Here is a 57671-nt window from a genome sequence, read left to right as displayed (position 1 = left end):
ATACTTCAGTGAGGTGGTCGTTCCCTTTATCTACATTAATCAGTATTTTCCCTTTTGCGGCAAGCATCATTTCTTTAAATGTGGGAATGGGGTTTAAGGTTACCCTGCCGAGACCGTTTTTAAGTCTGAACTTACTTATTTCTTGAAAAGTATAGTCGCTTACTTTGCCTTTTGCGTTGGTGGTGCGGTCGATGGTTTGGTCGTGCATGACCACCAACACGCTGTCTTTGGTCATTTTCACATCAAGCTCCATCATATCAAAACCTTTATCAATACAGTTTAGCAGCGCGTTTAGGGAGTTTTCGGGCGCATTGCGCCAATCGCCACGGTGTGCGGCAACAAGTATATTTTTATGGTTTAAATTAAAAAGTGTAGTCAGTTTAGCTGCAGGTTGCTGGGCAAAAGTATTCAGGGCATTTAGAACCAGTACTGATGCGATCAAGATTTTGTATTTCATCTTTAAAAATATAAAAGGGCGATTGATTGCTCAATCGCCCGGGGTTTGCCATTTATTAATATTTTTAGTAGCCAGGATTCTGGTACATTTTTTCCGGATTCAGTTTGTACTCATCAAAAGGGATCGGGAAGTACCTGTCTTTTGTGGTAAAGTTGCTGAGTCTGGCATTTCCAAAGTTGGCTTGTGATTTAGCTTTGAAAAATGTTACCAGCTCAGTGGTAGTAAAGAAACGCAGCAAGTCAAACCATCTGTGGTGTTCGAATGCTAACTCTACGCGACGCTCATGTAAAATAGCCAGTTTTAAAGTTGGGTATTTAGCATTATAGGTAGCGTTTGTGCGTGCTACGGCGTATAATGGAACACCTGCCCTTGCCCTCACCATATCCAGGTAAGTTATGGCTGCTGCGTCGTTCCCTTGTAACATATTTACTTCTGCCAGCATGAGGATAATATCTGCGTAGCGCATGAGGGGACAGTTGTTACCGCCGTAGCCGTTTACACCTGCATTATCACTGACATCACGGTACTTGGTTACAAACCAGTCTAATACACGCGTATCTGCAGCATACTTGATTGAAAAATCTTTACGTGGATCACCAGTTTCATAATCCAGCACTAAATCGGGCGTAACGTTACCACCCACGTTTGTAGCTGCCTTTTTGGAGTTGATCGTTTCGCCCCATGCCTGATTATTTGCAGCAATGCTGGAAGCATAACTGGCATTACCCTGAATATTTACAATTTCAAAGATAATTTCGGGGTTACTATTTTTCTTTGTTACGTCGAAAACATCTGCGTAAGGCACTGCTGTTAATGAAGCAAAGGGTTTTAAATTGTAAGCTGCCGTTAAGTAAGTATTAGCGTTAGCAAGATTTTCTGTTTTACCCGCATCCAATGTAGTTGCCATGGTCAAATACACCTGACCTAATAAACCATTTATAGCCGCTTTAGACACTCTTCCGGCATTTGCTCCTGTGGCGAGGTTTGGGATTAAAGTACTTGCCAATGCATCCTTCAGGTCAGATACAATCTGCGCATAAACTGCTGTTTGTGGTTGCCTGTAAGTATTTTCGGTTACCTCTGCTGTTGAGTTTAGTTGTTTGGTAACCAATGGAACGTCGCCCCATTTTCTAACCAACTGGAAATACATCAATGCACGAAGGAATTTGGTTTCTCCCAAATACTGGATTTTAATTTCCGGATTTGTAAATGGAACATTATCAATATTGGATGTGATGATGTTGCATCTGCTGATTGTTTGATAAAGACTTCCCCAGTGATTTTTCAAGTAAGCATTACTAGGTGAAATACTAAAGTCTCCAAACTGAAATGGCTCGCCTGCATTACTCTGATTATCATTTGTACCTGTATCATCAGAACGCTGATCGGTATACAAGCCACTGTTTTCACCAATATTATCTCCACTTCTCAATGATGCGTAAGCACCATTCACCGCAAGCAATACGTCGTTCTGCGAAGTGTAGTATTGTGCAATATTTGATGCATTTGGATTTTCCTGTTCCAGAAAATCTTTTTTACAGGCCGACAACGATATCAATCCTATAAAAACTATCAATATATTTTTTCTCATTTTATTTGAATTAATAATCTTTAGAAGGTTAATTTTATTCCGAGGTTATAAGCGCGTGCTAAAGGATAGTTTCCATAATCAACCCCTGGAGTTAAGTTAGCACCGCCATTATAATCTACATCAGGATTATAACCTTTATAATTAGTGATGGTAAATGCGTTATCTACGCTACCGAATATCCTGATATTCTCGACATGGAGATTTTTGGCTACGGCCTTAGGAAAATTATAGCCTAGGGTCATATTTGTACATCTTAGATAAGAACCATCCTGAATGTAGAAGGATGATAGACGGGTACTGTTGCTCTGCGTTCCGGCGCGGGATGCCCGGTAATTTAAGCCACTTCCAGGGTTAGCTTCATTTCTGTAACGATCAGCCACTTCTACATATTGATTTCCTGATCCCTCAAAGTTGTACAGGTAGTAATCCTGCCCATCCAATACGCTGTTACCTTGAGAACCATTAAATGACGCTCTGAAGTCGATTGCTCTATAACTTGCGTTTACTGCGAAGCCATAGGTAAAGTCGGGATAAGGACTTCCAATGATCTTTTTATCAGCATCGTTAACTATGCCATCTCCATTGGTATCTTCAAAGTATAAATCTCCAACTTTATATGGATTAGATTGTGCTGAGGACCGGGCCACCTTACCTAATAATTCCGGGGTTACTCTACCCGCTACCTGATAGCCATAAAACATACCAACCGGCTGGCCTTCCATGGTTACGTGTGTAATGTAAGAACGTTCGGCACCGTTGGTAAATATGGTGCTGTTTCCACCCAGATTGAGTACTTTGTTCTTATTCAGCGCAATATTAGCACTCAAACCTAAAGTGAAGTTATCGTTATTAATGATGCGGCCATCCAACTGAAGATCAAAACCTTTATTCCTTACCCTACTGTCTTTAAGATTCGTTAAGATTGTTGAAGAACCTGAAACTGCAGAGATAGGTTGATTGAATAAGAGGTTATACGATAAACTGTAATAGTAATTCGCCATTACCGACAAACGTCCGTTCAAGAAGCTTAGATCAGTACCAAAGTTATATTGTGATGTTGATTCCCATCCCAGATTCTGATCTTTAATTCCTCCAGCCCACATGGCTGTCGATACACCTGTTCCTGCTCCGAAAACAGATCCTCCTGGAGAGTTCATGGTTTGGGTATGGTTGTAATCGCCGATATTGTTATTGCCACTCAAACCCCAGCTGGCTCTCAATTTAACCGATGAACCTCTACCTAAGAAATCATTGTACCACTCTTCCTGAGACAAGTTCCAGCTTGCGGCAACTGATGGGAAAGACCCCCACTTATTATTAGGGCCAAAACGCGAAGAACCATCTGTACGGAATGATCCCGTTAAGAAATATTTCCCGTCATAATTGTAGCTAAACCGACCAAAATACGAAAGAAGCGTAGTCACTGTTTTTCCGGTTGCAGACCCTAAAGTAAATAAATTGGCATCTGCCGGCTTGTCGGTAATCTCGCCGATCTTATCGCTGGTAAAACCGGTAGCACTGATGCGTACCACATCAGTTGCAGTATGCTGGGCTGAATAGCCTCCCAACACGTTCAGGTTATGTTTGCCAAACTTTTTATCATAATTTAATGTAAACTCTGCCAGCTTATCTATTCTTGTCAGGTTTTGGGCAATAGAATTAGACGCTGCAATTGAAGAAGCTGAATAAGGTGCATTTCCACTACCATTACTTAAACTACCCGGGCGATAGTAATCATATTTTTCGCTATAATTCTGCGTACCTAAATTAGCTTTAAAGTTTAAGCCATTCAGGATTTCATAGGTGGCATATGCATTGTAGTTATTGCGGTTTCCCAGACGATTAATTTTCATTTCATTAACCGTAGCAAGCGGATTTTCTAAACCTTGATAGCCATACTGATCTCCTAAAGCAGCCATGCCATATTTAATGGGGTTACCATTTGCATCCGTTGCCGGCAAATAGGGAAGATAAAGTAACGCAGACATCATCGGACTGAAACGACCCTCACCGACTTCTTTATTATTCGTTTGGGTTAAGGCAATGTTTGCCCCTACCTTAAGGCGTTTGCTTACCTGACCTTCTATGTTGGAACGGAAGTTTAAGGAACGCATTGCGGTATTGGTTACAATACCATCCTGATCCTGATAACCGCCACTTACATAATATTTAATATCCTTATTACCGCCCGAAAATGAGAGGTTATGACGTTGAAAGAAAGCATCTCTGTAAAGTACATCCTGCCAATCAGTATCGTATTTCGGAGCAATGGGTGTTTGCGTTGCGAAGTTGTAGATATCAGTTGGAATACTCACAGACGAACTGTTCCCTACATTTGCTGTACGGGCTGAATTGCTATCCGAAAACATTCCATCGTTCCAGGTTTTTCCGGCGTTCACAACTAAATCCTTGTAGGCATTGTTACGACCATCAATCATCAACTGAATGAACTGTTCAGCATTCAATAGTTTTACTTTCTTTGCTAGTTGTGTGATTCCAGCCTGCACATCATACTCAAAACGGCCTTTACCTTCTTTTCCACGTTTAGTGGTAATGATCACTACACCGCCCGATGCTCTTGAACCGTAAATAGCCGCAGATGCTGCATCTTTCAAAATGTCGATGGTTTCAATATCTTCAGGGTTAATGAAAACGTTATTTCCTGATGGATAACCATCAATAACATATAAAGGATCGGAGCTGGCATTAATTGAACCGACACCTCTTACCCGGATTTTTGTACCAGCATAAGGTGCGCCTGTGGTTTGCGACACCTGTACGCCTGCTACTTTGCCCACAAGTGCCTGACCAACGGTTGGTGCACTTAGGTTCATTTCACTGGCTTTGACACTACTGATTGCACCGGTAACATCAGATTTCCTGATCTTCTGATAACCGATGGCAACGACTTCATTCAGCGTGTTACTGCTTTCTTTTAGTTGTACATTAATCGTTTTACTAGTTCCAACCAAAAGTTCCTGCGTTTCGAAGCCGATATACGAAAATATTAAGGTTGCGCCATTTGTTGCATCGATTATAAATTTACCATTAGCATCTGTAGTGGTTGTTTTTTTGGTTTGTTTGTCGTAAACACTCACACCAGGAAGGGGCTGTCCCTTCTCATCGGTTACCGTTCCACTGATAGCAGCTAAATGATTATTGAGTTTAATTGACGGAAATAATTTAGCATTACTGGCTGCCAGGACCGGAGTATTGCAAACGGCGAGTAAACCGAGCGGCAATAGCAATTTCCTACAGGTAGTTTTGATACCTGTTACTGAAAAAAATGAAATCATCTTTTTGATTTAAGTAATTGTTTGAGAAATAGAAATTCGTTTATGTTATTGAAAGGCGTACATTTTCAAATTCACATAGGCAAATGTTTTAATTAAAAATTTGTTTGGGAGAGCTTTTTACGTCGGCAAAACTAGGCTTGCTGTTTTAAGAAAACATTGCCGGCAGGTTAACAGTACAATAAGAAGACGGCTGCAATGTTAACGGTAGATTAACAGTTTCGTGGCCAAATGGTGTAAGCTGCAGTTAAGGCATCCGCGGGGCGGAGGTGGGTTAAAAGTGGCGAAAAGGTGGGGTAAAGGCGGATGGGATGGATGAGATGCAAAAAACCCGCAAAGCCAGGCCATATTACTAAATTTCTTCAGCATTGGCAAGGATTTGCGGGATTTATTAAGGTGTAAAGCCGGAATTATTTCAGTAATTCGGCCAGAAATGCGGTAGTGTGCTTCCAGGCCCTTTTTGCCATGATCTCGTTATAATCGGCAGATTTTGGGTCTGTGAAGGTATGTTTACTGTGTGCGTAGGTAATGATTTGCCAATCGGCATTGCCTTCATTCATTTCAGCAATGAGTTTAGACATTATTTCAGGGGTTACGCTTGCATCATCAGCTGGATTCTCTACTAATATTTTAGCTTTTAACGGCCCATTTGGTCTGTCAGCAGCTTTACCTAAACTACCGTGAATGGAGATGACACCCAAAACTGGCAAACCAGCACGGGCAGTTTCAAGTGCACCTGCACCACCGAAACAATAGCCGATAACTGCGATTTTATCTGGAAGTGCACCAGCTTTCTTTAATTGTTCCAGCGCCAGACTAATCCGTTTCTGGTAAGCCTGATAATCCTGTTTATATTTTCCGGAAAGCTTAGCCGCAGCAGCATTATCGGCAGGAATGTTGCCTTCGCCATAAATGTCGGCAACAAAGGCTATGTATCCTTGCTTTTGAAGATCGAGCGCAGCAGTTTTCGCTTCGTCATCAATTCCTTTCCATGCCGGCAATACCAATACACCGGGAAGTTTTTTGCCAGCGTTAGGGGTTACCAAACCATTTAATTTCTGGTCTCCGTCGGCATAGCTAACCGCCTTTAATTGTTGCGCATTTGCAAATCCGCTGATCAGCATAGCTGCTATTAACATTAATTTCTTCATTTTTCTTTATTGATTTATATGTTTCTAAAATACGATTCTGGAATGATTGTGCCACCAATCAAAACAGGAAATTACAGGATAGGTTTGTTGATGATTGAAAAATTAAATCTGTATGATAGAAAGTAGCCGGTAATATCTCTGGCGGGGTAAAACTATCAGCAAAGGGGCTTGTTATTTAAAGAAATTATCATTTATGTGGAAGCGACATCTCCTTTTTATATTAGCCACGTTTGCTATTGTGGCTATTTACTCTTGTAAATCCGGATCAGTTAACTTATTTAAAGCAGCCAATCCTCACGAACAATACCGAAGGAAACTGGAAACAGCGGGACTCGACAAAACTGCGATGGGTTCGGCGTGGATTAATTCTTCATTATTAAGTTTACAAAAGGCGTTGACGATTGGTTTACCTTACCGGGAGACAGGATTTTTTGGCGCAGATAAGGTGCAGGCGGTTACTTATAAATTCACGGCTACTAAAGGGCAAAAGTTGACGATCGCTTTAGCAAAGAAACCTGCACAAACTGCATTATACCTGGACTTATGGTACGTTTCCGATGTAAGTAATCCCGAACTTATTGCTTCTGCCGACACACTAAACCGTGTACTTCAGCACGAAATAAATGACACCGGAACGTATCTGATCCGTTTGCAGCCTGAACTTTTACAGAGTGTGGAATACACCCTGGAGATTACCACCGGTCCATCGCTCGCCTTTCCTACACAATCGAAAAGTAGTAAAAGCATTGGAAGTTATTGGGGTGATGGGCGCGATAATAATGCCCGCAAACATGAGGGTGTTGACATTTTTGGAACATTCAGAAGCCCTGTTGTGGCCATTGCCGATGGCACGGTAACCCGGGTAAACGAAAACAATTTGGGGGGTAAGGTGGTGTGGCTACGACCCAAAGGCAGGGATTACACGCTTTATTATGCGCATCTCGACCAGCAGATTGCTACTGAAGGACAAGATGTTAAAACAGGTGATACGCTCGGTTTAATGGGCAATACCGGGAATGCTAAAAATACGCCAACACATCTGCACTTCGGGATTTATACTTACGGGGGTGCGGTCAATCCGCTTCCATTCATTGATCCGGTTACAAAAAAACCTACACCCGTTACGGCTACGTTAAGCAACCTCAACAGCACACTGCGGACAGCTGGAAGCACAAATTTACTACGCACGCCGCAAAACAAATCTGAGACAATGTCAAAACTGTCGCCCGGGACAGTGGTTCGTATTAACGGTGCGACAGGACATTACTACAGGGCCGAACTACCTGATGGCAGCAGTGGCTTTATACCAGGAGGGGAACTGACAAAAGCCAGTAAACCTATAAAAAAAATAAAAATTAATGGGCAGCAACTGCAGGTTTACAACGAGCCTGATACCTTGGCCCCTGTTAAACTTCATTTAAAAACAGGGGAAACCGTAAGTTTATTGGGCAACTTCAATAATTATCAGCTGGTGAGTAACGAGCAGAACGAAGTGGGATGGATTGTGAAGTAATCTCTTAGTCTATCTATTCTCTTTAAAAAGTTTTATGCCATAAAAAGGGGTCAATGGAGCTAGATCATTCCAGTTTTTCGCAGAATGCGACTCATCAGTAATAAATTTAACCCTGTATACTCCTTTTTTCATAAAAATTGTAGTGTCTACGTATTGATTTTTATATGCTCCTCCAGCCCAGTGACTGGTTGCAATATCCATCGTCCAAACCCTATTTCCCGATAAATCCTCGATCCAACCATAATCTGCGAATACGTTTTGAGAATCCCAGATTTTAAGGCTTGGAGAAATATAATTATCCGTTACATTTAGCACAACATAAAAGTTTGTTTCATCCCATGAAAAATTTGCATCAACAGAAAAATCAAAGAGATCTTTTACATTTCCATAGATAACATTTTTGATTGGCAAATAATTCAGAGGAAACTGGTTAAACCTGTCATTGGTGTGAGGAACACAAATTGTTGAATCAGCTACCATTTTATACGTTGAGGTTAGTTGAAGTTTACCAAGCTTTTTAAAACCCCTATCACTAAATAGGGCTAATCTCGATTTTTGAATAAAGTCCTTGTCGTTGTCTCCAACTATAATATCAAATGGTATTTTCATATCCTCTTTAACCCTTCTTATCCCTATATCCTTCCAAGGCAATTTGAGTTTTACTTTGTAACCATTCTCCCCTCTGAACAATTGACATTGTAATCCCGGAAAGCTAGCATTTGTGCTATCAACATTAAGAGGTTGAGAAAGAATTAAGGTATCAAGTCCAAATGGGGATTTGAATACCAGTATTAATTCATCTTCCTTCAAATAGCAGCCACGATCGGCATCAGCGAGATTATATAAAGATTCTCCAACAGCACATACTTGAACTTTCCCGTCTCTATTCAAAGAAAATGATTGAGACACCTCACTAAAATTTGGCAAGTTAATTAAACTGATCAATTCAGGTCCAATTTTCGAGCTCTTAAGGTATCGGATTTGATTAGTATCAGGGTCATTATAGATCGTTGTTTCTCCATTATAACACTGCAGTAGACAAATTATAAAATATATACATAGCCCAAGTAGGCTACCACCAATTAACTTTGTTTTCATAATAAGTAAAAATCCGTTCTCTTTGCTGACGATCCTGCGATTTTAATAGGAAAATGCAGTTCCTGGGTGCGTTACCAAATTGAATTCTATTTGTAAAGCCGTTTTTTTTGCCCAGACTTTTCCATTCGTTATCCCAATAAAATAATTCATAAATCTTATCCTTCCTAATATTTATCTCATGTGGATAACCCTCTGGAAAAACCTTGGTTAATTGAAGCGAGTCCAAAACATCAGTTTGAGGTTTCATGAGTATAATTTCACCACTTTTTAGCAATTTAAAAGCATAGGATGCAGGATAGAAAGTATTTTCTTCAAAAACCATTGGTAGATAAACAACATTACGACCTATATTATTAAATGCTACTTTCCCATTATAATTTCTTCCAAAATCCACAGGCTGCCATTTAAGCCTATTGAAAACACACAAATAAATATTTTCTACATTTATTTCTTCGTCAAATAATGTTATCGAGATATTACTAGTGGGAACATATTCATGTGTAACATCCAGGTAATGATTATTTCTAAAGAACAGCGGTAACTCGCCAGTTTGAAGACTAATGCCTGAGATATCGTTATGGTTCAAATAAACTTTCCGATAGACTTTGGCAACCGTTGAAGTAATAACGCCGACACGTTGCGCTCCGATTTTGTAAGCCCCGGGATCAACTTCCGTACCTTGAAAAGGAAATGTTTGGCCTTGAATTTTTAAAGCGTTCCAATCATGCCTAGAGTTTCTATTTGGCCATAATGGAACACCATCAAACGCTACTGGAAGTCCTAAGGCACGCATCGCATAACACGTTAACTGAACTTCATGTATACAAGCTCCAGAACGAACATTTATTAAATCCTGATAGCTTAAATCAAATGGTGCATGTAAATTATTTGTATGATAGAACCATTTTCGTAAGTCATCATTTATGATTTTGAGTAGATCGACAGAATTATTGTTTTTCTTCATTGCTAATACTGCCCCTTTGTAACGATTCCGGAAAAATGTCCTCCATTCTTTTGGAGGCTCGTTACAAATCTTATAAGGCAGAAGAAACTCACAAAACTCATCAAAGCATAATGACCTCGCCCAGGGTAGCCTCCATACTTCAAACGCCTGCTCAATATTGTTAATTAAATATTCTGCGTCAATTACTTCAATATCTTTAACAATATGCATTTTTAAATCAGAGCGTAGCCTTAAAGATATTTCTAACGAATCCCAGGTTTTTTTAAAATTAACCTCTTTCGATGAGACCACAATCGAGTCCATCTTTTTAAATTGTTTTCTATAGGCATCAACTAGGCTACCCTCGTAATAATATTGATCCGGTAAACCAGCAATCAGATAGTATGCTGCTTTCAATTTTTCTTTGTTTCCACAACCCTTATAATAACTTATTACCTTCTCTAATTCATGCCTATTTTTTCCAGATTTATTAAGTGCAATAGTTACGTTTTCCGGGATATTCTCACAAGATTCAAACAATAATAGAGTTAGATAAAGAAAACATGACAGCTTCCATCTACAGCAAAAACCTCTATATAAACTACTTAAAAACAATAACATAAACACAAATCAATGAACAAAAACATTTAAACAATTGGTAAAACATAAATATTTAGAAAAACACCCCTAAATAGTTTGATTTTTCACCCATGCCATCAAAAATTAAGTCCAAAATTTGATTCAAAATTTATACTACAATCATTAAAGCTAATCAAATGAAAAAAATAAGAGGTCCAACGAGCGGGTATATACGACTTTCTCATCCTGTACATCTAAATAACTATAACTAATTTTTCAATAATGAAAAGGAAATACGCTCTTTTGGGGCTTACTGTAATTGGCATTTCTATTATACTTTATGCTTGTCAGAAAATAAGTATACATAGTGATAAAGACCTCCTCAAACCACATGGTACAGAAATAGCCATGTTTAAAGATTATTTTTATCAAATGGTTAAAAAGAAGGACGACGAGGGCCTGCACTCACAAAAAAATCAAGTTCAATCAATATTAATCAGAAATATGCTTTATGGAAAAAGGCGTATTTTTTCGAAAGTAAAAACGGAATATTTTTGGAAATACCAATTGTCTATAATCAAAGATTTGCCTCAATATTTAAAAAAAATAATACTGAGAACTCCAGTGTGAGTGAAGAAATTTTTAGAGGTTCATTCGATAGGCTTGTTATTTATAAAAATAAACTGACGGGCGCATTTGATCGAAAACTCATTACCTATGTTCCAGACATCGATTACCTCAGAAAACATAATAACGATATTAGTCATAACCAACTTAATAAGCTTGACGAAGATTTTTCAGGATTTTTAGAATATAAAGACTGGGATGGAACCAAGTTGTTTACTTTACAAAAGGAAAAAGGCAGAACAGTAAAAAAGTTCCGTTATAACGCTAATGAAAACTTTTCAACTGAAGCATTAAAAATAATAAATTCAGCAAGCCTATCAAGTTCAGCAAAAAATGCAAAGTTGATGTCTTTGAACATTAAGGATAAAATTACGATGACTACACACTTGTGCGACGTTGATTTCGTAGAGGTATGGGGTGAAAGCTGTATTGATGCTGGACCAGATGATGGGGGATCTGGTGGTTCTCCAACGTGTACTCCATACCTTATTGAGACGATAACTGTGTACATCTACTGCGATGACGATTATGAAGACCCATGTACCAATTGCCCGATTCTAACGGGAGATGATTGTATTGATTATGGAATTGGGTGTGATATTTATACAGATCCGGGTCAGAACGAGCCACCAACTAACGACGACCCATGTGCGAAAGCAGGTAAAGTTAACGGAATGGCAGCGGATAGCACACTTAGTGATAATAATTATGAAGCAAAATACAATACTTTAGCAACTGGAAATGAATATGGATATGAGCAGAAATTAACTGATCTTAGCAGCAATGATTACATAGATGTGCCAGTAAGAACTGACGGATCTACAAATACATTTAATATGTATTTTACTTGGAATTCAACGGATGGGTATACTGTTGGCGATGTTCATACCCATCCCTCCAGTAGTGCTCCATCACCTGCGGATGTTTTTGGAATGATAAAAAACTTACCAACGGTAGTTGCATCCAACGTCGGTGTCGACTTTTACAAAGAGAACGTCTCTATTACAGTGATTGGTATAGATACCTAATGTAGTAACAGTTAAAGATTGGGCAGAATTAAAATCCGCTTACGAAGAATATCTGTCTGATAAAACCGCCTATAATCTTTCGTTTGCAGATTTATCAGCTCAAGCAGGGGGCTCAGAAAAAGCACTCCTGACAAAGCTGGGAAACGCAATAAACTTATTTAAATCAGATAGCGCAGGCAAATTCAACCCCAGAACCCTCGGCGAAGATACTTTACCTGCTAATGTCGAATGTAACAAATAATAATTCTTTCATTAACATTAATAGTTCAGTCATGAAAATTAAAATAATTTCACTAATAATATTCTGCTATTTTTCAAGCAAAAATACTTGTGCTCAAATCAACCCATCGATAAGTATCAAAATACCATCAGGCTCAGTAAAATTATTAGCCCCAAATGCGGAAAAAAATATTGGGCAGACTTTTAAATCACATGCAAATATTCTTAGTATGAAGAATGCATATAAGATAAACAATATCATTTTAGGCTTTCAAGATTACATTGTTAAAAAAGAGGAAGCTAGAACACTAACCCAAATTAAAAAAGAACTTGAAGGGGTAATGGCTGAATCTGGATTAAAATCTAATATAATACAATCAGAGATAACAACTAGGAATCAGACAAAGTATCTAATTTGGAAAACTTTGCACGATGGTGAATATACATATACAATAATATCTGATCCACAGCAAGTCCATTCTATGATAGGAAAAATACTGTTCAAAGTAGTTGAAAAAGCTGAGGCGGATGTCGTATTTGAGAATTTCATTAATAATCTTGCTTTTAAAAGGGAAGTAAATTAATGTTGAGATCTACTTGTGAATGAACTTTTCTAAATTATCAATTAGCATTGATAATTTAGGAATCGTAAGAAATCTCATTATTTTCAGAAAAATGCAAATGATTTTAACAGCGCAAGTAGACCTCGTATTAAAAAGGTTTAATATTTAAATTTTTAAGAAAGGCTGAAGTTGCTTGCCAGCCCATCTAGTCAAATTTGGAAAAAATCAAATATAGTTTTGGGAGTAGATCGATATTTATTAGCATTTTTTTCATGCTATGCATCTACATACAATTGGAAATTAGGGCCATAATATTCGGAATCAGTATATCATTTGCTGTAATGGTTTTCTACCTAAACATCTTAAAACTTACCCGCAAAAATCTACTAATTACAGGAATCTCATGTTTGACACTACTTTTAGTTTTAACGATATTCTTGAAACAAAACTCCACTTCAGGCAGAAAATTAGTTTATAAGATATCATTTAACATTTTAGCTGACAACTGGATAAATGGGATTGGAATTAAGAATTTTCCTTCTGTTTATAGATTATATCAATCAAAATATTTTGATGAACAACCTTTTACTATGCAAGAACTCCTGCTTGCAGACAATGTTAAAAACGCATATAATGACTACTTTGAATTGTTTATTGAGCTTGGAATAAAAGGTTTAATAGTTATGATCACAGTTCAATTCATAATTTTTAGAATTACGTATTTTTCATTAAGATCGAATCCTAATAAGCCATATATTCAACTAATGGCGTGTTGTATCATTATTTCTATTTCCACCGCCGCAACAATCACGCATTTATTCGAAAAGTGGAGTACACAATGTTTATTTGTTGGATCATTGATTATTTTAATCTATTATATTCGAAAGAGAAATTTGGCTTACTATAACATTGCAGCAATTATTTCACTTGCAATAATCTTATACTTCCACTTCGGATATTATGTCGCAAATAGGATTTATTTTACAGAATACAACGAAGGGAAACAACTTTACAAGGCTGGTTATCGAACAAAAGCCTTGAGTTATTATGATCACGCATTTCCTCATATCCAGGAAGATGCAGAATTTCTGTACAACTACTCATCTTTACTCCTTGAGCTTGGAAATAAGGTCAAAGCTCGAAAAATTGCATCAAAGATGGTCAAGATTGACAACGGCTGTATGTTTTATCTGAAACTTGCCGACTGCTATTTTGAAAATGAACAATATATTCAGGCTGAGAAGGCTTATTTAAGAGCTATCAACACGGTTCCCAATAAGCTAGTAACCCGATATAAATTACTTAATTTTTATATAAAGACTAAACAATTAGACAAAGCTTTATCTGTGGGCAAAATTATATTAAGGTTACCGATAAAAATCCCGTCGGAGTCAGCCACTCAGATAAAGCTTTCGACCAAAACCCTGTTAATGACTATCAACAGCAGTCAATAGATAAGGAACTCCAATTGAGTAACACCTTCTAAAATATCACGATTGCCTGTTTCACCAATAAATACGCAGCAAGTACATAAAGAAATATGGCAATTGACTTATTGATGATCAGGCTGCTCAAGGCAAACTTTTCCTGAATGAAAGTAGCAAAATGTGCATAAACATACAATGCCAATGCTGAACCGAACCCCGAACCGACAGCAAAAATTACCAGGGAGAGATAGTCGGTTTCAATCCATTCATGTAAGATGACATAATTGCCAAAAAATAACCAGAAAGGAATCTGTACGGGATTGAGTACTCCGAGGATTAAGCCGTAAAGTACACTTCCGCTGCGTTTATCTTCTTCAGTATTACTGGTTTTAGGGACTTTTTTACGGTTGACCCAGGTGATGGTGCCCATTGTAATAAACATCAGAATCATGAAGCAATCGACCAAAGTGCCAAGCCGGACTTCGCTTACTGCGGCATCAGGATTGATATCACTCATTGCCCAACGGGCGAAACGCATCATCCCAAAGGTAAAAAAAACCTCCACACAGGAGAATGACAGTATGAAATACCATACCTGTCGCATCCCCTTGTTTATGGCCAGCTGCGCCACGGTAAGATTGATATTACCGGGCGGAATATAGCCCATGGCGTTGAGAAGAATACCTATAATAAACGTTAAAAATAGCATGGACGAAATTAGGTATTTATTTTAAATGGCTTGCCAGGTATTTACCGGTATAGGAATTTTTCTGTTTAACGAGATCTTCAGGTATTCCTTCGAATACCAGTTCACCTCCCCCATCGCCACCTTCGGGACCAATATCGATCACCCAATCCGCACACTTAATCATATCCATGTTATGCTCAATTACCAGAATGGTATTGCCTTGCTCAATTAAGGTGTTGAGTGCTTTTAACAGCTTTTTGATGTCGTGAAAGTGAAGTCCGGTAGTTGGCTCATCAAAAATGAACATCGTTTTATTCGCATTGTTCCCTTTAATCAGAAAGGATGCAAGTTTGATTCGCTGTGCCTCTCCACCTGATAAGGTATTGGACGACTGCCCAAGATGTACATAGCCTAAACCAACATCTACAAGCGGATTCAGTTTATTAAGGATTTTTGGCTCATCTTTGAAAAACTCAACGGCCTCATCAATGGTCATATCCAGAATTTCAGATACATTTTTCTCTTTATATACCACATCTAGTACCTGCTGCTTGAAGCGTTTTCCGCCGCAAGCTTCGCAAGGCAGATAAATATCAGCCATAAACTGCATTTCAATTTTCACTTCGCCTTCACCCTGGCAAACGTCGCAACGTCCGCCCTCTACGTTAAAAGAGAATGCTGCCGGTTTGAGTCCCGCAGCTTTAGCTGCCGCAAGTCCTGAGAATAATGAACGTATATCATCCCATGCTTTAACATAGGTTACCGGATTAGAACGGCTGGAACGGCCAATTGGATTCTGATCGACCAGCTCCACGGCACTCACCATTTCGTAATTACCAAATATCCCATCATAGGAACCAGTTTGTTCACCGGCATAATTACCAATGGCTTTTTGCAATGCCGGGTACAATATTTTTTTAACCAGACTGGTTTTTCCGGAACCGGAAACCCCGCTTACTGCTGTAAATACGCCCAATGGGAATTTGATATCAATATTTTTCAGGTTATTTTCCCGTGCCCCTTTGATCAGGACATGATCTTTCCATTTGCGGCGCTGTGCAGGAATTGCAATTTTCTCTTCGCCCGACAGGTACCGGCCGGTTAAGCTATTTTTATCTTTCAGGATAGATTCATAGTCGCCACTGAACACCAGATTACCGCCATGGGTACCGGCTTCAGGACCGATGTCTATGATATAATCGGCAGCACGCATCATTTCTTCTTCGTGCTCTACAACCAGTACAGTATTACCCACATTACGCAGGGAGAGCAGTACTTCTATCAGTTTATTGGTATCACGGGGGTGTAAGCCGATACTTGGTTCGTCCAACACATAGATGGAACCCACCAGACTACTTCCCAGAGAAGTTGCTAAATTAATTCTTTGAGACTCACCTCCTGATAAGGTATTTGATAACCTGTTCAGCGTTAAATAGCCAAGACCAACATTATTCAGATAAAGAAAGCGGTTATCAATTTCTGCCAGTAAACGTTTTGCAACTTTAGCATCTGTAGTATTCAGCTTCAGTTCATTGAAGAAAACCAGGGCTTTCGACAAGGGCATCAGTACAACATCTATAATCGACTTTTCGGCAATTTTAACGTACGACGCATCTTTACGTAAACGGGATCCTTTACATTCAGGACAAGTTGTTTTACCACGGTAACGCGAAAGCATCACGCGGTATTGTATCTTATAGGTTTGTTCTTCGAGTTCTTTAAAGAAATCATTCAGCCCGGAAAAGTGCTTATTTCCAGTCCACAAGAGCTGTTGTTCCTTATCGGTAAGTTGGCTATATGCGCGGTGAATAGGAAAGTCGAACTTAGCAGAGGCTTTAATGAAGTTTTGCAACCAAACGCCCATTTTTTCACCACGCCAAGGTGCGATGGCATTATCATAAACGCTCTTGCTTTTATCTGGTATCACAAGATCTTCATCAATGCCAATTACATTTCCATATCCCTCGCAACGTTTACAAGCTCCGTAAGGATTATTGAATGAAAAGAAGTTTGGTGTAGGTTCCTCGAACCTGATCCCATCAAGCTCAAAGCGATCGCTAAAGTGCTTTGTTTTTCCTTCAGCCTCTACATAACAATCACCTTTTCCTTCAAAGAAAGCGGTTTGTACCGAGTCGGCCAGGCGGCTTAAGGTTTCTTCTTCCTGATTGGTTACGATCCGGTCGATCAGAATCTGAACAGTTTTATCATCTGTAAGTTCAGCATCTTTGAAATCGACATCTTCTAAAACAGATTCGATTTTCAAAATCTTCTGATCAATTAAAACCCTCAAAAAGCCTTTTTGCAATAAAATAGCGAGTTCTTCTTTTATAGTCCTGTTATTATGTGGATACAGTGGACAGAAAATAGTTACTGTAGTAGCTTCTGGCAGGGCGTTTACATAGTCTACTACAGAGCTTACCGAATCTTTTTTAACCTCTTTACCTGAAACCGGTGAGATGGTTTTGCCGATGCGGGAAAAGAGAAGCTTCAGGTAATCATATATTTCAGTAGACGTACCTACGGTTGAACGCGGGTTTGATGTAATCACTTTTTGCTCAATGGCAATGGCGGGTGCAATACCTTTGATATAATCTACATCTGGTTTGTTCATCCTTCCCATAAACTGACGAGCATACGAAGACAAACTTTCGACGTAGCGGCGCTGCCCTTCAGCATATAATGTATCAAAAGCGAGAGAAGATTTCCCGGAACCTGACATTCCTGTAACCACTACCAGTTTATTTTTTGGGATGGCGACATCTATGTTTTTAAGGTTGTGCACACGAGCACCTTTTATAATAATATTTCTATGCGGATCTTTTTCGGCTTCTTTTTTGCTCATGAATAATAAAGGATTTTAAAACATAACCCATTTAATAAATGTAGGGTTTTAAAAACATACAAAAATAGGGTACTGAGGTCGTTAATTTATTTTTTAACATTTTATTTTTTGTTTTTTGATAAAAAAATAACTTTCTTTGGATATTAACAAGCTCAGAACCAAACTAACAAGAATCAAAAAAGCATAGGAGAAAAGCTATAGAAATTAAACATCTACAAATTAATTTTTAGCAAATAGTACGGGATTTAGTGTAGGTAAACCTATGGATTTACAATCATATAACGATCAGGACCTGGTAAAATTGTATATTACCGGGAACGAGAATGGATTGCAGGAACTTTTAAGACGACATAAAAGCAAGATTTATACTTCTATCTATCTATTGGTGAAAGACCAATACCTGGCAGAGGATATTTTTCAGGATGCCTTTATAAAAGTCATTAATACCCTGCGATCAGGACGATACAATGAGGAAGGCAAGTTCTTACCTTGGGTAATGCGTATTGCGCACAACCTGGTTATCGATTATTTCAGAAAAGAAAAAAGGACTCCGATCATTACCAGTTCTGATGGAATGGATGTATTCAATATGCTACACTTTTACGATGAAAGTGCAGAGGAAAGAATGCTACGTGATCAAACGCATAAAGATTTGAAGGCAATGATTCATTTATTGCCTGATGAGCAGAAAGAAGTGCTTTTAATGCGCCATTATGCAGACCTGAGTTTTAAAGAAATAGCCGATTTAACAGACGTAAGCATAAATACTGCGTTAGGGCGTATGCGTTACGCTTTGAGCAACCTGAGAAAGATGCTCAAAACAAAGGAGATGACCTATAAAGGGTAATGAAAAAGTTACATATTTTGTTTTAGGGATTGAAATAAAGCATCTAAACAATCGTTAAGTTTATAAAACTTAGAACATTTAGTTGCTTATGACAAAAACCTCTACATCGAACACAAATGTAAATTTACCTAATCATCCTATGTTTCAGCATAAAACTGATATAGAATCTGATGCGGAAATCGACTTATTTTATGATCAAATCAAATCTAAGTTGGATCGGCTAGCTAAAAATCCAAGTGATGAAACCATCAATAAGATTTTGACCTACAGCAGATCGAAATAACAAAAATTTACACGAGCTATAAGCTGCCCTGAAACCGGGGCAGCTTTTTTTATTTTCCACCTTTTGTATCATTCATTTGCCATCATGTTTGATGCATCTTCCATCTTCAGTAAAAAACAGGTACTTTTGCTTAGTGTAATTATAACACTAAGCAGAACATGAACAGAAATCTTATCCCGTTAACTTTAGGAGGTTTAGGTATTGGCATTACAGAATTTGTAATGATGGGTTTACTGCCCGACATCGCGGTTGATTTAAAGGTTAGCATTCCTGAAGCCGGACATTTGATATCTGCTTATGCTTTAGGCGTAGTAATTGGTGCACCATTACTGATTATGATTGCGGGTAAATACCCGCCGAAGAAAATACTGATTGCCTTGATGGTTATGTTTACTGCTTTCAACGCATTTTCGGCGTTTGCGCCAACCTTTGATACATTATTTATTGCCCGGTTATTATCGGGCTTGCCACATGGCGCCTTTTTTGGCGTGGGCTCGGTAGTGGCAAGCAGGATTGCGGAAAAAGGAAAAGCTGCACAAGCTGTTTCGTTGATGTTTATGGGTTTAACTATTGCCAACATCCTGGGGGTCCCGCTAGGGACTTTTATTGGCCATAACTTCTCGTGGCGGATTTCATTTGCGGTAGTAGTGTTTGTAGGCCTGGTTACTTTGCTTTCTCTAAAACTGTGGCTTCCAGCCTTACCTGCTACTGAGAACCGCGATCTGAAATCTGAGCTCAGCTTCTTTAAAAAGAAGGATGCCTGGATTATCATTTTTATGATTTCCATTGGTACGGGCGGATTATTTACTTGGTACAGCTATATTGCACCGCTCATGACCATCGTAGCAGGTTTTTCCGCTAATGCTGTTACTTACATTTTGATGCTGGCCGGCGTTGGTATGTTTATCGGAAATTATCTTGGTGGAAAGCTTGCCGACAGGTTCTCACCTGCTAAGGCTTCGGCAGTGTTATTGATTGCAATGGTTGCAACCTTAATCATCGTACACTTCGTTTCTTTCAACCAGCCACTGGCTTTAATCATGACTTTTATAACCGGTGCGGTATCATTTGCACTGGCCTCTCCTATTCAGATGTTAATGATTCAATCGGCGAAAGGTTCTGAAATGCTCGCTGCCTCGGCAAGTCAGGCGAGCTTTAATATCGGAAATGCTTTGGGTGCGTTTTTCGGTGGACTACCGCTGGTTTATGGTTTCGACTATACCTCGCCTGCTTACGTAGGTGCCGCAATGGCCCTTGTGGGTGCATTTTTTGCGTTCTGGTTAATCAAACGAAATGCATTAAAATCTCCTGGAAAACAAGTGGCGGCAAAATCAGAATACGTACCGATGCATTAAGGTTTTTTTTTCCGATCACGAAGTTGACCGAGGCAAACGCTTAAAGACAGGCATGCATAACTATGGCTTTATCTTCTTTAGGTGATATGCTTTTTGATAACTGTTGCTGCCAAAAAATATAAATAAAAGCGCACCTGAACTATTTGATAAATAGTGTATAATAAGTCCCTCATCTTTTGCCAAACCAATTCTTGTTTTTTCGGTCATGATACTTCCAAACAAATATGGTATGCCAATATACTCACGGCTTTTGTTCTGAAGGTATACTGACCCTTTATTAAACTTTACCGGCACAGCAAGACTATCTAGAGTATGGCTATTTTGTTTAACAATAAAGGTTAGCTCATCAATTTTATACTGTTTAATAATAAGCCGCATGTCAGCAGCGGAATCGAGATTGCTTGTTTTTTGACTGATGTAAAGATGTATGTCTTTCGCGAAATTTCTATTATCAAGATTCCTCGCCTTTCCATCAGCTTTATATTCCAGATCCGGAGCAAGTTGGTATATCCCTGTAACCTGGGATAAATTTCCCTGAGCAATTTTCTGTCTGTGATTTTCGATTGTAGCATCAGAAAAAGAAGCACAGCCTGATAGCAGAATGCTTACTAATGATGAACACAAAAGTAACCAGGCGATTATTCTCCAGGGGATACAAAGACAGGCTGTTGAAACCAGGCTTAAAATTTTCATTGTGATTGCTAATTAAGTTCGGTATCAAATCTAACTGATAATCAAGAACTCAATTAATTATATTCAATATATCCCGATAAGATTATAACTTTTAAACACAATAGTTAGATATAACGTTGGTATTAGATTCAATTTAAAGGTTTTAAAAACCTGAATTAATTAATTAGATTAGTAAAATGGTTTACAACCTCGAAAAAAGATAATCTTTATGAGTAATCAACAAACCGTATTTTTCGATTCAATCAAGTCTGCTTTACCGGATTACCAGAATCTGGCCTTAAGTGTTGCAGAAGCATTGGGCATCAGTACTAATGAAGCATATAAAAAGATCAGGGGAACAAGTTTACTCAGCATTGAACAGATTGTAAAGCTTTCCAATAGTTTTGATGTTCCTTTTTTATACAGCCCGAAAGCATCTTTATCGGTTACGTTTAATTACCTGAGCGTGAACGAGGATCTGGATATGGTAAACTATCTGAAGAACTTGTTGAGCCACATTAAGGCAATAAAAAACAGTAAGCAGAAACACATTACGATTACAACGGATGATATCCCTGTATTCCATTTTTTTAAATACGCGGAACTAACCAGCTTCAAATTATCGTTTTGGGCCAACAGCACCAATAATCAAAACATTGCTTATAATGAATCCTTTTTATCTGATGAGATTATTGGTTTATCTAAAGAACTTAATGCAGCCTATCTGGAAATTCCAAGTACAGAAATCTGGTCGAAGGATACCATAACCGGCACTATAGAGCAGATCAGGTATGCTTTTGAAGCCGGTCACCTGTCGGACAGAAAATTGGCGGCAAAGATTATTGAGCAAGTGAAGTACTGCCTTACAGATATGAACATGTACGCTATTGGCAGTAAGAAATCGATCGATCCTCATCATACCTTCACCTGGTACCATTGCGATGTATTGGGAAGTATATCCTATCTGGTTAGTCAGCAAGACAGGATGACTTGCTACAACAGGTTCAATACTTTTAATTATCTGCGCACTGAAGATCAGACTTATTGCATGCAAACCAAAAACTGGATGCAAAGTCTGATCATGAAATCTGTTTCATTCAGCGGGCAGGGTGAGAAACACCGGAACAAATATTTATATGATGCTTTTGCAGAGTGTGATGCACTGTTGAGGGAAATTGAAGGAACCTAGACTAGACGAATAGAGTGATATTATGCGAAACTATGTAGGATATTACATTTTCGGTGATAGGGCTGCATTCCCTATATTTGCTCATGCTTAAAAAAGAACGTTATAAACTTTTTGTAGAACATTTTTCTGCCAAACAACCAGATGCGGAAACAGAATTACATTACAATAATCCATACCAGCTTCTGGTGTCGGTAATTCTTTCGGCACAGTGCACGGATAAGCGGGTGAATATGGTTACACCAGCTCTTTTTCAACGCTTCCCAAATGCAAAAACACTTGCGGAGGCTACCCCGAATATTGTTTTTGACTACATCAGAAGTATCAGTTATCCAAACAATAAAGCAAAGCACCTGGTCGGAATGGCTAACATTTTACTGCATGAATTCAATGACGTGGTACCCTCGGATATTAATGACTTGCAGAAGATGCCGGGTGTTGGACGTAAAACGGCCAATGTGATTGCATCTGTTATTTACAATGCGCCGGCTATGGCCGTTGATACTCATGTTTTCAGGGTAGCAAACCGGCTTGGACTTACCAATGGGAAAACACCTCTGGCTGTGGAAAAAGATCTGGTCAAACATTTACCTCAACACGACATCCATATTGCCCACCATTGGCTTATTCTCCACGGGCGATATGTATGTTTGGCGAGAAGCCCTAAGTGCGATGTTTGTGAGATCACCTACATGTGCCGGTATTTTGAACGGTTAACGGTGCAAAATGCTCGGGAAAAGAAAGGGGCATAAAATATTTTTGATAATACTATTGACATTAGCTAAAAAACAATTAACTTAGCTAAATATTTTAGTATATAGTTATAAACATTCAGACTTATTAGCTGACAATTCAAGTATATTTACAGCAACAAATTAAATAAAATGGCAAGCGCAAATCCTGATAAATTAAAAGCCCTACAGTTAACACTCGATAAGTTAGAAAAATCTTATGGAAAGGGTACCATTATGAAACTTGGCGATACTGCAATTGAACCTATAGATTTTATTTCTACAGGATCAATCAGCTTAGATATTGCATTAGGTATTGGTGGTATTCCGAAAGGAAGGGTTATTGAGATCTATGGTCCGGAGTCATCTGGTAAAACAACCCTGGCGACACACATCATTGCGGAAGCGCAGAAAAAAGGTGGTATTGCAGCATTCATTGATGCGGAGCACGCTTTTGATCAGTTTTACGCAAAGAAATTAGGCGTAGATACTGATAACCTCTTGATTTCACAACCAGACAATGGAGAGCAGGCATTGGAAATTGCGGACAACCTGATTCGCTCTGGTGCTATTGATGTAATTGTAATTGACTCCGTTGCGGCACTGGTGCCTAAGAGTGAAATTGAGGGTGAAATGGGTGACAGTAAAATGGGATTACATGCCCGTTTGATGAGTCAGGCTTTACGTAAATTAACAGGTACGATTTCAAAAACCGGATGTTGCTGTATTTTCATCAACCAATTACGTGATAAAATTGGTGTGATGTTTGGTAACCCTGAAACCACTACCGGTGGTAATGCCTTGAAATTTTATGCTTCTGTACGTTTAGATATCCGTCGTACTTCGCAAATTAAAGATTCCGATGAGGTATCTGGTAACCGCGTTAAAGTTAAAATTGTTAAAAATAAAGTTGCACCGCCTTTTCGTATTGCCGAGTTTGACGTAATGTTTGGAGAAGGTATTTCGAAAAACGGTGAAATTATCGACTTAGGCGTAGACTTTGGAATTATTAAAAAAGCAGGTTCATGGTTTTCTTACGGGGATACCAAACTTGGTCAGGGTAGAGATGCAGTAAAGCAACTTTTAAATGATAATCCAGAATTGGCTGAAGAATTAGAAATTAAAATTAAAGCTGAAGTTACTGGTGAGCATTTAGCTGAAAAATAATTTAAACCGTATCTTTTTTGAATGAAGGGGCAGCCATAAACTGCCCCTTTTTTGTTGCTGTAAATAGCATTTATGTTACAATACAGACTCAAATGCCATAAAAATGTTAAAGAACGTTAAAGCACGTTACATTCTTTTAAGTTTTGCGTTTATAAGTCATAATTCAATTATTATGAAGTTACATGCTTATACGGACCTCTCATTAAATACAAGAGAAAACGAGTATTGGAAAGATATTATCGGACTTGAAGGACATTTTCAAGTATCAAACCATGGGCGCATTAAAGCGCTGACCCGACAACTGGAAAACCGTTTAGGTGTAAAAAGAAAGTTTCCGGAAAGAATCCTTAAACAAACCCAAAATAAAAGCCACAATAGCTTTACTGGTGACACCAGAATTTACCTCCAGGTATCTATGAGTATGGCAGGAAAGATTATTAATTTCAGTGTTCCGCGTTTAGTATACTATACCTTTGTTAAGCCTTTCGATCTTGCCGACAAAAACACCTATATTTTCCCTACTGACGGTGACACGCTGAATACTACGGCTGAAAACCTGTTCATGGGAGGCCAGGAAATTAAACAGAAGCGCATGGCTGAGGCAGGAAGAAAAGGCAATGTTTTCGCCACCATGAGCCAGACTGACCGTTTGGTAATGCAGGCCAAGATCAATGCAAAGCGTGCAGAGAATCCTAAAGACCAGATCAGTCGTTATTCGTTATCTGGAAAGCTACTGGAAACCTATCACAATGCAGAAGTGGCGGCTAAGGTTTTCGGATGCAGCGCTAATCTGCTCTCCAAAGCAACGCGTGGAAAGCCACTTACTTATAAGAGCTATATCTGGAGAAGAGGTGCCAATGAGGAAATTGACATTAATGAATTTGCAGGAACAACAGGTATCTGGGGCTCCCCCCTTTCCAAATATATCCACAATATCGGCCAGTATAGCTTACAGGGAAAACTGATTGCAACATTTGGAACCATCAAGGAGATTGAAAGTAAGCTCAATCTCAACTACAATCAACTTTCGGGAAGTTTAAATGGAAGAAACATCACTTGTGGGGGATTCATATGGCGCTACAGCACCAAGCCTACCATCAATATTAAACAACTGGAAAAGTTACCAGGTTTTAAACATTCTTCGGTGTATTCAGAGCATAACAAAATCAGCCGTTATGATCTTGATGGGATCTGGAGAGGAACATACGCCGGCGTTTCTGATGCAAGTCGTAAAACTAAAGTAGATTCGAAAAGCATTCATATTGTATTAAAGGGCGATGGCATTACCGCAGGTGGCTACCTTTGGGCGAAGGGCGAAGCTTTAAGGCTTAATCCCAATTCATTCAGGCAGCATAGTCATTTTGAGCATTCGCTGTTACAACGCTACATGAAGCAAAAAAATCAAAGGAATACCGCTACGGCTCCTCAACAAATGCAGGCGCTTTAGTTAAATTCAAACCGCTAACATGAGTAAATAAAATAGCCATCCCCTGTTCGGAATGGCTATTTTATTATGGTAGCAAGGTATTTAATTCTGACTGAAAACGGTACTGAAATCTTTTGTTACGTATACTACAACCAGTAAAGCGGCAATAACAAGCCCTCCAAGAATAATTACCCCCCAGGTACCTTTTAACTTGTTTTTATCTTTTCTAATCAGATAGTATAACAGTCCGATGAGGGGAATGGCACAAATAACCCAAAAAATCAATGATGCTCCAGTCATGTATATAAAATTGCTAATATTATTTAAAACTCCATTCTCGCTTTTGGCGCGATCTCGTGGCCAACAAAATCGTTGGCTAAAAACTTTTGATAGCCTGCAATGGCTATCATACCAGCATTATCGGTGCAGTACTGAAAAGCAGGGATAAACACTTCCCAACCGAGTTGGCCTGCAAGCTCCTGCAGACTATTCCTCAAACCGGAATTGGCTGAAACCCCACCCGCTATAGCAATATGTTTAATGTTGTACTGCTTAGCTGCTTTCTTCAGTTTATTTAATAAAATCTGAACGATGCTGTGCTGCACTGAAGCACAAATATCGTCTAAATTTTCGGCAATAAAATCAGGATTCTCAGCTTCTTGTTTTCTGATGAAATAGAGGATAGAGGTTTTGAAACCGCTAAAACTGAAATTCAGATCAGCAATCTGGGGTTCTGCAAATTTAAATGCTACAGGATTTCCGTTCTTTGCATGTTTATCGATTAAAGGACCACCAGGATATGGGAGTTTCAGAATTTTTGCTGTTTTATCAAAGGCTTCACCGGCTGCATCATCAAGGGTTTCGCCAACAATTTCCATGTCGAAATAGTCGCGTACCAGTACAATTTGCGTATGTCCTCCGGATACGGTTAAACACAAGAAAGGAAATTCAGGTTTAGGATCATCGATGAAGTGCGCCAGAATATGGGCGTGCATGTGATTAACAGAAATTAACGGAACGCCAAGGGCGAGGGCAAAAGATTTAGCGAATGATACACCTACCAGCAGAGAGCCCAACAGTCCGGGTCCCTGTGTAAAAGCTACTGCACTTATGTCCTGTTTTGTAACCTCAGCATTTTTCAAAGCCTGGGCTATCGTAGGTACAATATTTTGTTGATGTACTCTGGATGCCAGTTCTGGGATTACCCCTCCATAATTTTCATGAATTGTTTGGTTTGCAATAACATTGGCCGTAATTTTGCCGTTGTTACATATGGCAACCGAGGTATCGTCGCAAGAGGACTCTATAGCAAGTATGACAGACAATTTATTTAATATTTAAGCTGCAAAATTATTAAAAAACTATTTAAAATACTCCTTTGGGTAATTGCATCAATAATTTTGCTGCTTGCGCTAATCATTTTCTCACTACAATTTAAGCCCGTGCAAACTTTTTTTGCGCAAAAGGCTGCTGCATATCTATCCAAAGAGCTTAAAACAACCGTCTCTATCAAAAGTCTTTACATAAAGCCTTTTAAATCTGTTGTACTTGAAGACTTACTTGTACTAGACCTACAAAAAGATACTTTATTAAGTACTCCTAAATTCATGGTCGATATCAATCAGCTATCCATCGACAAGAAAATTATTGACATCAGCACTGTTCAAATTAACAATGGACAATTTTTCCTAAAGGATTTCAAAGATAAGTCTTCTAACCTCGATTTCATCATCGATTATTTTGATTCGGGTAAACCTACTGTAAAGAAAAAGAAAAGCAAACCATTTGATGTTAGTTTAGGGCGTTTAATTCTGAATAAATTTGCTTTTCGCTATAAGAATTTTGCGGCAAAAGATACCGCACAAGGTAGCGCTGTCAACTTTGATAATGTTAGTGTAAAAGAGCTCAGTGGGATTTTTGAGGGCCTTGATATGAAGACCCACCTGCTAAAAACGAATATCAAAAACCTGACCTTAAAAGAGAAAAGCGGCTTTTACCTGAAAAACCTAACCGCTGAGACTACTATTGACAGCAATGCCATTGAATTGAAAAACCTGTTGCTGGAAACGAACCAAAGCCGTTTGACAAACTATTATCAAATGAAGTTTAAGGGCTACCGCGATTTTAACCACTACATTGATAACGTGAGAATGAAAGCTGTTTTTAAAGACAGCCACCTTAGCTCAAGAGATGTGGCATTTTTTGCTCCGGAGCTTAAGGACATGAAACTTGATTTAGATGTTGACGGACAAATTACAGGGCTGGTAAATAATTTAAGGGCAAGAAACCTTTCTGTTAAAGCGGGTAAAGCGACCTATATTAAGGGAGATTTCATTTTAAAAGGGCTTCCGAAGTGGCGGGAAACTTTCATGGACCTGAAAATAGAAATGGCAGGCACCAATAAAACAGATCTCGACGAGGTATTGGCAGGCATTACCAACAGCAAAAAGAAACTCATTCCTCTAATTATCAATAAGTTTGGCAACATTAACTTTAACGGTAATTTCACCGGTTTTCAGGATGACTTTATCGCTTATGGGGAGTTCAAAACCAAATTGGGTCGCATTGTTTCGGATGTTAACATGAAGATCGACAAAAATGATGTGCCATCTTATACCGGAAGTGTTAAAACTTATGATTTCAATATCGGTAATTTAATTGATGAGCGTAGTCTTGGCCGTATCACTTCATCATTAAATGTAAAAGGAAGAGGAACGGAGCTTAAAAACCTGACTGAAAAACTTGATGGCGACATCGCATATATTGACTTTAATGGTTATCGCTACCGTAACGTTAAAATCGATGGTACATTTGATAAGAAATACTTTGATGGCAAGCTAAGCATCAATGACAAGAACATTAAACTGGCTTTTGACGGAGGGGTAAACCTAAATCCTAAACTTCCTGTATTTAACTTTAATGCAACCATTTCGAAGGCAAAACTAAAAGCCTTGAAACTGATGAAAGATTCATTAATGGTTGATGCAAAATTTACCACTAATTTTTCGGGAACCGATCTGAACAATATTGAAGGGAATTTACTCATTCAAGAGATTACGTTGAAAAACCCCAAAGGCACTTACAATGTAGATTCGGTTCAATTAATGGCTGCCGGTACTGGTGTGAATAGGAATTTAGTTATCAAATCGGATATACTCGATGCCAGTATAGTTGGAGAATACGACCTCAATTCGATCGTATCTTATTATAAAGCGATAGCCAAAACCTATATCCCATCGCTACAGGCTGACATTATCAAGTATAGAAACCAGATTTTTCAATTTAATCTGAAGATCAAAAAATTTGAGGCCCTGGCGCAACTGATATCACCCGGACTGACCCTGGACGATGGTGCTACCCTAATTGGCGACTTCGATTCGAGAAATAATAAGGCTACTTTAAATGGTTACGTGAAGACGCTGAAGTATAACGGCATCGTGGTAAACAATATCATTCTTGATGAAAATACTACTCCTGAGCAACTTCAACTTATTGTTACATCAGACCGTGTTCAACTTAATGATAGTCTGTTTATCAAAGATGTAAACATTTCGAACATCCTGCGGAACGACAGCCTGGCTTTCAACGTGAAGATGTCGAATTCTGATGAGGCCAATCAGCTTGATTTAAACGGATTGGTTGAGTTTACTAAAAACCAGGATACGACTGCAAGATTGAGTATCCTTCCGTCGATTTTGAAAATCAACAGCGAGGAGTGGCGGATTCAGGAAAAAGTTCGTATTGTACTTAATAATGGTAAAACGGAAATTAGCAATTTCGACCTGACGAACGGTTCACAGCAGCTTACCATTGATGGACTGATCTCTAACGACCCGAAAGACTTGATTAAGGTTGGCTTTACGGATTTTAACCTGAAAACTTTAAACCCTTTTACCAAAGGATTTGGCGTGAAACTGAGCGGGGCTGTTAATGGTGAAACCAATCTATATGGCATATTAAAAGGTCCGAGGGTAAATGACGACATTAAAATAGATTCCCTGAATTTCAACGATATCTATATCGGTACACTTACCGATACTTCATCCTTCAATAGTGAAAGCAATAAGGTTAGTATTTTCACCCGTGTAGTGACAGAAAATTCCGAGACTTTCAAGCTGACCGGGAATCTTGATCTGAAAGCTAAGGAGATTGACCTGAATTTACGGATGAATGAAAGTAAACTTACCATCCTTGAACCTTTTGTTAAGCAGCTGGTATCAAACTTAAAGGGGAATATATCGGCTGATCTGACAGTAAAAGGAAGTTTTGATAAGCCACAGATTAATGGAACGCTTGCCCTGGACAAGGCTGAACTAATGGTCAACTACCTCAAAACGACTTACGTGATCAGCAATGAGGTAAAAGTCGACAATAGTGTCATTACGCTTAAAGACTTTGAATTAAGTGACCTTGAAGGCCATAAAGGTATGGTGGAATCCGGAACGGTTGATTTGAATGACATTAATGACCCTACGCTAAATGTAAGTCTGAAAGCGGACAATTTAATGGCGCTGAATACAACTGCGAAAGATAATTCGATTTATTACGGGAAGGCTTATGGAACAGGTGTATTCAAATTTAACGGGCCAACGAGCAAGATGAAAATTGACATCAATGCCAAAACAGAAAAAGGTACGGTTTTCAATCTGCCGTTAAACAGTTCAGAAACGGTATCAGATAAGGATTTCATTAATTTCATCAGCAGGGACTCATCGGCTGCGACGGTTAAAAAGACGACGAACTTTGATGGATTGACCTTAACCTTTAAGCTGAGCATTGATCCCAATACTACAGCCAACATTTATACCACTTTAGGAAATTTAAGCGGAAAAGGAAATGCAGACTTAAGTCTGAACATTAATAGTCTGGGCGATTTTGAAATGTCTGGCGACTACATTATTGAATCAGGAAGTTTTGATTTCACGGCTCAGGAAGTGATCAATAAAAAATTCGAAATCAGACAGGGCGGAACGATCAGGTGGACAGGCAACCCTACTGCTGCTCAGATCAACCTAAAAGCAGTTTATGCATTAAGGGCCAACCTAAGCGATCTTTTTAAGGCAGCCAACCGTGATGCCAGTAGTAATGCTAACCAGCGTGTAAATACAGAGGTTGAAATGGGCCTTACGGGTTTACTTTTACAACCAGATATTAAACTGGACATTAACTTCCCTGCTCAACCAGCTATTAAAGAAGAGTTGCAAACTTATTTCAGTGATGTGAATAATCTGAACCTTCAGGCTTTTAGTTTAATCATCAGACGAAGCTTTGCACCTGGCAACGGTGGAGAATCAATTGGTAACCAGTTGAGCTCTACAGCGGCCAGTACAGCTACCGAACTTGTGTTCAACCAGTTCAACAATGTATTATCATCATTAAACTTAAATTTTGTTGACCTTAACGTTCGTTCTCTGAGCGAAGCAAGTGCATCGGTAAAACTATTCAACGACAGGTTAATTATCAATGCCGGTATTGTAGATCGCAATAGTCTGAGCGATCTCTCGCTGGACTTCTCCAAAAGTAATGTGGGCGGTGAGGTTGAAGCAGTGTTTCTGATCAGAAAGGATGGTAGTCTGACCAGTAAAATTGCGAATAAGCCTCCTACCATACAAAGTGTGTTTGCGAACCCGGGCATTGATCAGGCCAGAAATGTTACTTCTTTTGGATTAGTTTACACACAGCAGTTTGATACTTTTAAGGAGTTCATTCAAAAGATTTCCGGTTCTTACCGCAGAAGCTTGAAGCGCAGGCAAGATCAGGCACCGGTAAAAACCAACAAATCGATCAATAAAGAAGCCATCATAAATGAGAATAAGAATAATCCGAGAAGATAATTAGCTGATTCAGGATCGCAAAACCAGGTTATAAAACAAGGGTCATCAATTAAATTGACGACCCTTTTCTCTTTTCAGAACTTTCTGACTAAGTGACTATCCTTTCATGATGGAATGTCCCATTTTATCACGCTTAGTGGCCAGATAACGTTCGTTATGTTTATTGCTTGCAATTTCAATCGGGATGTTTTCGACCACTTCCAGGCCATAGCCTATTAGTCCAGCTCTTTTAGTAGGGTTGTTGGTCATCAGGCGCATTTTCGTTACACCTTCAGATCTCAATATTTGTGCGCCTACTCCATAGTCGCGTTCATCTCCTTTAAAACCCAGTTTGATATTTGCTTCAACGGTATCAAAACCGGCATCCTGAAGATTGTATGAGCGGAGTTTATTGATTAATCCAATTCCTCTTCCTTCCTGATTCATGTACACTACAAGACCTTTGCCTTCTTTCTCAATCATTTCAAGCGCTTTGTGCAGCTGAGGGCCACAATCGCAGCGGCAGGAACCGAATATATCGCCGGTTACACATGAGCTGTGTACGCGGGCTAAAATCGGCTCATCCTGATTCCAGGTACCTTTAGATATGGCCAGGTGTGTTGCATTGTTATCCAACTGCGTGTAGGCAGTCATTTTGAAATCACCCCAGGCTGTTGGCAAATCAATTGTTACTTCCTGTTTAATTAAACTATCGATTTTTAAACGGTAAGCAATTAAATCTTCAATAGAAATAATTTTTAACTGGTGTTGTTCGGCAATTTTAAAGAGGTCAGGTAAACGAGCCATTTCGCCATCTTCTTTTAAAATCTCTACCAACAAACCAGCAGGTTTCATACCGGCAAGACGTGCTAAATCTACGGCGGCTTCTGTATGACCTGCACGGCGAATTACTCCACCGTCTTTGGCAATCAAAGGAAAAATGTGACCTGGTCTGCCCAGTTCTTCCGGATCGGTTTTAGGATTTACCAAAGCCAACATCGTTTTAGAACGATCGCTGGCTGATATACCAGTTGTACAACCATGACCAACCAAATCTACCGAGACGGTGAAATTGGTTTCATATGCTGCTGTATTTTTTCCCACCATCAGGTTAAGATTCAATTCTTTGCAACGCTCTTCAGTAAGTGGTGCGCAAATCAAGCCTCTGCCATAAGTAGCCATAAAGTTGATTACTTCTGGCGTAGCATTTTCGGCTGCTGTTAAGAAATCGCCTTCATTTTCTCTATTTTCGTCATCTACAACAATGATTACTTTTCCGGCTTTAATGTCGGCGATGGCTTCTTCTATTGTATTTAATTTTGTTTGCATTGTTATTAAAGCATAATGTCGCAAGCCCTCAAAAGCCTAGAAGCATTGATGTTTGCTTGCACAAAGGTACAACCTTATTGAGCATTCTAATGATTAAAATAATCATCTGGAAGTAAATGTAGCGGGAACTTATTTCTCCTTCTTCTTAAAAAATTTAGCGAAGAACACCTTGTACGCATTGACGTCGAACAGGGCAGAATCTACTGTGGCCTTGTAGGTTAGAAAGGCTGCCAGCGGAGACAGTACAATCACGGCTATCCACATACCAAAAATGGGATTCAGGTTTCCTTCTCGGGCAGTTTTCTCTGCCACGGTGGTGATGATATGGTAAACCAGGAAAAAAGAAATCGCCATTACCACGGGAAGACCCATTCCACCTTTGCGGATAATTGCACCTAATGGCGCTCCGATAAAGAATAAAAGGATACATGAAGCGGCAAGCGTAAACTTACGTTGATATTCAACCTTCGTAAATATCCATTCGCCTGTTAAATCATTCTGACGCGGCGCCCAGTTCGGCACATGCTGCATAATACCTGCCACCACGTTGGTTGCATTCTCCAGACTCTGTTTCCTCGATCCGTTCGGTATGTCTTTCAGAATAACATCGTCTATTTTTTTAGGGGCGGTTTTGTACTTTGTGTAGCCTTTGGTTGTGTTAAACTGCTTAAAATTACCCGTGAAACTGGCAATGGTATTGATTTGAAGGGTATCCAGCTGACGCTTCAATGAATCTCTTTTCTTAACCAGCCCTTTTAGGTTAAGCATTGGGGTACTGTTTCCGAAAGCATTCGGATCGGTTGTGTTTCCATCAAAGGAAGACATATCGAACTCTGGTGCTGTTTCCTTAAACCTTCTCCGTGAAAATACCTGACGGGGATTATACATGCCGTTATTTTTGGCTTGTTCCTCATACTGGACGCCGTTTTTAAGTCTGAGGATAAGCGATTTTCCGTCGGCAGTTTTCTCCATTTTACCTTCTTTCGCTAAAATAACCTTCGGGATACCATTGTTATCCTTATGATCATAAATCATAATGCCATGTAGCATTCCATCCTCATCTTTACTGTCTACACGAATGGCATAGCCGGGGATTGCATTGTTGAATACGCCAGGTTTGATCAGAAAAGAAAGTTTTTTGTTTCGTATATCGTAAAGCAAGGAGCCAAACTTTAAATTGGCCTTGGGCAACATGTAATTGGAGAACAGAAAGGAAGCAATGGTGAGCATCAAAATCACAACCAGCAACGGCCTCATTGCACGCTGTAAAGATATCCCTGCTGATTTGATGGCTACCAACTCGTAGTTTTCGCCAAGGGTACCGAAAGTCATGATTGAAGACAAGAGTACAGATAGTGGCAAGGCCATGGAAACATTGGCTGCAGAAGCGTAATACATCAGCTCTAAAATGGTGTACCATTCGAAGCCTTTACCAATCAGGTCATCTATCCACTTAAATAAAAAAAACATCAAAAGAATGAACATCATCACAAAGAATGTGGCAATGAAGGGTCTGATGAATGCTTTTATTAAGAGAAGATGTATTTTTTTCACCTTACAAAGGTAAACATTGCGCAGCTATTATTATGCACCTAAAACGCTAATAAGGTAATCGATCTGGTTGTCCCATATCAATTTTTTTTCTGCCAGAAGGTCGTCTGTTGTAAAATCGGTAATGGAGAGCGCCACATCATTGGTAAGTTCGTCTTGAACAATTTCCATCTCAAAATAGCATTGAGGTTCGTCGTCAAGCCATTTAAACTTTACTAATTTGTTTTCTTTTATAGAAACCAGCTTGGCTTTTAGCTGCTCGTCATCCCAGGTAAAAGTAAAAACCTGATCGCGGAAAATAACATCATCGGCAAACCATTGCGACAGGCCATTAGGCTCACTAATAAAACTATACAATATTCTTGGTGACGATTTAACCTCGTACTCTAGCGTAAATTTTTTCTTATCTGCCATGTTAATTCATTACCAGAATAAATCCGGACTTAATTTTTTTTATTTTATTTTTCTAAAGAAAGGTAAATTATTCTATATTTGCAACTCCAAAAAATAACCACCTAAAATATTTGATAATATAGCAAATATTTTTTACCCGGCGGGGTAGCTCAGATGGTTAGAGCGCAGGATTCATAACCCTGAGGTCGGCAGTTCGATCCTGCTCCCCGCTACCATAGTGGGCAAATCAAATTTCTGTTTGGTTTGCCCATTTTTTTTACCTTAAAAAAGGCTTAAAATTCGAAGTACTGAAACTCATAGCTACTCTTGGAATCCGCTAAGCTCACTTAAAGAAATTAGAGTATGCAAGCGTGATATTTTCATCAGCGAAGTCGACGCGCCGGGTATCGAGATTTCGGAGGTGATTATCATTCACGCAGTTCGGGCCGTTGAATAAAGGCTGACAGCTTAAAGGTATTTTAACTATAGTTCTCATAACCCCCATGCAAGAAGAGAGACGCTGGACAGAAAGGGTTATTCACCCTGGTCGGACAGAGCGATCAGTATGGCTCCCGCCAACATCACTGTTCCTCCTATTACAATCTGCCAGGTTAATTTCTCCTTTAAAAAAATAACAGAGAGCACAATGGCGATAACAAGAGACATCCGTTCGACCGTAGCCACGTAAGATGCTGGTCCCATAGACAATGCCTTATAAGAGAATAGCGTTGAGAGCGAAGTAAAAATACCTGCAGCAATCAGAAAAATCCACGCGTTTTTTTCAATTGCTTTCCAGGAAGCAAAATTCCCCTGGTAAAGCACCACACCCCAGGTAATCAACAATATCAGTACCGCCTGAATGGCAAAGGCTAAACTAGGGTCAACATTTTTCAGTCCTGCCTTAGTGAGCACAATGACCACCGCCGCCGAAACTGCGGCTAGTACCGCCCATATAATCCACATAATATTTCTTTTTGACTAATGAACAACAAAGCGGAACAATGGATTGTAACATTACTGACAGACCAGCATCATTATTGATGTTCCGGATAAGCCAGTTGAAATAAAATACGGGAATTGAATCATTACGTTCAAGGATATTCCATTCTGGTTTATACGCCCTATATAAAAATCACTAAACCAAAATACCAAAACTGAAATCTTAAATATTTTTTACAAATTGCAGTTTTTACCGCTTCCTATGAGAACCAGTTTGAACACTGAACTAATCACCAAACCGCACTACCCGATATTAGATGGCCTTCGTGGCATCGCAGCCATCATCGTTGTCACCTTTCACCTCACAGAACCACTTGGAACCGGACATCTGGATATCCTGGTCAATCACGGCTACCTGGCGGTAGATTTTTTCTTTTTACTATCTGGGTTTGTAATGGGCTATGCCTATGATGACAAGTGGCCTAAAATGACCTTTGGGGATTTCATGAAACGCCGTTTAGAGCGTCTTCAACCTATGGTGATTTTAGGTATGACTCTAGGTGCAATCGGATTCTATTTTACGGATTCTACAATATGGCCACTTATTCATACCATACCTTTATGGAAAATGCTATTGGTGCTATTGATAGGCTATACCATACTTCCAGTTCCATTGTCGCTGGATATCCGTGGCTGGCAAGAGATGCATCCGCTGAACAGTGTGGGCTGGTCGCTTTTTTTCGAATATATTGCCAATATCCTGTATGCTGTCTGGATCAGGAAGTTTTCTAAAAATGCATTAAGTATATTAGTTGTCATTGCTGCGATTGCGCTGGCTTACCTGGCTATTACCAATGGCGATGTTAGTGGCGGCTGGACATTGAATGTGGAGCAGGTGAAGGTGGGCATAGTCCGCACGATTTACCCATTCTTTGCTGGTTTGTTGCTTTCGCGTGTGGCAAAGCCAACACGGATTAAAAATGCATTTTTGTGGTGTAGCGTTTTAATTGCAATTGTGTTATATATGCCGCGTATTGGTGGCGGGGAACATCTCTGGATGAACGGGATTTACGAATCCGTATGTATCATTTTTATTTTCCCACTGATTGTATACCTTGGTGCCAGCGGAATCATTAAAGGTAATGCGGAGAAAAGAATTTGTAAATTTTTAGGGGATATATCTTATCCGCTCTATCTGGTGCATTATCCGCTGGTATATTTTTATGTTGCGTGGATCAGCAACCATAAAGGCACAACAATTGTACAAGCCTGGCCTTATGCCTTGCTCATTTTAACCGGATCGATTATTCTGGCCTATGTCACATTGAAATGGTATGATCAGCCTGTTCGTAAATGGTTAAGAAAAAAAAAATTAGGTTAAGTGGTTAATGTTTAATGAGTTAAGAGCATACAGAAAGAATGTATTTCGGCTATAATAATTGAAGCCAGAGCCTGAACTAGCGATAGCCCTTTAGGGCTATTGAACAAAATGGTCAAAACTTTGTCGTTAAAAATCTGTTACTTTAATTAATGAAAACGATTTTTACGCTCTTCTTTCTAGTGATGAGCATATCTGTTTTTGCACAAAGCAAACAGAATGCCTCAAATTCTAACCTTGAGATTGCTACCGCATTAAGCGATGTAAATGAGGAGATAATGCCAGTTATTGCGGAGAAAATTACTGCTAAAATTGAGCATAATGAGCTTTACGAGAACTCTAAGGGAATGATGATCTATCCTAAGTTTAAAATAGATAACAGATGTGGAAAAGAGGTGATTTTGAAGGTTAAACTTTATCGCGAAGGTAATAGTGTGATGCAATGCATGGAAGATCAGGCGCTACAATTGAGTAATGAAGGAGATCCGTTTATTTTCATTCCTTATTGCAGCCTGAATCTGGAAAAAAATAAAGTACATAAAATCCGTTTTGAAGTTCAGGCTTACTGTCAGGGTAAGCTATTAAAACGAAGTACGTCTTATCGGGCAATCATTAATATGTTATAATCATTCAAGTCTCTGTTTCTCATTGCGAAACAGAGACTTGAATTTCAAGCAAAAGAACCCGATTATTTCACCGACCAGTATGGGGATTCAGTACGGGCAGTTAGCAAATAATTTTCGATCTTTTTAACCACCTCTGGCTGTTCGGCAGCGAGATCGTGCTGTTCGCCGATGTCGTTATCAAGGTTGTAAAGTTCCAGTTTATTGTGCAGCTTCACTCCTTTCCATTTGCCATATCGTACAGCCTGCTCAAATCCCTGTTCAAAAAACTCCCAGTATAAAAACCGGTCTTCTTTATTTTTTTCGCCTTTAATTGCAGGGTAAATACTTGATCCATCAGTTTTGAATCCTGTAGTTTTGCCTGCTATGTCTCCGAAAGTGGGCAAAATATCGGCAAAGTAACCGGGTACACGGCTCACCTTAGGGGCATTTTTAATAAAGGGTGCCCAGGCAATAAAAGGCACGCGGATACCACCTTCATAAACATCACGTTTATAGCCTTTAAGCTGACCATTGGAATCAAAAAATTCTGATACGGCCTTTAACTGGGAAGTTGGCTCAGAACGCGGGCCGTTATCAGAAGCAAAAAACACGATAGTGTTTTTCGACAAACCACTTTTAATCAGATAATCTTTAACTTTTGCAACGGCTTGATCTAGATAATAAACCATGGCGGCATAGGTTTTCATATCCTCGGGCCAGTCTTTATTTTTATAGATCGCCTGATTGGGCACATCCAGCGGAGAATGTGGATTATTAAAATTGAGCATCAGAAAGAAAGGTTCTTTATTGTCCTTTTTTGTTTTCAGATAGGCCAGTGCCTCATCGGTACATAAATTGGTTTCGTAATAACCTTTTCTTTGATTGGTATTAGGCTCAATGGTAATCAACTTTCCGTTTACATATCGTTTTTCGGGCCAGTAAGTACTGGCATAAGTTTCGGGAACATTAATCAGCCAGCCTGAGAATTTATCAAAACCACGTTGCAGCGGTGTAGCCAGCGAATCATAGCCATCAACATGCCATTTACCCACCAGTGATGTTTCATAACCAGCGTCCTGCATCAGGTTTCCGATAGTGTAATCGTCTCTTGTCAGGTTAGCACGGTAAACTACATTCTTTCCCTTTTTGCCTGCAATGCCTCCATGGTCGGTGGCATTACCCCTAATGGTGGCGTGACCGGTATTCAGGCCTGTTAACAGCGATCCTCTTGAAGGAGAACAAACGGGTGCACCGGCATAAAAATCTGTAAATTGTGTTCCCTCTTTTGCGAGTTTATCAATGTTAGGCGTTTGAATTAATTTTTGTCCGTAAACGCCCACATCGCCATAGCCTAAATCATCGGCAAGGATGAAAACAATATTAGGTTTCTGGCCGCTCTGCTGCTGAGCAAATACCATGTTGCTCATCATCAGCATCAAACAGAAAGGCAATAATTTCTTTATCATCATATTTATTCAATTTATATGCATTTGGACTTAACGCTAATTATAACCCGGATTTTGGGTGTATAAGCCTGGAACGGTTTGCAGTTCACTTGCCGGAACCGGATAGATCACATAATTGGCTACAATGGGATTTATCTTAGTGATGGCATCAGCTGTTCTCCAGGTATTCATCTGCGTTACTGCCAGTCCTGATCTTACCAGGTCGTTCCATCTCAGTCCTTCACCTAAAAACTCCCTTTGCCGCTCCTGCATCAGGGTTTCGATGGTAACATTGGATATATTGCCTATACCCGCCCTTGCTCTCACACGATTTACAATAGCATCCACATCGGCCTGTGTTCCGGCAGTACCATGTAAAATACATTCGGCTTTCATCATTAAAATATCGGTATAGCGCAACACAATAAAATTAATCGGCCAGTCTTTTCCGCTTGTACCTTTTTTCGAAATATCGATATATTTTTTGATAAAAGGGCCAACCGTGTAAGTTGTGGCTACATTAAAAGGGTAACGCAGGTCTGTTCCGCTTACCGTATTGGTGGTATAGGAAGTCACCAGACTTTTTGAAACTGGAAAAGTACTGGCCCCGTAGCCATTACCATAACTATTTGAAATTCCCTGCCCCGTCCAATATGCTACTGGTACCAAATGTGATGGAAAACCGGCACCATTTAAACTTGAGGCAAACTGCACATCGAACACCACCTCGCTGTTATTTTCATTGGCGTAGGAAAAGATATTGGTGTAGCTGGTTCCAAAGCTGTAGGGGCTTCCCGTGATAATCTGATCAAATAATGCTGCTGCCTTTGTGTATTCGTTACTGTTTAGCCCCGGACCGTTAATGCTATAGGTAGGGCCTGATTTGGTGAGGTAAACCAAACCCAAAAGCCCTTTGGCGGCGTAAGACGTTGGCCGCCCCAAATCGGTACCGGTAAAGCTTGCAGGTAAATTGCTTGCTGCAAATTGCAGATCAGACTCGATGAGTGCATATACATCGGCAACGGGACTGCGTGGAATTGTGGCCACTTCAGCAGCGCTTTTTACAGTAGATATCAACGGCACTTGGCCAAAAGTACGCACCAGCGAGAAGTAATAAAATGCCCTGAGGAATTTAACCTCTGCCTGATAGCGCGTTGCATTGGCCACTGTTAAAATACTTCCCTTACTTTCTAAGGCAGCTAAAACCGTATTGGCATTATAAATACCGTTGAAGTTAGCTTTCCATGCGGTTGAAATAAAACCTGTTGTAGCAATATCGGGTGTAAAGTTATTAATGCCGTCCCAGTCACGGTTACCGTCAGAGGTAGCGTTTAAGTTATCGCTGCGCATTTCACTTAACCATAGTGCCTGGCTTGGGTAATTGCTCAATTGCGAATACACACCATTTACGGCCTGCAGGAAATCGTTGTTATTGGTAAAGAAATTTTCAGTAGCCAGGCTTGATACCGGCAGTTGATCCAATTGTTTATCGCAGCTGCTCAATATGAGCAAGAGCGAAAAAAGACTTAAATATATTTTCGTTTTCATCTCTGTATTCATTATTAGAAACCAATGTTTAAACCAACTGAAGCTGTTTTACTCAATGGCAGTGAACCGTAATCGCCCGATATGGCATAACTGGTATCCCCACTCACGTTGGTGTTCTGCGCTTCGGGATTTGCACCTCCCTTATATTTATCGTGAGAGAAATAATTTTCGAGAGCGATGTAAATTCGTGCCGAAGAAATGAACGGTGTTTTAATGAGTTTTTTAAGGTTGTAACCGAGGGTGATATTTTGCACGCGGAAGAAATCGGTTGAGTAAACCCAGTCTGATGTTACCTGCGGATAGGTATAACTTGCTCCGAGTTTCCCTCTTGCTGCGCTGTAATCCTGGTTGGTGGTTGACCAGCGATCTCTCCACACACCTAAACATTGGCCGTTGTGCTTCCCGAAAAGTCGATTGCCCTGCCCAGGTAAGAAAGGATTGAGCCTCCATGCTGGCCATATAACTGAATACCCAGGTCAAAGCCTTTGTATTTAAAGTTGTTTGACCATCCCCAGGTATATTTTGGTGTGGGCTGTCCGCCGATTACGCGATCTGCGGCAGTGATTTTTCCATCGCCGTTGCTGTCTACATATTTGGCGTCGCCCACAGTCTGACCGGTTACCTTGGCCACACCAGGGTTGGCGATATCTGCAGCAGTTAATATGCCATCTGTTTTGGTAATGTAATAACTGAATGCAGGCAAACCTTCTCTTAATAAATAAGGGGCGTTACTTCCGCTGTATGCTGAAGCAATCTGAATATCTGCATGTGTTGGGCCAAGATCGGTTACCTTGTTTTTATTGAAGGAAATATTCGCATTCATCGTCCACTGGAAATCGGGAGTTTTAATGTTTACCGTGTTCAGGCTAAATTCTAAACCGGTATTTACCACCACACCAATATTCTGGAGACTTGTACTAAAGCCACTTGCCGAAAGTACCGGCAGATTCAACAGCAGGTCGGTGTTCTTTTTATGATAGGCATCAAAAGTGAAGTTAATCCTGTTGGCTAATAAACTAAGATCCAGGCCTAAATCGTAAGTGCTGGAAGTTTCCCATTTTAAAGCTTTGTTTGCTAAACCGGAAACCACCTGCCCTGTTGCAGTTGTTGGTGTGTTTCCACCGAATACATAATTAGAACTAACTAGGGTACTGATGGCGTTATAATCGCCGATGTTGTTGTTACCCGATTTACCCCAGCTTAGGCGGAGCTTCAGGTCGCTGATTGCTTTGACGTTTTTAAGAAAGGCTTCTTCCGAAATTTTCCATCCGGCAGATAGTGAAGGGAATGTACCCCAGCGGTTCTCTGAACCAAATTTAGATGAGGCATCTCTCCTGATACTTCCCGAGAAAAGATACTTATCCTTATAAGAATACTGTAAGCGGCTATAGTATGAAAACAGCGTATTATTCGATTCGGTAGAGGTGCCGGTTAAGGTTACCCCTGCTGAGTTTGCAATGGCATTACTTAAAGTTTTTACAATATCATTGGCAAAACCGCCGGCTGTTGCCAAACTTGCGCCTTCCAGGTGAACAATGTTATAGGATACCCCTGCAAGCGCCGTAAGCTTATGGTTTTCGGCAAAGGTTTTGGTATAGCTTAAGGTGTTTTCATTCAGGAAGTTCTGTTTTTTGTTTACAATATAAGCTCCGGTTGAATATAATCCCGGACTGGAGGCCAGACTTGAAGCGGCACCTACGGTTACCTGATCAGATTTGTATTGCGAGTTATTGCGGTCAATATTATCATAATTTAAGGTCGACTTTAGCGACAGCCCATCGATGATTTGATATTCACCATAAACGGATGTTAATAACCTGGAGGTTTTAATGGTATTGATTGCGGTTTCCAGATAAGCGTAAGGACTAATTAGCCTCGGGCTTGCCCAGGTATAGGTACTGTTGCCATAAGCTCCGGTATTTAGCCCCACTGAACTTTCAACTACAGGAACCATTTGAAGGGCATTCATTAACTGATTGTCTTTTCCTTCTCCCGGGGCTGCGTTGTTTACAGAATAAGAGGGCGCCAGGTTAAGTCCGAATTTGAGTTTTCTACTGGCATTGGCCTCTATGTTGGCTCTTAAACCATAATTTTTATAGTTGGAATTGATAATTATTCCGTTTTGATTCAGGTGGTTGGCTGAGATAAAATAGTGGACATTTTCCGAGCCTCCGCTTGCCGAAACTTCATAGTTCTGATATGGGGCATTCTGATAAATGGCATCCTGCCAGTCTACATAATCCAGGCCGGGATGCCCTTCCTGGGCCCAGCGCGGATCGGTCATATAACTGGTATTGATTGTACCTGCGGCAAGTCCGAGGATAGCCGCTCTCTGCGCATTGGTTTGCGATGCTGTTCTGCCGGTGCCCGAAGCTACCCAGGCTGCGTTTGCCAGTTGTGTAGCCTGGGCTACCCATTCGTCTGCACTTAGCATATCTACTTTTCTAGATACACTGGCAATACCGGCATTGGCATTTACACTGATCTTTGCGCTTCCGGTAAGCCCTTTTTTGGTAGTGATAATTACCACTCCGTTTGCTGCCCGAGAACCATAAATGGCACCTGCGGCAGCATCTTTAAGCACCTGAACGCTTTCAATGTCGTTAGGATTAAGGTTATCAAGGGGACTATTGGTAATACCACCTGCCGAATTCTGGCTGGCGATGTCTAACGGGAAACCATCAAGCACATAAAGTGGTTCATTTCCGGCAGTGATAGATCCCGCACCACGCACCTGAATGCTGAGTGCTGCGCCAGGCATCCCACTTTGCTGCCTTACCTGTACGCCCGACATCTGGCCGATGAGTGCCTGTTCTACTCTGGCAATAGGTTTTTCTTCCACGGCCTTTGCATCAAAACTGGCTACCGAACCCAGTACATTTCCTTTTTTTTGAGTAGCATAACCTACAACTACAAATTCCTGCAGGGAGTTGCTTTCTGGCTCCAGCTGAACTGTCAGTGTTTGTCCGGTATAAAGCACTTCTTTGGGTTTATAACCGATGTAGGTAAACTGCAAAGTGGCAGCATTCTGTTCTGTAAGCAACCTGAAATCACCATTATTGTCGGTAGATACCACTTGCTTAGTGCCTTTTATTCTGACACTTACGCCTGCAAGTGGAAGCTTTTTCTCATCCACAACCTTTCCCTGTATGGTAATCGCGTTGATGGTTTTACGCTTTAAGGGCGGTAGTAAGTGGGTATGAAACGTATGATTAATCTTAGTATTATTTCCTTTAGCCAGTGCTGGGAACGAAGCCAATGAGGTTAACAGAAGAAATCCTGTTATTCCGGTCAGCAAAAAAGGTTTGTTCAATAATGAGCTTTGAGAGTCCTTCCAGGACTTTCCGCTGATTTTCATAATTATAATAGTTTGTGCTAATTATGATATGCTGAAGAGGATATTTAAGTTGACAGTCTCCAGCAATTTTCATAAATTTAACAAGATTCATGGAATAGTTTGACCGGACGCAACGCCAATTGATAGCCGGTTAAATGTTTGTAATCGGAGGGAAAATGTATTCTATTTTCCCTTTTTTTATGTGTATTTATGTTTTGCTTTATATCCTCCTTTCTATTCTTCAACATCTAAAATTGAAGGGATTTCAATCGTGTTTTATCACACACGAGTATTTCTTTTTTAACGTTTTGAGAGTGGCGACAACAGCGGGCGTTGTTAGATAGTGTCAAATATACATTAAGTCTATGTATTTGATAGAATATTTTTAAATGTTTTCGTAACATTTATTATAAAGTGCCTTTTAATGGTAGCTAATCCTCTTTATGAAACTTCTTTTTTAATTCGGAAGGGCGTGTTAAGTTTTAAGCCCCTACGTTAATAGCCAATATTTTTAACTTCCTTTTAAGATTGGTTCCTTATTTTTGTTTATGTTCAAAATCGGAGTCGCAGAAGATGATCCTAAAATTTCAGCACTTCTGAAGTCAGCTTTAGAAGAAAATGGGTACGAAGTACTATCGGCAGCAGATGGAATAAGTGCTTTACAACTCTTTTCAGCTTCGGCCTTTAACCTGCTCATTATTGATGTTATGATGCCAGGCCTTAACGGCTTGCAGCTTTGCAAAAAAATCAGAACAACAGATCAGCAAACACCAATACTGATGCTTACAGCCATGGGAAGCATTGAAGATAAGGTTACGGGCCTGGAAACCGGTGCTGACGATTACCTGGTTAAACCTTTCCACCTGAGGGAGCTTCTGGCAAGGGTAACTGCGCTTTTAAGACGTCAGACAAAAGGGACAAACGATCACCTGATTTGTTTTGAAGATTTATGCCTCAATACAGAAAGTAAGGAAGTGAGCAGGGGCGGCATCGTTATTGAGCTTAGCGCAAAGGAATTTATCTTGCTTGAACTTTTCATGAAGAATCCAAACCGCCTGCTTTCGAGGCAGTTTATCGCTGAAAAAGCCTGGGATATCAATTTTGAAACCGGGACGAACGTGATTGACGTTTACATTAATTTTCTGAGAAAAAAAATTGAAAAAGGGTTTGACCGGAAGCTCATCCACACCAAAATAAACATGGGTTATATTTTAAAATAAATGAAGATCAAAGACCGCATTGCACTTTACTTTACATTGATTACTACCTCAATGCTTCTGGCTGTGCTTTGTGTCATCTACTTTACCTTCATGAAGTTTTTGCAGGCCGATTTTTTTGAACGGCTTACAGACCGCACTATGGTTACCGCAAAACTTTATTTAGAGGCTGATGAAATTAGCCGGGATGCCTTAAACACTGCAAGGCATAAATACCTGCAAAAATTAACTGGCGAGGTGACCCGAATTTACGATTATAAAAACAGGGCCACATTTATTGGCGATACAACCCAGTACTGGACAAAAGCGACCATAGAAAAGGTGAGGAAAAATGGCAACCTGAAGTACGTGGATGGCCAGCGACAAGTAGTTGGAATTTACTATAAAGATAATCAGGGCGACTTTGTAATCCTTGCCTCGGCTGATGATCAGGGATCGCATAACCGTTTAAGCAAGCTGCTTAAAATTATGATTTTTGTATTTATTTTAATTTCGGCTATTGTGCTGGTATTAAGCAGATGGATAGCAGAGAAAATGCTCAAGCCACTCAAAAATCTGACTAATGAGGTGAAACAGATCGATGCAAGCAACATGGAAATGAGGCTGGGAAAATCCACAAATAAAGATGAAATTAACCTGATAGCCGAAAGTTTTAACCGCCTGATGGATGAACTGGAACAGGCTTTTATTCTCCAGAAAAGCTTTGTTGCCAATGCTTCGCACGAGCTCAGAACTCCGGTAACCAGGCTGATGATGACAGCTGAACTTGCGCTTTCCAAAGACCGTGAGATAAACGCTTACCGGGAGGTACTTTCTTCTGTTCTTGAAGATGCCGAAAAGATGGAGCACATGATTAATGGCCTCCTGGCACTAGCTAAGATGGATCTTGAATTGATTAAATCACAAACATCCCCCATTTCACTAAGCGAAGTTCTCAAAAAAACCCAACAGGAATGGCAAACCGATAAAGGCCATCCCTTTGAACTCAATATAATACTAACACATGATGAGGGGGCATATATCTCAGCAAACGAAATTCTGCTACAGATTGCATTAGACAATATTATTTCTAACGCATTTAAATTTTCCAATGGCCGTCAGGTTGTCTGCTCGCTCCGGAAAAATAATCAGCACATCCAGATCACCATCACAGATCAGGGTATTGGAATCCCAAAAGCAGAAAAAGATGAAATTTTTAAAGCCTTTTATACCCGAGCAGAGAAAGCCGGGCTAAAAGGTGAAGGAATGGGGCTGTATATGACAAAAAAAATTATTGAGCTATTTCATGGCAACATTGAAATATCGGATAACAAAAATACCGGATCAACCTTTACCCTAAAGTTCCCAAAGCTTTAACTCCCCTTTAATTCGGGTTTAATCCTCCTTTAATGTGGCTAAAATAGCTTTGCCACATGAGACGAATATGTTTTTTGCTGGTGGTGTTTTTGGCACTACAGTTTGGAAAAAGCCTTGCACAAACGGATACTCTACAACTTGATATCAAACAGGCTGAATATCTGTTCCGGAAACAGAATTATGATTTACTGGCGAGTAATTTTCAGATCGACCAGGCAAGGGCGGACATCATCACCGCCAGATTGTGGGATAATCCTGAACTCGAACACGAGAATCTTTTTTACAACCACGAAACCGAAAAATTCCTTCAAACCTCATATGAATACGGACAATTTTCCAGTTCAGTTGCACAGTTATTTAAACTTGCAGGTAAGCGGAATAAGAATATTAAAATAGCGCAGTTTGGAGTTAAAATGGCTGAATGTGCCTACTTCGATCTGATCAGGACACTTAATTTTGAATTACACAACCATTTCTACAATGCTTATTTTGCCCAACAGTCAGTAGCTGTTTATCAGCAACAAATCGCCGCCAGCACGCAGTTACTGAAGGCTTACGAAGTACAGCTGAAAACAGGCAATGTTGCGCTGAAAGATGTAATCAGGATCAAAGCATTGTTAATTAATCTCAAATCAGAACTAATAGCTGTATTGAATGAACTTGAAGACAGTCAAAAAGATTTAAGATTAATTTGTGGATTAGCACCTTCAGGCGGTATTAAACTCATACTTCCAGCGCCAGAAAATAATCCACCGATTACCAGCCTCTCCTATCAGTCGTTAATCGATTCTGCGCGGGTAAACCGCTCCGATTTAAAGCTTGCCCGCACTGATCTGGAATACCAGAAAATGAACCTTAAACTTCAGAAAGCCATGGCTATCCCCGATGTAGAACTCTCGCTGAGTTACGATCTTAAGGGTAATTATCCGGAAAAATATACCGGATTGGGCATAAAAATTCCTTTACCCCTTTTTAACCGCAATCAGGGAGAGATTAAAAAAGCGATGACCGGAATCGACGCTTCTGAAAACAATATCAGAAAACAGGAATCTATTCTGGAGAATGAAATATTCAACGTTTATAAAACTGTTTTCAGAAATGAAAAGCTCTGTAATGAAGTCGATCCATCGTTTAGTACTGATTTTGACAAGCTCATCAGCGCATTGATTAAAAACTTTAAAGACAGGAACATCAACCTCATTGAATTTCTGGATTTATTCGATTCGTATAAAGAAAACACACTTCAACTCAACAAGCTTCAGCAAAACAGAATGAAAGCCAGAGCTGAACTCAATTTTGTAACCGGCACAAACATTTTCAAATAAAAATGACTCCAATTAACCTTAACATCAAAAATATATTGCTGCTCACAGCCATTAGCGTTGGTTTAGCTTGTACAAATCATAAAACGGAAGCAGTAAAAGAGAAATTTACCATTACCGATTCATTGCTTAACCGCTTGTTAATTGACACCGTGCAACAGGCGAACGGAAAATCAGCCCTGAGGTTTTCTGCTAAAATCGCAGCAAATGAGGAAAAAAAATCTGATCTCTATCCCATGGTGAGTGGATTGGTGAGTCGTGTAAACGTAAGGCTGGGAGATAAAGTAACCGCTGGACAAACGCTTGCAAACGTGTTGAGTGCAGAAGTATCCGGATTTGATAAAGATGCCATATCGGCCTCTGCCGAATTGAAAAATGCAGGCAGGGTTTTAAGTCAGGCGGAACAGCTTTTTGAAAGTGGTTTATCATCAGCCAGGGAACTTGAAGAAGCGAGAAATGATTTCCAGATCAAAAAAGCCGAGTTAAAAAGAGCCAGTGCCGTATTGAAACTTAATGGAGGAAGCAGCTCGGGCATGTACGCCATCAAATCACCTATCGGTGGATTTGTGATCGAAAAAAACATTACCGATCATATGCAAATTCGCAGCGATAACGATAAAAGCCTGTTTACAATCGCCGATCTTTCTAAGGTTTGGGCAATGATTAATATCTATGAATCAGACATTTCGAAAATAAAAGCTGGGGATGAGGTAGAACTTTCTACTCTTTCCTATCCGGATGAAACTTTTAAAGGAAAAATAGATAAAATTTATAACCTTATTGATCAGGAAAGTAGAGTAATGAATGCCAGGGTAGTCATTCCGAATCCCGGTTTTTTACTGAAACCTGGAATGTTAGGAACAGTAAAGGTCAGCGGCAACAGTAACGTAAATCTCCCGGTAGTAAACTCAAGAGCGGTAATTTTCGACAACAATAAAAATTATGTTTTATTGATTACAAAAGACCGGAAGGTTAGGATACAAGCCGTAGAAATTGGCAGAAAAACAGGCGATAAAATTTATATCAGTAATGGCCTGCAGCCCGGAGACAAGGTGGTTGCATCCAAACAGGTTTTCCTTTTTGAAAGTTTAAAATCCCAATAATTCCTTTAGGTATGAATAAAATCATTAAAAATATTATCGGGTTTGCACTGAAAAACAAATATTTCATATTTTTCGCAACCTTTGTTTTAATCCTGTCGGGATACCTCAGTTTTAAAAACACAACCATAGATGCCTTTCCGGATGTTACAAACACCAATATTACAATCATTACGCAATGGCCTGGAAGAAGCGCTGAAGAGGTAGAAAAGTTTGTGAGCCGGCCGCTCGAAATTGCGATGAATCCAACAGAAAAGCGAACCAGTATCCGTTCGTCATCACTATTTGGACTGTCGATCATTAAAGTGAGTTTTGAAGATGATGTCGACTATGCCGAAGCGCGCGTTCAGGTGAACAATCATTTGGAAGAGGCTGATTTGCCAGATGGAATTCAGCCTGAGGTTCAGCCCCCATACGGCCCTACAGGAGAAATTTTCCGTTATACCTTATCGAGTGATCAAAAAACAGTACGTGAACTGAAAACCCTTCAAGACTGGGTAATTCAGCGGGAATTGTTATCGGTTTCCGGCATTGCCGATGTCGTAAGTTTTGGAGGGGAGGTAAAAACCTACCAGATTACAGTAGATCCGCAGAAAGCCATCCAGTATGGCGTAAGCGCAACCGAACTATTCGATGCCGTGTCTAAAAGCAATATTAATGTAGGTGGCGATGTAATTGTACAAAGCAACCAGGCCTATGTTGTACGCGGAATAGGTGTTCTGAATAACATCGATGAAATCAAAAATGTGGTAGTGGATAACATTAACGGAACGCCTATTTATGTTAAAACCATTGCAGATGTGGCTGAATCAGCATTACCTCGACTGGGACAGGTAGGTAGAGATGATGACCCTGATGTGGTAGAGGGGATTATCGTGATGCGTAAAGGTGGCAATCCGAGTGAGGTTATTGCGCGTCTGAAAGAAAAAATCAATGAGATCAATACCAGTATCCTACCCGATGATGTGAAGATTAAGCCATTCTACGACCGTGAAGATCTGGTTAATTACTCGGTACATACCGTGATGGGAAATATGCTGGAGGGGATTTTATTTGTAACGCTGATTGTTTTCCTTTTTATGGCCGATTGGCGTACAACACTAATTGTTTCTATCATTATCCCGCTTGCATTACTGTTTGCCTTTATTTGTTTAAAACTAAAAGGGATGCCAGCGAACCTGTTATCAATGGGGGCTATAGATTTTGGAATCATTATAGATGGTGCCGTAGTAATGGTAGAGGGAATATTTGTGGCGCTTGATATGAAAGCCCATCGTGAGGGCATGGATCGTTTTAATAAAATGAGCAAGCTGGGCATCATCAAGAAGGCTTGTCTCGAAAACGGCAAAGGCATCCTATTTGCCAAACTAATCATCATTACCGGCTTACTGCCTATTTTCACCTTTGAAAAGGTAGAAGGAAAAATGTTTTCGCCTTTGGCCTGGACCTTGAGCTTCGCACTTCTCGGTGCGTTGATCCTAACTTTCACACTCGTGCCCGCCTTATCGAGCGTACTATTGAAGAAAAACGTAAAAGAAAAACACAATATATTTTTATTGTGGATGACTAAAGGCACACTAAAGTTTTATGATTTCTGTTTCGAGAGAAAACGTGTAGTATTTTTTAGCTCACTCGTTGTGCTCATTTTAGGAGTTTTCAGTTTCAGCTTTTTAGGTACAGAGTTCCTGCCCAATCTGGATGAGGGATCAATATATGTTCGGGCTACGGGTCCTTTAAGTATCTCGCTGGATGAAACGAAAAAACTTTCGAATGAAATGCGCAAAATTTTTCTGTCGTTTGAAGAGGTAAAACAGGTCATGTCGCAAACCGGACGACCAAATGACGGAACGGATGCTACGGGCTTCTACAACATGGAATTTCATGTCGATATCTATCCAAAAAAAGAGTGGAAACGTAAGCAGACGAAGGAGCAACTTATTGAACGCATGCAGGAAAAGCTAAAAAGTTTTCCTGGCATTAGCCTGAATTTTTCTCAACCCATATCAGACAACGTGGAAGAAGCTGTTTCGGGGGTGAAGGGCTCTATTGTAGTCAAAATATTTGGTGAAAATTTCGCGTATATTGAACGCGAGGAAGAAAAAATCGAAGCCATTTTAAAAACTGTTGATGGCATTGAAGATCTTGGAATTTTAAGAAACCTGGGGCAGCCGGAATTACAAATCAATCTTGATCAGAAAAAAATGGCCCTTTACGGGGTTACCACCGCCGATGCCAACGCAGTAATTGAAATGGCCATCGGTGGAAAAGCGGCAACGCAGATTTATGAGGGAGAAAGAAAATTCGATCTGATTATACGCTATCCTGAGGATTTCAGAAGCGACGAAAGTTCGATCAGCAAGCTCAAGGTACCGACCCTTTCAGGCTCTAATGTACAATTGGGTGAGATTTCCAGTATCAGAAAAATCACTGGCCCAAGCATGATTTACCGTGACAAACACAAGCGTTATGGTGCGATCAAATTTTCTATCCGCGGCAGGGATATGGGAAGCGTAATTGCAGAGGCCCAGGAAAAGGTTAATCATGCCATTAAACTTCCAAAGGAATATAAACTGGAATGGGCAGGTGATTTTGAGAACCAGCAAAGGGCTACCGCACGACTCTCGCAGGCTGTTCCCATTAGCCTGGTCCTCATCTTCTTCATTCTCTTTGTATTGTTCGGAAACATTAAAGATGCGCTGCTTGTACTCAACAATGTTCCCTTTGCCATGATCGGAGGGATTCTGGCATTACTTATTAACGGTATAAATTTCAATATTTCTGCAGGTATAGGTTTTATTGCTTTATTTGGAATTTGCGTGCAGAATGGCGTGATCCTGATTACCAGATTCAAAACTAACATAGCCGAAATGAAACATATACCGGACTGGACGTTTAATGATGCAATGCGGGATGGGATTGCAAGTAGATTCAGACCTGTACTGATGACAGCTATGATGGCAGCCATAGGATTGATGCCGGCTGCACTTTCTACAGGGATAGGCTCTGAAGCATCTAAACCCTTAGCCATCGTTGTAATTGGAGGGTTAATTACCAATACCCTATTTAACCTCTTTGTTTACCCAATCGTTTTTTACTGGTCGTACCATAAAAAGGTTAAAGCCAGTATGCTATAAGTGCAAAAAATTACAATAATAAATCTATATATTCTATGGGCTTATTATTGCAAGCTTATCAATTTTCATAACTTTGCCTGTAACACAAAACAGATTCAAAGGCAATGGATGATGAGTTTTTCAGCTTACTGGCTGATCGGCCACTTTATGGCAATAATGTTCCTTCAAATGATACTGTCTCCAGCTGGGCACTGAAGCTTATTCGTTTCTTATATCCGGATAATCTGCAGAAGTCAGTTTCTGCTACCCTGTTAAAGACAGAGGCACTGGCATTGCGGGACGAACTTGCCCTGATCATTGCAGCCAACTGCGCAGCGCAAAGCAGAAACTGTGACGAGATTGCTTTACATTTTTTTGATCAGCTGCCTAAGCTCTACAGTATCCTAAATAGTGATATCCAGGCGATATTTAATGGAGATCCTGCTGCCCAAAGTGAATTTGAAGTGATCCGTACCTACCCTGGTTTTTACGCCATTTGCTATTATAGAATTGCAAATCTCCTGTCAGTTGCCAACGTGCCACTGATTCCCAGGATCCTCACTGAACATGCGCATTCAAGAACCGGTATCGATATACATCCTGCGGCTTCCATTGGTTCCTATTTTTATATCGACCACGGTACAGGAATTGTGATAGGAGAAACAACAGTGATTGGTAATCATGTGAAATTATATCAGGGGGTTACCTTAGGTGCATTAAGCGTTCGCAAAAATCTCGCGGGTGCAAAACGACATCCAACAGTTGAAGACCATGTTATTATCTACTCAGGGGCAACCATTTTAGGAGGAGAGACTATTATCGGCCATAATAGTGTAATAGGTGGAAATGTGTGGATTACAGAGAGTGTGCTGCCGTACTCCACTGCCTATCACTCGCCCATAGTAACAGTTAGAAAAATTAACGAAACAAACGAAATATAAAAATGGCAGGCATTATCGATTTAATCGGAAATACACCAATGGCTGAACTCAGCCATCTGAATACCAATAAGAATGTAAGGATATTTGCCAAGCTCGAAGGCAATAACCCCGGGGGAAGTGTTAAGGACAGGGCCTCCCTGAATATGATTCGCAGCGCAATAGAGCGTGGCGATATCACCAAGAATACCAAACTGGTTGAAGCGACGAGCGGCAATACAGGTATTGCATTAGCCATGATTGCAAGTCTGTTCGGATTGGAGATTGAGCTGGTGATGCCTTCTAATTCTACGCGTGAACGCACTTTGACCATGGAGGCATTCGGTGCCAAGGTAACCTTACTGGAAAGTATTGAAGTATGTCGTGATTATGCTGAAGAGAAAGGTGCTGAAGAGGGCTATTATCTGCTCAATCAATTTGCCAACAGCGATAATTACATGGCACACTATAAAACCACAGGGCCTGAAATCTGGAAAGATACTGATCAGAAAATTACCCATTTCGTCAGTTCTATGGGAACTACAGGCACAATTATGGGCTGCTCACGCTTCTTGAAAGAGCAAAACAATGAAATCCAAATAGTGGGTTGCCAACCTACAGAAGGGGCATCTATACCAGGAATACGACGGTGGCCAACCGAATATCTGCCAAAGATTTTCGAACCTGAACGTGTAGACCGCGTGATGGATATCACACAGGAAGATGCCGTGGATATGGCTAGAAAACTCGCTAAAGTTGAGGGTATATTTGCAGGTATGAGTACTGGTGGAGCATGTTCGGCCGCACTTAAGTTGGCTTCAGAACTTGATGAAGGAGTGATTGTTTTCATTGCCTGCGACAGGGGAGACAGATATTTGAGTAGTGATTTGTTTGGATAAGCGTTTGTAACAGATTGATTACTTTTTGGTAATTATCCTTATATTCGTGCATTCAATCACAAATGAAAAAATTAGTTTCAATAGTCATCCCTGCTTATAATGAAGCCGATAATATTTTCGTAATTGCAGAAAGCATTAAGCGTGTTTTTTCTACAATCCAATACGATTACGAACTCATTTTAGTGGATGATGGTAGTAAGGACCATACGCTTGAAAAAATAAGGGATTATGCCCTTACGGCAGAAAATATATTCTTCCTAGAATTTTCGAAAAACTTTGGTCATCAGCTGGCGGTGAAAGCAGGTATGGATCATGCTTTTGGCGACTGTGTCATCTCTATGGATTGTGATATGCAACATCCACCAGAAATGATCCCCGAAATGCTTCAGAAATGGGAAGAAGGCTATGAAGTGGTTTATACAGTTCGGGAAGAAGATAAAAGCTTATCGAAGGGTAAAAGAAGCTCTTCCAGTCTTTTCTATAAAATATTAAATTGGTTATCTGACATTGAGTTAGAGCCCGGTGCAGCCGACTTTCGTTTATTGGACCAAAAGGTGGTTAACGTATTCAGAAATTTTCATGAAAATGAGCCTTTCCTGAGGGGACTGGTTAAATGGCTTGGTTTCAAACAGTATGCCATCCGCTATCATCCGGCAGCCCGCTTTTCCGGAAAAAGCAAATATACGGTTAAAAAGATGTTCCGTCTGGCCTTGCACGGCGTGACTTCATTTAGCATTAAACCCTTATATTCGGCTGTATATTTAGGTTTTATATTGTCTTTCGCCTCGGTCTTGTACGTGCCATACATCATTTATGCTTTTGCTAACAATGTGGAAGTATCCGGTTGGGCATCTGTAATTATGACCATCGTTTTTTTTGGAGGCTTGCAGCTAATCATCCTGGGCATCATAGGCATCTATGTAGGAAAGATGTTTATGCAAAGCAAAAACCGGCCTAATTATATTATTCGTTCAACCAATATTCAAAATAATTAAATGGTCCTTTTAAGTTTCGATATTGAAGAGTTCGATATGCCTTTAGAATATGGAAAAGACATTTCCTTTGATGATCAAATCTCTATATCCAGAGCAGGCACCATATCTATTTTAGATTTATTGGATAAGCACCAGGTGAAAGCAACCTTTTTTTGTACTGTAACATTTGCTGAGAATATACCTGACCTGATTAAAAGAATCACAGATTCAGGGCACGAGTTGGCCTCGCATGGCTACTATCATTCAGATTTTAAGGTGGAGCATTTACTACAATCGAAAGTTAGACTGGAGGAATTATCAGGAAAAGAGATTACTGGTTACCGTATGGCAAGGATGATGCCTGTAGATGAAAAGGAAATTGAAAAGGCTGGATATATCTACAATTCTTCAATAAACCCAACATATCTGCCCGGGAGATACAATAACTTCCATATTTCCAGGACTTATTTTACTAAAGAAAATGTAATGCAGTTGCCGGCATCTGTTAGTCCAGTGGTTCGTTTTCCATTATTCTGGTTATCCTTCCATAATCTTCCACTTTGGGCATATAAAAAAATGGCAAGCTGGACGTACAATCATGATCACTACCTGAATATCTATTTTCATCCATGGGAATTTACAGACCTGGATGATTTCGACAGATTTGGGTTTCCAGGTTATGTGAGAAAAAACACAGGATCAAAGATGCTTGGAAGAATGGATGAGTTCATTTCGTGGCTGAAATCGAAATCATATCCTTTCGGTACCATTCAATCCTTCATTTCTGATATAAAATAGATTTTATGGATAAGTTGCTGCTAGCTTAAGTGCATTATAAGCATTTACAACACCCCCACTTACACAGATCTCGCTAAAAAGGGCTTTCTCATTTTCACCTTTATCATTTTTGTATCTGACTTTGTGAGGTACTTTGGAAACCGACTTCATGATGATTTCTCTAACCTGAGCAGGTTTAAGATGTGGATAATAACTTAGAATAAGCGCGGCTAAGCCGGAAACTACCGGTGAAGCCATACTTGTACCATCCGCTTCTTCATACTTACCATTTGGAACTGTAGAGTTGATCATGAATCCTGGAGCAAATACATCAACAGTATATTTCCCGTAGTTAGAAAAATCTGCTTTAAGGTTATCATCATCTTTATAGGCACTTGCACCAACCTCAATCCAGTTATTTGCATGAGGTAAGGAAAACTTGGCTGAATCCAGTGGAACAGGCTTAACTACCGGAGATCTGTTATAGCCAGGAGCCATCCCCATCATATTTCCTGGTTGTCCGTTGCGCGTGGGAGGTACAAAATCAGGTTTTACAAACTTTTTATGGGTTTCTTGGTAAGCCTTCGCCTCTTTTCCCTCAAAATATTTGTTGGGAAAATTCTCTTCAACATCATTATTTCGATAATCGTTACCCGCTGCATGTACCAGCAATACATCTTTTTCCTCAGCATACTTAACGGCTTCGTCGACTACTTTTTTATTCCACTTATAAGCTTTACCAAAACTCATGTTAATCACCTTTGCGCCATTATCCACAGCATACCGAATACCATTAGCCACATCCTTATCACGTTCGTCGCCAGTTGGGACTACGCGAATAGCCATTATGCTTACGCTATTGGCCACGCCCATCATACCTAGCTCATTATTCCGGTTCGCCCCAATAATACCAGAAACGTGTGTCCCGTGGAAAGCATCCGGACCTTTAACGTCGTTATTTCCGTAGTCCTTTTCATCAGCATTTGAATAATTATCTCCAACTAAGGCCGAACGCATATCATATTTAGGATTCAGGTTATATTTTAGCATGGCATCATATTGTTTATAGCCTTCCTTGATATTTTTATAAAATTTTTCAAAACTACCTTCTTCCCTGGCACCCTTGCGAATGATGGTTTTTACCTGCTGCTCAGTTTCATCATCTGGGGTGTAACGGTCGATATCTTCGTAATCAGGAATACTCTTGTGATTAACTTTTGCTACTGAATCAAGTACTTTATTGATCGCGAGAAGAACAGAAAAAGTATTACTTGCATCTTCATATTTCTTGCCGAAATCACCAACCATTTTTTTATACAACCTAAACTCTTCTTTCTGGGTACTATCAAGAGGTGTTAAATTAGTTGTGGATTGATATTTCGGCGTGTAAATCCTAAGGAGTCTGACCAATTCAAGATTATCAAATTCAAGATTACCCTTTTTTGAACCGATGAAATTCCAGCCGTGGATGTCGTCAATATACCCGTTTCCATCATCATCAATACCATTACCCGGAATTTCTTTTGCATTAGTCCAGAGTACATCTTTTAAATCAGGATGACTTGTATCTACCCCACCGTCAATCACCGCTACTATGATATTCTGTTTAGGCTTAACATCTTTCAATAATTCTTTATATGCTTTCTCGGTACTGATACCAAAATAACCATTCTCTGTTAAATCCAGGTTGAACCAATTGGCGGGAAGTTTAACATTTTTACTTTGTGCGAAAAGGGATAGTTGTAAGCACAATAAGAAAATGAGTGAGATCGGTTTCTTGAAATTTGGAGGTATCATATGCAGATGTACGTAATACTACAATAATACGGTTTTATTGTATCTGACTTAAAAGAATTAGCATTTTTTAACCCTTAGAGTTAGGAGTACCATGTGGTTATAAACGAAGAAACCCTCACAGTTGTTACTGCAAGGGTCCTTGTTAATCTGCTTTTAGGCAGTTTAAGATTTGGCA

General features: G+C 39.9%; 42 protein-coding genes and 1 tRNA gene (1 of these 43 running past the window's edge). 23 read left to right on the top strand and 20 right to left on the bottom strand.

What is annotated here, in order from left to right; all coding sequences use genetic code 11:
- From AC570I_RS21600 to AC570I_RS21585, 4 genes are all read right to left on the bottom strand, one after another.
- Positions 1-457, bottom strand: the 5' portion of a protein-coding gene (locus AC570I_RS21600) for a glycerophosphodiester phosphodiesterase family protein (protein WP_497407145.1). The gene continues 440 nt to the left of window position 1, outside the view; 457 of the gene's 897 nt are visible here — the first part of the coding sequence; it begins with the start codon at positions 455-457; its stop codon lies off the left edge, out of view.
- A gap of 64 nt (positions 458-521) precedes the next feature.
- Positions 522-2048, bottom strand: coding sequence for a RagB/SusD family nutrient uptake outer membrane protein (locus AC570I_RS21595; RefSeq protein WP_497407144.1), 1527 nt, complete (start codon positions 2046-2048; stop codon positions 522-524).
- Positions 2049-2068: 20 nt separating this feature from the next.
- Positions 2069-5344 carry a SusC/RagA family TonB-linked outer membrane protein gene (locus AC570I_RS21590; RefSeq protein ID WP_497407143.1) on the bottom strand — a complete coding sequence of 1092 codons (3276 nt, stop codon included), beginning with the start codon at positions 5342-5344 and terminating at the stop codon, positions 2069-2071.
- Positions 5345-5751: 407 nt separating this feature from the next.
- Positions 5752-6492 (bottom strand): dienelactone hydrolase family protein, encoded by a 741-nt coding sequence (locus AC570I_RS21585; RefSeq protein WP_497407142.1) that lies wholly within the window; start codon positions 6490-6492, stop codon positions 5752-5754.
- 193 nt (positions 6493-6685) lie between these two features.
- Here AC570I_RS21585 and AC570I_RS21580 point away from each other — a divergent pair, with 193 nt between their 5' ends.
- On the top strand, positions 6686-8005 hold the full coding sequence (locus tag AC570I_RS21580; protein WP_497407141.1) for a peptidoglycan DD-metalloendopeptidase family protein: 1320 nt from the start codon (positions 6686-6688) through the stop codon (positions 8003-8005).
- A gap of 9 nt (positions 8006-8014) precedes the next feature.
- On the opposite strand, the gene AC570I_RS21575 is transcribed toward AC570I_RS21580, so the two are convergent.
- Both AC570I_RS21575 and AC570I_RS21570 read right to left on the bottom strand, forming a co-directional pair.
- Positions 8015-8896 (bottom strand): hypothetical protein, encoded by an 882-nt coding sequence (locus tag AC570I_RS21575; protein ID WP_497407140.1) that lies wholly within the window; start codon positions 8894-8896, stop codon positions 8015-8017.
- 181 nt (positions 8897-9077) lie between these two features.
- Positions 9078-10586 (bottom strand): hypothetical protein, encoded by a 1509-nt coding sequence (locus AC570I_RS21570; protein ID WP_497407139.1) that lies wholly within the window; start codon positions 10584-10586, stop codon positions 9078-9080.
- Positions 10587-11179: 593 nt separating this feature from the next.
- On the opposite strand from AC570I_RS21570, the gene AC570I_RS21565 reads away from it, so the two are divergent.
- From AC570I_RS21565 to AC570I_RS21555, 3 genes are all read left to right on the top strand, one after another.
- Positions 11180-12280 (top strand): hypothetical protein, encoded by a 1101-nt coding sequence (locus AC570I_RS21565; protein ID WP_497407138.1) that lies wholly within the window; start codon positions 11180-11182, stop codon positions 12278-12280.
- A 272-nt stretch (positions 12281-12552) separates the two neighbouring features.
- Positions 12553-13083 carry a hypothetical protein gene (locus AC570I_RS21560; RefSeq protein ID WP_497407137.1) on the top strand — a complete coding sequence of 177 codons (531 nt, stop codon included), beginning with the start codon at positions 12553-12555 and terminating at the stop codon, positions 13081-13083.
- 194 nt (positions 13084-13277) lie between these two features.
- Positions 13278-14516 carry an O-antigen ligase family protein gene (locus AC570I_RS21555; RefSeq protein ID WP_497407136.1) on the top strand — a complete coding sequence of 413 codons (1239 nt, stop codon included), beginning with the start codon at positions 13278-13280 and terminating at the stop codon, positions 14514-14516.
- Between the two features lie 28 nt (positions 14517-14544).
- Here AC570I_RS21555 and AC570I_RS21550 read toward each other — a convergent pair whose 3' ends face one another.
- Together AC570I_RS21550 and uvrA are read right to left on the bottom strand one after the other, a co-directional pair.
- Complete coding sequence (locus AC570I_RS21550; RefSeq protein WP_316797642.1) at positions 14545-15198, bottom strand: LysE family transporter; 654 nt, start codon at positions 15196-15198, stop codon at positions 14545-14547.
- A 16-nt stretch (positions 15199-15214) separates the two neighbouring features.
- Positions 15215-18019, bottom strand: coding sequence for an excinuclease ABC subunit UvrA (gene uvrA, locus AC570I_RS21545; RefSeq protein WP_497407135.1), 2805 nt, complete (start codon positions 18017-18019; stop codon positions 15215-15217).
- Between the two features lie 262 nt (positions 18020-18281).
- Here uvrA and AC570I_RS21540 point away from each other — a divergent pair, with 262 nt between their 5' ends.
- Positions 18282-18866: an RNA polymerase sigma factor gene (locus AC570I_RS21540; protein WP_047801360.1), complete on the top strand. Its 585-nt coding sequence runs from the start codon at positions 18282-18284 to the stop codon at positions 18864-18866.
- Positions 18867-19307: 441 nt separating this feature from the next.
- Positions 19308-20504 carry an MFS transporter gene (locus AC570I_RS21535; protein WP_497407134.1) on the top strand — a complete coding sequence of 399 codons (1197 nt, stop codon included), beginning with the start codon at positions 19308-19310 and terminating at the stop codon, positions 20502-20504.
- A gap of 60 nt (positions 20505-20564) precedes the next feature.
- Here AC570I_RS21535 and AC570I_RS21530 read toward each other — a convergent pair whose 3' ends face one another.
- Positions 20565-21197, bottom strand: a complete 633-nt coding sequence (locus AC570I_RS21530; RefSeq protein ID WP_497407133.1) for a hypothetical protein — start codon at positions 21195-21197, stop codon at positions 20565-20567.
- Positions 21198-21405: 208 nt separating this feature from the next.
- Here AC570I_RS21530 and AC570I_RS21525 point away from each other — a divergent pair, with 208 nt between their 5' ends.
- The 4 genes from AC570I_RS21525 to AC570I_RS21510 all read left to right on the top strand — a co-directional run bounded on the left by AC570I_RS21525 (position 21406) and on the right by AC570I_RS21510 (position 25707).
- Positions 21406-22365, top strand: coding sequence for a hypothetical protein (locus AC570I_RS21525; protein ID WP_497407132.1), 960 nt, complete (start codon positions 21406-21408; stop codon positions 22363-22365).
- An 83-nt stretch (positions 22366-22448) separates the two neighbouring features.
- Positions 22449-23114, top strand: coding sequence for an endonuclease III (nth, locus tag AC570I_RS21520; protein ID WP_497407131.1), 666 nt, complete (start codon positions 22449-22451; stop codon positions 23112-23114).
- Between the two features lie 132 nt (positions 23115-23246).
- A complete protein-coding gene (gene recA / locus AC570I_RS21515; RefSeq protein WP_047801366.1) occupies positions 23247-24260 on the top strand; it encodes a recombinase RecA in 1014 nt (337 codons plus the stop codon).
- Between the two features lie 172 nt (positions 24261-24432).
- Positions 24433-25707, top strand: coding sequence for an NUMOD4 domain-containing protein (locus tag AC570I_RS21510; protein WP_047801367.1), 1275 nt, complete (start codon positions 24433-24435; stop codon positions 25705-25707).
- 81 nt (positions 25708-25788) lie between these two features.
- On the opposite strand, the gene AC570I_RS21505 is transcribed toward AC570I_RS21510, so the two are convergent.
- On the bottom strand, positions 25789-25986 hold the full coding sequence (locus AC570I_RS21505; RefSeq protein WP_497407130.1) for a hypothetical protein: 198 nt from the start codon (positions 25984-25986) through the stop codon (positions 25789-25791).
- A gap of 23 nt (positions 25987-26009) precedes the next feature.
- Complete coding sequence (gene tsaD / locus AC570I_RS21500; RefSeq protein ID WP_497407129.1) at positions 26010-27011, bottom strand: tRNA (adenosine(37)-N6)-threonylcarbamoyltransferase complex transferase subunit TsaD; 1002 nt, start codon at positions 27009-27011, stop codon at positions 26010-26012.
- Positions 27012-27128: 117 nt separating this feature from the next.
- Here tsaD and AC570I_RS21495 point away from each other — a divergent pair, with 117 nt between their 5' ends.
- Complete coding sequence (locus AC570I_RS21495) at positions 27129-31520, top strand: translocation/assembly module TamB domain-containing protein (protein WP_497407128.1); 4392 nt, start codon at positions 27129-27131, stop codon at positions 31518-31520.
- A gap of 96 nt (positions 31521-31616) precedes the next feature.
- On the opposite strand, the gene AC570I_RS21490 is transcribed toward AC570I_RS21495, so the two are convergent.
- The 3 genes from AC570I_RS21490 to AC570I_RS21480 all read right to left on the bottom strand — a co-directional run bounded on the left by AC570I_RS21490 (position 31617) and on the right by AC570I_RS21480 (position 34793).
- The gene (locus AC570I_RS21490; protein ID WP_047801371.1) at positions 31617-32828 is read right to left on the bottom strand and encodes a bifunctional 3,4-dihydroxy-2-butanone-4-phosphate synthase/GTP cyclohydrolase II; all 1212 of its coding nucleotides are present in this window, start codon (positions 32826-32828) and stop codon (positions 31617-31619) included.
- 129 nt (positions 32829-32957) lie between these two features.
- Positions 32958-34382, bottom strand: coding sequence for an LptF/LptG family permease (locus AC570I_RS21485; protein WP_047801372.1), 1425 nt, complete (start codon positions 34380-34382; stop codon positions 32958-32960).
- A 30-nt stretch (positions 34383-34412) separates the two neighbouring features.
- Positions 34413-34793: an START-like domain-containing protein gene (locus AC570I_RS21480; protein ID WP_047801373.1), complete on the bottom strand. Its 381-nt coding sequence runs from the start codon at positions 34791-34793 to the stop codon at positions 34413-34415.
- A 138-nt stretch (positions 34794-34931) separates the two neighbouring features.
- Between AC570I_RS21480 and AC570I_RS21475 the strand changes: the two genes are divergently transcribed.
- A tRNA-Met gene (locus tag AC570I_RS21475) sits at positions 34932-35008 on the top strand.
- 298 nt (positions 35009-35306) lie between these two features.
- Here the strand turns inward: AC570I_RS21475 and AC570I_RS21470 are convergent.
- Positions 35307-35735, bottom strand: a complete 429-nt coding sequence (locus AC570I_RS21470) for an EamA family transporter (RefSeq protein ID WP_497407127.1) — start codon at positions 35733-35735, stop codon at positions 35307-35309.
- A gap of 238 nt (positions 35736-35973) precedes the next feature.
- Here AC570I_RS21470 and AC570I_RS21465 point away from each other — a divergent pair, with 238 nt between their 5' ends.
- Both AC570I_RS21465 and AC570I_RS21460 read left to right on the top strand, forming a co-directional pair.
- Positions 35974-37092, top strand: a complete 1119-nt coding sequence (locus AC570I_RS21465; protein ID WP_497407126.1) for an acyltransferase family protein — start codon at positions 35974-35976, stop codon at positions 37090-37092.
- 149 nt (positions 37093-37241) lie between these two features.
- Complete coding sequence (locus AC570I_RS21460) at positions 37242-37715, top strand: hypothetical protein (RefSeq protein ID WP_156166827.1); 474 nt, start codon at positions 37242-37244, stop codon at positions 37713-37715.
- A 62-nt stretch (positions 37716-37777) separates the two neighbouring features.
- Here AC570I_RS21460 and AC570I_RS21455 read toward each other — a convergent pair whose 3' ends face one another.
- From AC570I_RS21455 to AC570I_RS21440, 4 genes are read right to left on the bottom strand one after another with little or no spacing between them, the layout of a single operon-like run.
- Complete coding sequence (locus tag AC570I_RS21455; RefSeq protein WP_497407125.1) at positions 37778-39163, bottom strand: arylsulfatase; 1386 nt, start codon at positions 39161-39163, stop codon at positions 37778-37780.
- A 33-nt stretch (positions 39164-39196) separates the two neighbouring features.
- Positions 39197-40687, bottom strand: coding sequence for a RagB/SusD family nutrient uptake outer membrane protein (locus AC570I_RS21450; protein WP_047801390.1), 1491 nt, complete (start codon positions 40685-40687; stop codon positions 39197-39199).
- A 14-nt stretch (positions 40688-40701) separates the two neighbouring features.
- The gene (locus AC570I_RS21445; RefSeq protein ID WP_497407124.1) at positions 40702-41064 is read right to left on the bottom strand and encodes a hypothetical protein; all 363 of its coding nucleotides are present in this window, start codon (positions 41062-41064) and stop codon (positions 40702-40704) included.
- Positions 41065-41066: 2 nt separating this feature from the next.
- Complete coding sequence (locus AC570I_RS21440; RefSeq protein ID WP_497407123.1) at positions 41067-44045, bottom strand: SusC/RagA family TonB-linked outer membrane protein; 2979 nt, start codon at positions 44043-44045, stop codon at positions 41067-41069.
- 527 nt (positions 44046-44572) lie between these two features.
- Between AC570I_RS21440 and AC570I_RS21435 the strand changes: the two genes are divergently transcribed.
- The 9 genes from AC570I_RS21435 (at position 44573) to AC570I_RS21395 (ending at position 55720) form a co-directional block, all read left to right on the top strand.
- Positions 44573-45244: a response regulator transcription factor gene (locus AC570I_RS21435; protein ID WP_497407122.1), complete on the top strand. Its 672-nt coding sequence runs from the start codon at positions 44573-44575 to the stop codon at positions 45242-45244.
- On the top strand, positions 45245-46597 hold the full coding sequence (locus AC570I_RS21430) for a sensor histidine kinase (protein WP_497407121.1): 1353 nt from the start codon (positions 45245-45247) through the stop codon (positions 46595-46597).
- Positions 46598-46653: 56 nt separating this feature from the next.
- Positions 46654-47922 carry a TolC family protein gene (locus AC570I_RS21425; RefSeq protein ID WP_497407120.1) on the top strand — a complete coding sequence of 423 codons (1269 nt, stop codon included), beginning with the start codon at positions 46654-46656 and terminating at the stop codon, positions 47920-47922.
- A 2-nt stretch (positions 47923-47924) separates the two neighbouring features.
- A complete protein-coding gene (locus AC570I_RS21420; protein ID WP_497407119.1) occupies positions 47925-49022 on the top strand; it encodes an efflux RND transporter periplasmic adaptor subunit in 1098 nt (365 codons plus the stop codon).
- Between the two features lie 11 nt (positions 49023-49033).
- The gene (locus AC570I_RS21415; RefSeq protein WP_497407118.1) at positions 49034-52153 is read left to right on the top strand and encodes an efflux RND transporter permease subunit; all 3120 of its coding nucleotides are present in this window, start codon (positions 49034-49036) and stop codon (positions 52151-52153) included.
- 104 nt (positions 52154-52257) lie between these two features.
- Complete coding sequence (gene epsC, locus AC570I_RS21410) at positions 52258-53073, top strand: serine O-acetyltransferase EpsC (protein ID WP_497407117.1); 816 nt, start codon at positions 52258-52260, stop codon at positions 53071-53073.
- Positions 53074-53075: 2 nt separating this feature from the next.
- Complete coding sequence (gene cysM / locus AC570I_RS21405) at positions 53076-53948, top strand: cysteine synthase CysM (RefSeq protein ID WP_497407116.1); 873 nt, start codon at positions 53076-53078, stop codon at positions 53946-53948.
- Between the two features lie 62 nt (positions 53949-54010).
- Entirely contained in the window at positions 54011-54943 is a 933-nt protein-coding gene (locus AC570I_RS21400) for a glycosyltransferase family 2 protein (protein WP_497407115.1), read from the top strand.
- Positions 54944-55720: a polysaccharide deacetylase family protein gene (locus tag AC570I_RS21395; RefSeq protein WP_497407114.1), complete on the top strand. Its 777-nt coding sequence runs from the start codon at positions 54944-54946 to the stop codon at positions 55718-55720.
- 3 nt (positions 55721-55723) lie between these two features.
- Here AC570I_RS21395 and AC570I_RS21390 read toward each other — a convergent pair whose 3' ends face one another.
- A complete protein-coding gene (locus AC570I_RS21390; RefSeq protein WP_047801387.1) occupies positions 55724-57496 on the bottom strand; it encodes a S8 family peptidase in 1773 nt (590 codons plus the stop codon).
- Positions 57497-57671 lie beyond the last annotated feature (175 nt).

It is taken from the genome of Pedobacter sp. A2324, from assembly GCF_059693705.1.
This window is presented reverse-complemented; position numbering and strand designations above follow the sequence as displayed.

Excerpts from the sequence above, each read along its gene's own strand:
- AC570I_RS21450 (WP_047801390.1), bottom strand. The coding sequence starts at position 40,687 with ATGAAAACGAAAATATATTTAAGTCTTTTTTCGCTCTTGCTCATATTG.
- AC570I_RS21490 (WP_047801371.1), bottom strand. The coding sequence starts at position 32,828 with ATGCAAACAAAATTAAATACAATAGAAGAAGCCATCGCCGACATTAAA.
- AC570I_RS21535 (WP_497407134.1), top strand. The coding sequence starts at position 19,308 with ATGAACAGAAATCTTATCCCGTTAACTTTAGGAGGTTTAGGTATTGGC.
- AC570I_RS21415 (WP_497407118.1), top strand. The coding sequence starts at position 49,034 with ATGAATAAAATCATTAAAAATATTATCGGGTTTGCACTGAAAAACAAA.
- AC570I_RS21480 (WP_047801373.1), bottom strand. The coding sequence starts at position 34,793 with ATGGCAGATAAGAAAAAATTTACGCTAGAGTACGAGGTTAAATCGTCA.
- AC570I_RS21470 (WP_497407127.1), bottom strand. The coding sequence starts at position 35,735 with ATGTGGATTATATGGGCGGTACTAGCCGCAGTTTCGGCGGCGGTGGTC.
- AC570I_RS21510 (WP_047801367.1), top strand. The coding sequence starts at position 24,433 with ATGAAGTTACATGCTTATACGGACCTCTCATTAAATACAAGAGAAAAC.
- AC570I_RS21420 (WP_497407119.1), top strand. The coding sequence starts at position 47,925 with ATGACTCCAATTAACCTTAACATCAAAAATATATTGCTGCTCACAGCC.
- AC570I_RS21460 (WP_156166827.1), top strand. The coding sequence starts at position 37,242 with ATGAAAACGATTTTTACGCTCTTCTTTCTAGTGATGAGCATATCTGTT.
- AC570I_RS21560 (WP_497407137.1), top strand. The coding sequence starts at position 12,553 with ATGAAAATTAAAATAATTTCACTAATAATATTCTGCTATTTTTCAAGC.
- nth (WP_497407131.1), top strand. The coding sequence starts at position 22,449 with ATGCTTAAAAAAGAACGTTATAAACTTTTTGTAGAACATTTTTCTGCC.
- AC570I_RS21465 (WP_497407126.1), top strand. The coding sequence starts at position 35,974 with ATGAGAACCAGTTTGAACACTGAACTAATCACCAAACCGCACTACCCG.
- AC570I_RS21525 (WP_497407132.1), top strand. The coding sequence starts at position 21,406 with ATGAGTAATCAACAAACCGTATTTTTCGATTCAATCAAGTCTGCTTTA.
- epsC (WP_497407117.1), top strand. The coding sequence starts at position 52,258 with ATGGATGATGAGTTTTTCAGCTTACTGGCTGATCGGCCACTTTATGGC.
- AC570I_RS21540 (WP_047801360.1), top strand. The coding sequence starts at position 18,282 with ATGGATTTACAATCATATAACGATCAGGACCTGGTAAAATTGTATATT.
- AC570I_RS21505 (WP_497407130.1), bottom strand. The coding sequence starts at position 25,986 with ATGACTGGAGCATCATTGATTTTTTGGGTTATTTGTGCCATTCCCCTC.
- AC570I_RS21530 (WP_497407133.1), bottom strand. The coding sequence starts at position 21,197 with ATGAAAATTTTAAGCCTGGTTTCAACAGCCTGTCTTTGTATCCCCTGG.
- AC570I_RS21395 (WP_497407114.1), top strand. The coding sequence starts at position 54,944 with ATGGTCCTTTTAAGTTTCGATATTGAAGAGTTCGATATGCCTTTAGAA.
- AC570I_RS21400 (WP_497407115.1), top strand. The coding sequence starts at position 54,011 with ATGAAAAAATTAGTTTCAATAGTCATCCCTGCTTATAATGAAGCCGAT.
- AC570I_RS21590 (WP_497407143.1), bottom strand. The coding sequence starts at position 5,344 with ATGATTTCATTTTTTTCAGTAACAGGTATCAAAACTACCTGTAGGAAA.
- AC570I_RS21435 (WP_497407122.1), top strand. The coding sequence starts at position 44,573 with ATGTTCAAAATCGGAGTCGCAGAAGATGATCCTAAAATTTCAGCACTT.
- AC570I_RS21425 (WP_497407120.1), top strand. The coding sequence starts at position 46,654 with ATGAGACGAATATGTTTTTTGCTGGTGGTGTTTTTGGCACTACAGTTT.
- AC570I_RS21455 (WP_497407125.1), bottom strand. The coding sequence starts at position 39,163 with ATGATGATAAAGAAATTATTGCCTTTCTGTTTGATGCTGATGATGAGC.
- uvrA (WP_497407135.1), bottom strand. The coding sequence starts at position 18,019 with ATGAGCAAAAAAGAAGCCGAAAAAGATCCGCATAGAAATATTATTATA.
- AC570I_RS21550 (WP_316797642.1), bottom strand. The coding sequence starts at position 15,198 with ATGCTATTTTTAACGTTTATTATAGGTATTCTTCTCAACGCCATGGGC.
- AC570I_RS21580 (WP_497407141.1), top strand. The coding sequence starts at position 6,686 with ATGTGGAAGCGACATCTCCTTTTTATATTAGCCACGTTTGCTATTGTG.
- AC570I_RS21585 (WP_497407142.1), bottom strand. The coding sequence starts at position 6,492 with ATGAAGAAATTAATGTTAATAGCAGCTATGCTGATCAGCGGATTTGCA.
- cysM (WP_497407116.1), top strand. The coding sequence starts at position 53,076 with ATGGCAGGCATTATCGATTTAATCGGAAATACACCAATGGCTGAACTC.
- AC570I_RS21390 (WP_047801387.1), bottom strand. The coding sequence starts at position 57,496 with ATGATACCTCCAAATTTCAAGAAACCGATCTCACTCATTTTCTTATTG.
- AC570I_RS21430 (WP_497407121.1), top strand. The coding sequence starts at position 45,245 with ATGAAGATCAAAGACCGCATTGCACTTTACTTTACATTGATTACTACC.
- recA (WP_047801366.1), top strand. The coding sequence starts at position 23,247 with ATGGCAAGCGCAAATCCTGATAAATTAAAAGCCCTACAGTTAACACTC.
- AC570I_RS21440 (WP_497407123.1), bottom strand. The coding sequence starts at position 44,045 with ATGAAAATCAGCGGAAAGTCCTGGAAGGACTCTCAAAGCTCATTATTG.
- AC570I_RS21595 (WP_497407144.1), bottom strand. The coding sequence starts at position 2,048 with ATGAGAAAAAATATATTGATAGTTTTTATAGGATTGATATCGTTGTCG.